This is a genomic window from Gardnerella sp. c11Ua_71 (assembly GCF_055818025.1).
In genome coordinates, this window is record NZ_JARFVR010000005.1 from 57,672 (window position 1) to 115,342 (window position 57,671).

A 57,671-nucleotide genomic window follows, 5' to 3' on the forward strand; every position below is an offset into this window, starting at 1 on the left:
GTATGTGGCTTAGACAGTCACTTAGAGAGTCATGGAGTTGTGGAAGTTCTCCAGTTCCTGTACTCATAGCGATTTTACAAAATTATGAGCAATCTATGCGAAACGTGGCAAAAAAAGAAAGCTCTAGGCTTTCTGTTCGTCTGCTTCTGCCTGTTGGGTTATGTTTTCTGCCAGCGTTTATTTTCGTAGGAATTTTGCCGACAGTATCTGCATTTATGTATTAATCGCAATCTAAAAATAAAAAATTTGTATCCCAATATTGGGTACATAAATAAAAGAAAAATAACAATAAAAATAACAAAAAGAAAGGTAACGGTGAGTGATTATGAGATCAATTACTGCTGCATTGTCAACATGGTATTGCATGTGTTCAATGCGAATGAATGAAGGATTAATTAAAGCTGAACAAGCATGTAATAACATGCAGAATCGTTTGAGCAAAGATTTAAAGCAGTGTGATGATGGGGCTGTTACGGCAGAATATGCTGTTGTTCTTATAGCTGCCACAGCTTTTGCTACAGTGCTTATTGCTATTGCCAAATCAGATGCTGTTCGTACAGCTATCAGTGAGCTTGTTACAAAAGCTCTACATGTTAGCTAGCTTTAAGTAAATAGTCATTTGTAAAACTGTGAAACATTGCGTGAAACTTAAAACATACTTTGAAAAACGTGATATGAAATATTTATAAAGTTTTTTTGACCGTGATGTTTATGTGATTTGTTGTGGGATTTTAACTAATGCGAAAAGAAACGAGACAAAATGGAGAATCATGTATTTTTGAACATTTTAGATAAGAGAACGACTAAGAATAATTGTCATAAGATAAATAATTCAAAAGATTCTGGGGCTGTTACCGCAGAATTTGCGATTATTCTTCCTGCAGTTGTGGTACTTGCTTTAACGTTATTTTTTGTTGGTAAATCAGTAGTAAATACAATGAATTGCCATGATGCAGCAGGTCAAGTAGCATACTATGTTGCTTCGCACCACAATTCTAAAGATGCGCAAAATATAGTATCTAAAGTATCTGGAGTTAATAGTTCTGTAAAAGTCAAATATGTTGGGAATATGGCAGATATTGTTGTAAGCTGCCCAGTTGTGCCAGACCCTTTAAAAGTATTGCCATTGTCTGTGGAAGCTCGCATTAGCCAGGTTTTAATATGAGTCAAAAAATATGTAAGCGATTAAGCATTTTGAATACGCAATATTACAGTTTTAAACATTTGCGTAGAGCAGATTGTGGTTCTGGAACTATGTTAGGCATAGGATTGGTAATAGCAATCTGCTCTATGCTTGTTGTTTGTGCGACTTTAGGGTCAATTTTGGTGCAAAAACACCGAGCTTACGCTCTTGCAAACGCATCGGCTATATCAGGTGCAGTTGCTATGAGAAATATGCAAGATGATGCATGTCAAGTTGCAGAGCGCACAGCAAAGGCAAATAATGGGAAAATAGAATCTTGTGTTGAAAAAGATGATGATGTATTAATCAGTCTAAGTGTGCCTTTACGACTTCCTATGGTTAATAAGATAAATGTAACGGCTAGAGCTGGTTTAATAGATTGTGGCTAATAAGTGTGTGGAAAATATCAAGTATTCATGCGATTGGTCATAATGTAGCATGTTAATAGGCGATTAGCATGTTAATGTCTAAATGTTTAGAATAGAACAGAAACTTTGCTCAAGTAGAGTTGAGCTAATATTCAGGTGACGGTAGGTTATAGTTATGGCACTTGCATTGTATCGAAGGTATCGTCCAGACACGTTTGAAGGAGTGATAGGACAGAATCAAGTTACCGTTCCTCTTATGAGAGCGCTAGATCAAGGCAAAATAACGCACGCCTACCTATTTTCGGGTCCACGCGGTTGTGGAAAAACAAGCTCTGCGCGTATTCTTGCTCGTTGTATTAACTGCAAAGAGGGTCCTACTTCTAAACCATGCGGAAAATGCCAAAGCTGTAAAGATCTTGCAACAGGCGGATCAGGTTCAATAGACGTTGTAGAAATAGATGCTGCAAGCCACAATGGTGTTGACGATGCTAGAGAATTACGCGAACGTGCAGGTTTCGCTCCAGCGCGCGATCGATATAAGATTTTTATTCTTGATGAAGCGCACATGGTAACTCCGCAAGGATTCAATGCTTTGCTGAAGATTGTGGAAGAGCCACCTGAGCATGTTATGTTTATTTTTGCCACTACTGAACCAGATAAGGTGATTGGAACTATACGTTCTAGAACCCACCATTATCCGTTTAGACTTGTTCCTCCAGAAGTAATGGGACCGTATTTGCAAGACATTTGCAAAAAGGAAGGTATTCAAGCGCAAAAGGGCGTTTTGCGGCTTGCTATGCGCGCTGGCGGCGGATCCATGCGAGACACATTATCTGTTTTAGATCAGCTTATGATTGGCTCAGATGATGGTGTTATCTCGTTAGATTCAGCAGTTGCTTTGCTTGGTTTTACGCCTTCTAATCTTATTGCAGATGTTATTGATGCCCTTATTGAAAAAGACGGTGCAAAATTATATGAAGTTGTACAAAAAGTGGTAGTCGGAGGATTTGACACTCGTAAGTTTGTGGAAGATCTTCTCGGACGATTGCGTGATTTGTTGCTTTTGGTTTCTGCTGGTCCAAATTGTGCTAAAAACTTGTTAGGCGATTTATCGCCAGAAGACATGCAAGATTTGCAACGACAATCAAGTCAGCTAACTTTGAGAAGCTTGTCTAAAATGGCAGAAATCGTCAATAATGCTTTTGCTGGAATGGCAAATGCTGTTTCGCCTAGAATGAATCTTGAGATTCTTATGGCTAGATTGCTTGCTGATATGCAATCTGGTACTACTGTGCAGGAATCATTTGCTCAATCTAATAATCAATCTCTTGCAAAGTCTTCCTCACATCCTGCATCTTCTGCAAGGCATTTTATTGGTTCAAATTCTGCTGTAAATCCAGTAAATCCAGTAAATCCAGTTAATCCAGTTAATCCAGTTAATCCAGTTAATCCAGTAAAAATTGCTGAAGCTCCTTCGGTAATTCTTGATGATAAATCTGAAATCAACAATAACACGCAAGCGAATTGGTCAACTGCAACCGTTGAAAAACAGACAACACAAGAGCTTGACGTGGATGAAACTTGGGATAATCTGGTTAAAAATCTGCCAGACGATGTTCGTGAATACGTAGAGAGAGATCGCGTTCCAAAAGTTAGATTAGACGATGGAAATGCAGCAAAAAGAAGGCTTGTATTAACTTTTGACCAGCCTATAAGCCAACATGCTTTTGCGCTCGCGATTTGCACAACAGAACCTTACGATGGTAAAAAAGTGCCAGTTGTGGTTATGAACAAAGTAAAAGACGCATTTGGAAAAAACGTTGCAATAGCTCCAGATTTAGTAGCTGCAAACGGCGAAAAAGTGGAGTCTGTTGCAAGAATGACTCCGCAACGACTTGCACAAGTTAAGCGAGACTTGCTTATGCGAAAAGCTGGAATCGTAAAAGGATTCGGAAAAATAATCGAGAAAAGTTCTGATTCAGATTCAAATAATGCGGATTCCAGTAGCGATGATGCTGGCTCTAGTGACGATTCAAGTGCTGGTGCGGAGGCTTGCGACTCATCTGGTTCTGCAATTTCAGAAAGTGCTTTAGATTTAGATATTGAGAAAGATGACGCATGGGCAGGTATGGGATCTGCTCCAATGGGAGATGCGATTGCTGCATTACAGAATGCAGATTTTAATGCTGAAGTAGTAAACGATTCAGAAAACGCAGATAACGTTGCATCATACGCGCAGCAATGGGGTCAAAAGTCGCAGATAAGTCAGCAAAATTTGCAGCGCGCAAATTCAGAATCGCAGGTAGACAATGAGTCAAAAGCGCGAATCTCTAATGGTGTAAACGGCGCTCAAGAAGACGAATGCTCCATGCAGGACGAATCGTTAGAGTCTGCAACCAATTTGAGCATAGATGATTTAGAGAAGATGTTTGAGGTGAAATCTGTAAAAGAATTCGCTGCAAGTGATCCAAAAAATCCTAAAAATGCAGGATTGCATAAGCGAAAGCAAGAGGAGTAAGTAAAAGTGCATAACGTGTCATCGTATGACGGTGCAATAGGCAGAGTTATTGATGCGTTCTCTAAGCTTCCAGGAATAGGACCAAAAGGCGCGCAGCGAATTGCATTCTATATACTTTCATCATCTGATGTACAAACGCAGGATTTAATTGACGCAATCAGTGACTTGCGCGAGAATGTGCGATTTTGTGAAATTTGCGGAAATGTTTGCGAGCAAAGTCCTTGTGTTATTTGCCAAGATCCGCGAAGAGATCACACAAAAATATGCGTTGTAGAAGAGCCCAAAGACATTATGAGCATTGAGAGAACTCACGAATACGCTGGCGTTTACCACGTTTTGGGCGGTGCCATTAATCCAATGGCAAACATTGGACCTGCAGACTTAAAAATAACGCAACTACTTGAGCGCTTAAAAGATGCGCAAGTAAAAGAAGTCATTTTAGCGCTTGACCCAAATATTGAAGGAGAAGCTACAGTAACTTATTTAGCACGTTTGCTTGAGCCGCTTGACATAAGTATTACGCGACTTGCAAGCGGATTGCCAGTTGGTGGAGACTTAGAGTATGCAGACGAGATAACTCTTGGTCGCGCATTTGCAGGAAGACAAGAAGTATAGAAGATTTGTGAATTCATAAGCAAACGCGTTTGATAAGTCGCAAGAAACCGCTTGTTGTATATACGCCACTCATAATATCTCTAAAACTAAAAATAAATAGAGCACAGTTGATAGTCTAATTTTAGATTAGTCTTATTTGGATTAATTCTTATTGCATTAGCGTACTTTAGATAATAGTGACGGCTGAACATAAGGGGTTACAGTGGCTCTTATAGTGCAGAAATACGGTGGATCGTCCGTAGAAGATACGGACGCAATTCAGCGTGTAGCCAAAAGGATTCTTGATACAAAAGCTGCTGGTAACGATGTTGCTGTTGTCGTTTCCGCTATGGGAGATACCACAGACGACTTGATTGACCAAGCAATGAGTGTAAATGCGCATCCTCCTGCCAGAGAGATGGATATGCTTATGACTGCAGGAGAGCGTATTTCCATGAGTCTTCTAGCAATGGCTATTCATGCTCAAGGCTCGCACGCATACTCTTTTACTGGTTCTCAAGCTGGATTTATGACAGACGCGCAATTTGGAGCAGCTCATATTCGCGCTGTTAAGCCAGATCGTGTTCAGCATGCGCTTAAAAAAGGCAGTGTTGCTATTGTTGCAGGATTCCAAGGAATCAGCGAGATTGGTGACGACACAACGCTTGGTAGAGGCGGATCAGACACTTCGGCAGTGGCGCTTGCTGTTGCTCTTGGAGCAGATGTTTGCGAGATTTACACAGATGTTGATGGCGTATTTACGGCAGATCCTCGAATTGTTCCAACCGCAAAGCGAATTCCTGTTATCGATTATGATTCAATGCTTGAGATGTCATCTTGCGGATCTCGAGTGTTAGCTTTGAGATGCGTTGAATACGCACAAAGATTCAGTATGCCTCTTCATGTTCGCAGCTCGTTTTCGCACAGAAACGGAACATTAATTGTGCCGAGTGGAGTAAATCCAAAGAGCTTGCCGAATTTAAACTAATTATTTATTAAAGAAGACACAAGCATAACAACAGACAGAACGCATAGGCAATAGACATAAGGCGGCAAAAATGGCAAATAAAATAACAAATGTAGACATTCGCTCAACAATGGGCGATTTATTCCCAGACTTAGGCCCAGAGACCCCTGTGATTTCTGGCGTTGCACACGATAGAAGCGAATCTATGATTACTCTTCGAGGCGTTCCCGATAAGCCTGGAAACGCTGCAAAAGTGTTTACAACTCTTGCTGCTGCAGACGTTAACATAGACATGATTGCTCAGGCAAGCGCATCCACCGAAACGGCTGACATATCGCTTACGGCTCCAAGCTCGTCCCTAGACGCCGTTTGCAAGGTATTGCAGGGCGCGCGCGGCGAATTGCAATTTACGTCTATGGATGTAGACCCTTCTGTTGGCAAAGTCGCAGTTGTTGGCGTTGGAATGAAAACCTATTCTGGTCTTGCAGCCACTTTCTTTACGGCTCTAAGCGATCACGGTATTAATATTCTTATGATTTCTACATCGGAAATTCGTATTGCTGCGATTGTTCCAGTAAAACAGCTTGACGAGGCGGTTCGTGCGCTTCACACAGCCTACGGATTAGACACAAGCAAAGTCGAAGCTGTTGTTTATGGAGGAAGCGGGCGCTGATCGCGTAAAAACACGCAAAATAAGGGAGGCAAAATGGCAATCATAAGCAATACAGGCGTAAACCTTGCGGTTTTAGGTGCGACGGGTCAGGTTGGAATGGTTATGCGTCGCGTATTAGATGAGCGCGATTTTCCAATTAAAAACTTGCGATTTTTGGCTTCCGCGCACTCTGCTGGAACTGTTTTGAACTATCGAGGTAAAGATGTTGTTGTAGAAGACGTAGAAAAAGCAGATTTAAGCGGAATTGACATTGCGATTTTCTCCGCAGGCGGCGGAACATCCAAAGTGTGGGCGCCTCGATTCGCGGATGCGGGTGCAATTGTAATAGATAATTCTTCTCAATGGCGTATGCATAACGATGTTCCGCTGGTAGTTGCAGAAGTAAACCCAGAAGATTTAAATGATATTCCGCGTGGAATAGTGGCGAATCCTAATTGCACAACAATGGCGTGTATGCCTGTTTTAAAACCGCTTTCTGACGCTTTTGGTCTAAGGCGACTTATTGTATCTTCTTATCAGGCAGTTTCTGGAGCTGGTAGAGCTGGAGCATTGCAGCTTATGAATGAAGCGCAAGCTGCCTTAGATCAAGGCGTGGATAAGCTTGTGTTTGATGGAGATGCTATTGATTTTCCGCAGCCAACCAAAGTTGCGTGCACAATTGCATTCAACGTTGTGCCATTCATTGGCGCGATTGTTGAGGATGGGTCGCAAGAAACCGACGAAGAGCAAAAGCTTCGCAACGAAAGTCGTAAGATTCTTCATCTGCCAAAGCTCGCAGCAAGCTGCACATGCGTGCGCGTGGGCGTTTTTACTGGTCACGGAATGAGCATTAATGCCGAATTTGAGCGCGATGTAACTCCAGATATGGCTCGCAAAGTATTAAGCAAGGCTCCGGGAGTCGAGCTTAGCGATATTCCTACTCCGCAACTTGCTGCAGGAAAGTCTGCGAGCTACGTTGGGCGTATTCGCCAAGATCAAGCGGTTGATGGAAAGCGCGGATTGGCAATGTTTATTACAAATGACAATCTTCGTAAGGGTGCTGCTCTTAACGCTGTGCAATTGGCGGAAATCGTAGCTAAAAAACGACACCTTGTAGATTGATTAGACCTGCGCGAATTAGCTATTATAAAAAATTTTACGTAAAATGTAATTATGTCTATAGCTTCGCAAGAAATACAAAAGCAGCTTGATCGCATTGTTGCTCTTGGCTACCCAGATGTTGCAGATATGAGTGCTGCATCGTTTCGTGCTTTAGCTTTGCCGCTTATTCGCGCTCTTGATCAAAGCGATTTGGGTACTAATATTCTTCTTGTGCCTACTCGTGAGCTAGTTTCGCCAGAATCCTTAATTTCTAGGACGAGTATTGATCGTATGGCTGGTTTTACAACAATGCCGCCTAGAGATATAGCTAGTTTTCTGCCACAAGATGGTTTTGAGCCTCCAGAAGGTCCATTTTACTTGGCATTAGACCCTCATACAGGTACATCGTATTTGAATCGTGAGCCAGATGTTGCCAGAAAACTTATAGATTCAGACGAGCGTCTTCCTTTGACTTTAGAAGAAGGATTGGCGGTTGTTACTCAGCATCCAGATTGGCTTGAAATAAAAAATGGTTTTAATCTTCTTGGGTCTAAAAGTTCCGATGGAAGAGTGCCGAGTATTTGGATGAGTCAAGGTGCTCCTCGTCTTGGAGCTGTATGGCCAAATTCAAGGCATACTTGGCTTGGCAACGCGTATTGTACTGCGCGTCGTGGCGTATCTCTATTCCAATGAAGAGTATTAAATATTAATCTAATAAATTAAGAAGTTGATAGCAAAAGCATCATCAGGTAGTCAGTAAGCAAGGTGTATTGTGGCATACATAACTTTTGATCATGTTGTAAAAGAGTATCCATCTGGATCAAGTGTTGTGCGCGCTCTAGATAATGCTAGTTTTACAGCCGAGCGCGGCAAACTCACCGTAATACTAGGGGCTTCGGGTGCAGGTAAAACTACAGCCTTGAATATTTTAGGCGGTATGGATACGGCAACAAGCGGTAGTGTAACTGTTGGTGATTTAAATATTACAAAGCTAAATGGTCGTGGGCTTGTAAAGTATCGAAGAGAAGATATTGGTTTTGTCTTCCAATTCTATAATCTCGTTCCAAACTTGACAGCGTTAGAAAACGTAGAGCTTGCTTCACAAATTTGCTCAGATCATTTTGATCCAGCACAAACGCTTATTGACGTAGGTTTGGAAAAAAGACTTAATAATTTCCCAGCACAACTTTCTGGAGGCGAGCAGCAGCGAGTTTCTATTGCGCGCGCACTTGCTAAAAAGCCTAAGTTGCTTTTATGCGATGAGCCTACGGGTGCACTAGATTATGAAACCGGAAAAGCTGTTTTGCAATTATTGCAAGATATTTGCCAAAAAGAAGGAATGACAGTTCTTATTATTACTCATAATGCTGCTATTGCTCCTATGGCTCATAAAGTTGTGAGATTCCATTCTGGAAAAGTCGTAAGCGAAACAGTACAAGAAAATCCGACGGCAATTGCAGATATTGAATGGTGATTTGTAGAGTGGTGATTTGTAGTGAGTAGCGGAACTGTAAAATCTAAGAAAATCAAGCGCAAAGATGCGATTCGCAATAAGCGCTCACGCTCTATTTTGCCAATGGTTTTTATTAGCGCCATTAGAATGTGGGTTCACGAATGGCGTCGTTTTTGCATACTAGCAGTTATAGCAATGCTTGGCGTTGCTGTTATGACTGGCATTTATGCAGGATGCAACGATATGCTTCTTGGAGCAAATGACACTTACTCTAAGCTCAAAGCTTACGACCTACAAATTGTTTCTACGCTTGGTTTGACTGACAAAGATGTTAAAGCAATCAAAAAATTGCCATTTGTTAGTGAAGCAGAGGCGGGAAAGTCGTTTAAAGCTACTGCTCATCCTTCGAATAATGCCAATTTGTCTTATGCAATGAACGTAGTTCAATATAATCACAATGTTAAAAAACTGAATCGTCTGCATTTAATGCGTGGCAATATGCCAACAAACAATCGTCAAGCTGTAGTAACCGAGCGATTTTTGCACAATAGCGGATTGCGTATTGGTAGCACACTGTTTTTGAGTATGCAACAAGTCACTAATCAATCTAATTCGTCTAATCAACCGATTCAAAATCAAAAATATAAGCTTCTAATTACAGGAAGTGTGTTAGACGTAAACGATTTGGACAATCCAAACGGGTATCAATCAAAAGCTTTCCGCAATTCCGTAATATCACGCTACCCTATTTTTACCTCTGCGATTACTGAAAGCACAAATAATCTTCCATACACAGCTATGTATGTGCGACTAAATGAGGCTCAACGCGTTAACGATTTTTCGCAAAAGTATCGCGCAATTGTGGCAAATGCTTCAAACCAGATTAAAGACAGCGTGCAAAGCGATTGCCAAGAGTCGCGCACAAATCAGGTTGTAGAAGATCAAACTAATCAAAAAGTAGATCAAACTATAGCCAATATGCCGATGCTTAAGAACGCTCCCGACTCGGTTTTGGCTAAGGCTCGCGCGCAAATTTACGCAAAAATTAAGCCAGAAGTGCAAAAGAATGTTCCTCAAGCAAGATGGCATATTTTTGCTCGCATATCAAACGGAAGCTATACTCGCCTGCGTTCTGATGTTGCCTCGATTCAATCTCTTGGATACGCTTTTCCAGTGCTTTTTCTTGTAGTGGCAATGATGATGAGCCTAACAGCTATGGCAAGAATGGTAGAAGAAGAACGAGGACTAATTGGAACATACTTAAGCTTAGGCTATGGACGTTGCGCAGCAATAACAAGGCACGCTTTCTTTGCGATTTTTGCCTGTCTAGTAGGCGGCGGAATTGGCGATATTCTAGGATTCTTAGCAATTCCATCTTTATTACTTAAGATTTTGCGCGGATTGTACACAGTTCCAGGAGTTGTTTTACGATACGACTGGCTTTATGGTTCGATTTGTGTACTCGCGTTTGTAATACCAGTTGCAATATGCACAATAATCGTAAGCTGGAGGGAGACAAGGCAAGTGCCAGCGGCATTATTGCGTCCAAAATCTCCAAAAGCTGGCGCTCGCGTGCTTCTTGAACATCTACCTTTTATCTGGAATCGTCTAAGTTTCCTCAACAAAGTATCTATAAGGAATCTGGCTCGTTTTAAAGGCAGACTATTTATGACAATTGGCGGTGTAGCTGGTTGCACGGCATTAATCGTGTGTGCTTTAGCATTAAACGATACTGTAGCAACTCTTGGAATCCGCCAATATGATGGCATTTACCGCTACGATATGATTTCTATTTCCGCTCCAGACGCATTCCAAAATATGAAGAAAAGTGTGCAGAAAGATAAATCCAACAACCTTGTTGATGTTATTTTGCCTGCCTACATTAGTTCTGGGGAAATCGCAAAAAGCGATGCGAATAATGGTAAATCTAATAGCAATTCCAATAACAATTCGCATAATAAAATCGTTGAAGATTCTGAAAGCGTGCAAATTGTAGTTGTTAAAGATGCTGCAGCTTTGTCTAATATGGTTCGTCTACAAGATGTTAACAATAATTTGCAAAATATTTCGCTTAATGATGATGGTCCGCTTCTTTCGCAGAGCGCAGCATCGTCGTTGGGAATTGCGAATGGAAACTATATTACAATAACAAACTCCAGTTTTAAGCGCGCAAAAGTGAAGTTGCGTGCAATCGTGCGTAATCTTATTGGTTCAAATATCTATATGACTTCTCGTTGCTATGAAAGAATATTCAGTTTTAAAAATGGGAAAAACGTTAAGAATAATGCGCTAATATTGCGCCTTCGTGGAGACGATGATGCAAAAATGCGTTACGCAGACCATGTGTCAGATAGGGATGGCGTGTTAGCTGTTATGAACATTACGCGCATGAAACATTCGTTTAGCTTTGATTTAATGAATGCTGTTGTAGCGCTTATAGTAACTCTTGCAGCAGGCTTGGCGTTAGCTGTGCTGTTTACATTGGCAAGCACTAATATTTCGGAACGCACGCGAGAGATGGCAACTTTAAAGGTTCTTGGCTTTTATCGTAGAGAAGTTCATGCTTATGTGCATAAGGAGATGCTTACTCTTACTGTAATTGGTATTCTTGTTGGTCTGCCTCTTGGAAGATTGGTTGCAGGCTTGTTAACAAATGCTTTGCGCATGCCTTCTCTGTATTTTGAGGTTGAAGTATCTCCATTAAGCTACGCTATTGCTGGCTTTGCAACGCTGGTCTTTGCTTTAATCGTTCAATGGTCAACTAATCCCGCGTTGGACCGCATTGACCCTGTTAGTTCGCTTAAAAGTGTTGAATAAAGTTGAATAATGAAATTCAAATATTTACGGGTTCTTATAAAATCGAAAGCTCACGGCTAAAAGAATGGAGTTATAGCAATGAGTGATATTGACCACACTAACAATGGTCACACTAACAAAATGGAGCGCAGCCTTACAAAAAGGCATGTGCAATTCATTGCTATAGGCGGAACAATCGGCACGGGACTATTCTTAGGCTCGGGCAAATCCATTAGTCTTACGGGTCCAAGCATTGTGTTTGTGTACATAATCGTTGGATTAATCATGTTTTTGCTTATGCGAGGCATTGGCGAACTTATGTACAAGGATCCAAACCAGCATACGTTTATTAGTTTTATTACTAAATACTTGGGCAAAGGCTGGGGCAATTTTGCAGGATGGTCGTATTGGATAGTGCTTGTGCTTATTGGCATGAGTGAGATTACGGCTGTAAGTACGTATTGTGTTACGTTTTTCCAGACTTTTGGCATAGACGTAAGTAGTTGGAAATGGCTTATAGAAGTAGTGTTTTTAGCTGCTTTAGTGTGTATAAATTTGGTTGCTGTAAAGCTGTTTGGTGAAACCGAGTTTTGGTTCTCAATGATTAAAATCACGTTGATTGTGGCTCTTATTGCTACAGCAATTGTGATGGTTGTAGTCGGATATCATTATCCAGCAACAGCGCTTCATGGTGGTGTTGTAAGTCCTGCTGGTCACGCAGGTTTTGACAATATATTCAATAATTTCTCGCTTATGCCAAATGGATGGTTGGCATTTTTGATGAGTTTCCAAATGGTGTTCTACGCATACCAGCTTATTGAGTTTGTAGGCGTTACGGTTTCGGAAACTAAGAATCCTCGCCAAGTTTTGCCAAAGGCAATCAACGAGATTATTATGCGAATCTTGATTTTCTACGTTGGAGCGCTGATTGCGATTATGCTAATTGTTCCTTGGCAGCAGTTTAAGGCAACTAATGCGCAGGGAGTTTATATGTCTCCGTTTATAATGGTTTTCCAATATGCGGGGCTTCATTGGGCTTCGGCGCTTGTGTTCTTTGTGGTAATAACAGCCGCATCTTCTGCGCTTAATTCGCTGCTTTATTCTGCAGGACGCCACATGTATCAGATTGCGTTGGAATCTAATTCTCCTGTTCTTTCGCATTTGCGCAAGGTTTCGCGCGCTAAAGTTCCTGCACGAGCAATCGTTTTTTCTGCTGCACTAATTCTGTTCTCGCCGATTATTAACTCGATTCCTGGAGTTCACGGAGCGTTTATAGTGTTTGCTTCTGCCTCTTCTGCAGTGATAATCATGATTTACATTTTGATTATGGTTACGCACAGAAAGTACCGTGCTTCTGCTGATTTTATGCCAGATGGTTTTGTTATGCCGCATTATAAGCTGCTTAATTCTCTTACTATTGCATTCTTTGTGTTTGTGTACATAACGCTGTTTATTAGCGAGGATACTCGTGGATCTGCTATTGGCGGTCTTATTTGGCTTGTTCTTTTTGGAGGCTATTGCGCTCTGCATCAGCATTGGCAGAATCGCGATTTAGCGGCGGCTTTGGGTAGGTAGCTCTGGATAGCTAGTTACGCGATTTATGTTACGCTTTTTGTGTGCGAATTATTGTTGCGGATTGTAGTGCAGAATATACGGGTAGGCTTAATGCAAGCCTTCCATCAGCTAAGCGCGTGTTGCTTATTAAGGCTGATGGTAGTGTACTGATTTTTTCAGAGTTAGGGTCATATAAACCTCTTAATTGGATGGTTGCTCCTTGCACTATGCGTGTTATTGATGGAAATGTTTCTAAAGAGAACGATTGTTCTGATGGGTGCGACGATTCGAGTTCTGTTTCTTCAGATGGTTCTGTCGGCGCTTGTAGCGCGGATGCTTTCGACTTTTCGCGTGTTTTTAGCGACGGAACTGTTTTAAAAATTGCTGCAAAAAAGGGTAATGATCTGCTTTGCATTGTTCTGCAACACGTTTATAGCGATTCTTCGTATGATTTAGGCACAGACCCAGGTCTTGTTAAAGATGGCGTAGAAGATCATTTGCAGCGCTACTTGGCTGAGCAAATTGAGCGTATTGGCGATGGTGCTACATTGGTTCGCCGAGAATATCCTACTGCTATTGGTCCAGTGGATATTATGGCGCAGGATTCAAACGGTGTTCACGTTGCTATTGAGATTAAGCGACACGGTGGTATTGATGGTGTTGAGCAGCTTACGCGTTACTGCGAGTTATTGAATCGAGACCCGTTGCTTAAACCAGTTCGAGGCATTTTTGCTGCGCAGACTATTAGCCCACAAGCGCGAGTTTTGGCTGAGGATCGTGGCTTTACTTGCTTAATCCTCGATTACGATGAAATGCGCGGTGCTGAGTCTAACGATCTTCGCCTGTTTTAGCTTAACGATTTTCTGTTTTATTTGTGATTTATTACGAAATTTACGTAAATTTACGTAAATTTACGTATAAAAATGCCGCGCAAGATTTATTCAAGCGCGGCATGATTCGATTGGTAATTAATCATTAAGAGAATTAATCATTAAGAGATTAATAGATCAGGAAGCATAGAGAATATCTACAACAAAGTAAAGCGTTGAATTTGCAGGAATTGTTACATTTCCTTGTGCATCCTTCTTATCTTCTTTGCCATAGCCATCTTCTGGAGGAATTACCAAAAGAACTTGAGATCCGACTTTCTTCCCAGCTAAGCCTTTAGTCCATCCTGGAATCACTTGACCTGCAAGAGAGAAGTCTGCAGGCGTGCCGCGCTTCCATGACGAATCAAATTGATGCAATTTGCCGTCTTTATCGATAGTCCAGCCAGTGTAATGAGCGGTTACAGTGCTTTCTTTGGTCACCTCTTTACCAGTTCCTTCAATCAAAGTTTGAGAAACCAACTTTCCATCTGGCACGTAGTTATTCTTATCTAACGATGGTTCTCCAGATTTACTCAGAGTTACTTTCGGCAGATTTTCAGGGATATCCTTAACTTTATTGCCTGTTGCGCGTTCAAGAGATTTCATTGAAGAAACAAGAGTTAACACCATTACGTACGCATCTTGCTTAGTTTGCGGATTTGCAGGCACACCAAATGCAATCGTGGAATTAATTTTTCTTCCCTTAAACAGTGCATAATAAGGTTTACTCGTAACGCCTTTTTTAACAACGATTGAGCAATCTGGTTTGCCTTGTTTCCATGTGTTCATAAGCTCTTTGCCGTTTTTAGCATTGTACACAATGCCATTAGCGCATACGCGACTATTTTCTTGGATTTTAGCACCGTTTCCGTTTTGCAAAATGGCGTAAGAATTTGGCTTTACGTCTATAGGAGTAGTTATATCGACCTTTGGTTGTTTGCCTAAAGTTCCACTAGCCTTAACGCCGCCTAAAACTTGCATTCCAGCAGCATTCGCGGCTGGGTCTGCCATTCCGTTATCATTCGTGCTATTCCCGCTGCAAGATGCCATTGTAAAACACAAGGCTGCAGCGCTAATTGTGCTAATTGCGCGTATTGCAAAAGATTTGATTGTGTATAATCTGGTTTTTCTCATAGGTTTAAGACTATCGCTTGAGTCTGATTTTAATTATTCAGTAGCAAATATATTAAATATTACGAAGAATTGTAAAAGATTAATAAATATAACAATCGATTAATTATAAAAGATTATGAAAGATTGTAGAATAGATAGGAGCAAATACGATATGACGATTATTAAGGCGAATATCAAAAAGAATTCATGCTCTGATTACAAGCATAATGCATGATTTATTGCTGATTAGGATGCAGAAAGAGGTTTGATGCAACGACCTACAAAACGAGCTAAGTTTATGCGAGGAATCGTGGCACCTATTTTTGGGTTGCTTGCTGTGCTTAGTATTGTTCTTGGTGTTCTTAATGCCACAGTTTGGAAGCCAAACTCTATTGTTTCGGCTCATACAAACGTGTATGGTTCAAGATACATTGTTACGGATCCAGGTGTTTTAAATCTTGTGGATTACCGCGTAAAAATTAGTGTTGCGGCTCTTAATACTCGTAAGCCGATTTGTGTAGCAGTTGGTTTGGCTAAAGATGTTCGTGGGTGGACTCGTGGCTACTCTGTACAGAGAATAACTGGTTTGCAAGATTGGGAGAATCTTTCTACTGTCCCTATGAAGGCGGATGATTCTGCAAAGTCAGATGTGAATAACAAAAATTCTGTAGATTCCGCGAATAACTCTGATTCTAAGGCTTCTAAAGATGTAGATTTTAAAGATTCAGATTTGTGGACTAATGCTACTTGCCAAATGGGTTTGGCTAAATTGTTTGTTAATGCGGAAGATTTTGAACAATCTGAGAACATTGTTCCTGGAGATTTGAGCAGTGGCAATGCTGTAAATCAAGAAAATCAAGCAAATCAAGAAAATAGCCAGTCGAATCATCAAAAAGTTTCATCCGCATTGCGTGCAAGGATTTCTCGACGCGTGCTGATTATTGACTTAGGTAAAAATTCTCCTGAAGCATTCGTAGAGTTTCGTTGGCGTAGACACAATCTTCCAGATTTTGCAACTCCTTTGTATTTTGTTGGAGCACTGTTTGCTCTGCTTTGTGTCCTTTCTGCTTCTGTGTTCGCTATGGCTCCACATCGCAGGCGTAATAAGCGTTTGGTGGCTAGTAGAAGTGGTCTTATTACTGTAGAAAGTGTATCCAGAGACGAAGAAGTTAAATTCTCAGATGCTTTTGCTGGCACAATGGCTAGTATTTTTGGCAGTTTTGCTAAAGATAAGAAGTCAAGGCATAAAGGTTCTTCAGCTTCTCATGCTCGTCATGGTTCTCATTCAAAAACTCGTGTTGCAAAGTCGCAAGCAACCGTGGATTTGTCTGTAAACGTAAAGTCTGGTTTAAATTCTTCTCCAACTCCATCTTTGGATGAAACTGCTGTGATTTCTAAAGAAGATTTGCAGTCTTATTTTGCTCGTTTTGCTAGTGAATCATTCTCGGATGTTTCCAAGAATAATAGCGATTCGTCTACTGTTTTAGAAGTTTCTGATGCTTCTTCTGATAAATCTTCCTATGATTCTTTTAAAGATGAAGATGCTATACGTGATTCCAAAGATTCTTTGAATGATGATTCTAATAAAAAGCAATCTTCAAAGGAATATTCAGGGAATAGTAGCAATAATAATTCTAGAAAGTCGAGTCATAGCAATCGCGGCAACCGCAATAGTAGATATGGTAGAAGAAATCGTGATTCGCATGACAATCAAGATGGTCGTTCTAGTAGTAGAGATGTAGAAAATCGCAAATATAGGGATAATCGTAGTAAATCAGCGGAGGCTTGCGACTCAAGCAATGAAAAGTTAAATAATCGCAGCAAGTCGCGAAATCAAGGGAATAATCGTGATTTGAGTAATCATCGCGACCAGCGTAAGAATAGTCAGAATAATCAGCATAGTCAGCGCGGGCAAAAATATGGCAAAAATCGTCGATCTAACGAATTAGATAATCGTAATAGAAATAGCGGCGAAAATAATGCAAATAACAGAAACGCTGGTGGCAACACGAATTCAAACTATAACCAGAATCGTAAGCGTAAAAATAATGCGCGTGGAAATGAGCAAAAGTGAGTGTGGAAAATAAGTATGACTATGTTTTATGCGCATAAAATCAAATATTATGTAAGATTTACATTCGCTACAATAATGTCGCTAATTATGTGTTTTGCTCTTAGCGCTTGCGATGGTCAAGTTCCTAAAGCCGCTGAGGGGCATGGCACAAAGGAGCTTCCAAACGTAACGTCTATTAGAGAAAAAGATATACGTTTAAGAGTTTTGAGGTCTCTAGAGCGCGCGAATGAAGAGAAGAATTCTAGTAATCTTGATGGCTATATGAGTGGTCCTGCAATGCTTGTGCGAACTAGTGAGCTTGCGATTGCGGCTAAAACAGGAAAATTGGATCCAAAAACAACAATTCCTCGTGAAGTTGCTCAGACTATTGTGCCTACGAATGCAAACTGGCCTCGTGATTTGATGACGATTACTACTACAACAAAAGACCAGCAGTCTAAGAGATTGTTGGTGATCCGTCAGGATAGGGCACGCTCAAACTATAAATTGTGGGCAGTTGCAAGACTGTTCCCTGGTGTGCGTCTGCCAAAATTCCCTGTTTCTTCAATCGGCGCTTCAATGGGTAAAGCAAATGATTCTGGCCTTGTTATGACTCCTCATGCGGCAGCAGCGGCTTATGCTGATGTTCTGCAGCAAGGAGAATCTAGTAAATTTGCAAAGAGTTTTGCTAGTGATTATTTGCGCGCAAAATTAGCAGAATTATCTAAGACTGTTCAAGCGGGAATGGAGCGAAACAAAGGTTCTCAGGAACAGGTTTTTGCTTCAGTTCCAAATCAGATTAGCGTTATGCGCGCAAGCGATGGTAGTGATTTAGTGGTTGCGCGTATTGACTCCGTGTGGACTAGAAGAGCTGGAGAAGGTCGAGAATCAAGACCAGCGTCTGACGAGGAGAAAGCTTTGTTTGGAAATGCTAAGGCTACTTCTACAATGCGTGTAACTTACGTAAATGTTGTAGCAATGGTTGTTCCACCAGCTGGCTCTAATGCGCAGATTGTGCCTGTGGGAGCGGAGCGTCAGCCTATAAAGGTAGAAGCCCTGTAAGCAGTTGTATAAGCAATATAAGCAAAGTTGTAAGCAATATAAGCAAAAGAGGAAATTATGGTTGATTCACAATCGATGGGTATGAACCCAGGCGGATTCTCTCTGGCTGGAGCAGTGGACTTGGAAGGTGTAAAGCGCAAAGCAGAAGCTCTTGCAAAACGAGAAGCGGCTGCAAAGTCAGGAAAACCTCAGTCTAAGATGCCTCCTGCTTGTGGGTATGTGATTGATGTTAATGAACAAACTTTTCAGGCAATGGTTCAGACTTCTGTAAGTTTTCCAATTATTTTGCTTGTATGGCAAAAAAGCGATGAAACTTCTTACGATTTAGCACAAAAACTTGCGGATTCTATTACTGCGTTAGATGGCAGAATGCAGCTTGCTCGTATTGATGCGGATGAAAGCCCATCAATTGCTCAAGCTTTACGCGCACAGCAGCTTCCAGCTGTATATGGATTGGTTGGAGGCAGACCAATGCCTATTTGCCAGGGATTGCCTAGTGCAGATGAGTTGCAGCAGATTTGTAATGATATTCTGCCTCAGTTGGTTAAAGTTGCGGAAAAATCTGGTGTAGCTGGGATGGTTCCTTATGTTGATTCAGGTGATTCTGCAGGTGATTCTGGTGTAGGCAATAATTCTGCGGATTCTGCGGATTCTGTAGATTCTTCTGATGTTCCACCAGAACACAAAATTGCGCATGAGGCGGCTATGAATGGCGATTATGCTTTAGCTGCAAGTGAGTATGAAAAAGTATTGCAGGCTAACCCGAATGATTCTTTGGCATCTCGCGAACGCGCTAAAGCATTGCTTCTTGGCAGAAATACAAACACAAATGTGGAGGCTGTGCGCAAGGCTGCTGGTGATAATCCTGGTGATGCTTCCGCTCAGCTTGCTGTAGCAGATGTGGATATGATTGATGGTCATATTGAAGATGCTTTTAGTAGACTTCTTGATTTTCTTGCTGGTCATCGCGATAGTGCAGATGTTATTAAAGAACGTATGCTTGAGTATTTTGCGATGCTTCCAGCTGGCGATGAGCGTTTGAATCGTGCGCGTCGTCGCTTAGCAATTCTCCTTTATTGATTATGGATGATTGCACCTGATGGATAAAAAGTAAAAGAAAAGCCAAGATTCGCATTCGTGAGAAATATGCGATTCTTGGCTTTCTAGTAGCGGGGCATGGATTTGAACCATGGACCTCTGGGTTATGAGCCCAGCGAGCTACCGAGCTGCTCCACCCCGCGTCGGCTACTTTTAGCAGCTCTATCTACGATAGGTGCAAATTGTGATTTGTCAAGTTCTCGGCGTGTTTCTATTTGCTTTTTGTGTTGTTAGTCGCCAGCAACCGAAGATTTGTGTAATTTTTGTGCAAAATAAATACAACAAATAAATCTAAAAATAGTTTAATTCTAAACAGAAGTGGAGTACAATAAACAATTGGCTATCGACTTGCTAATTCTGTTATAAGTGCAAAACTCGTTATTAATCAACGATATGACTTAAATGTACGAACCAAGAGTAGAATCAGCTTTTTAGAGATGTATTTTCGTTTCGTACGCACGCCAACGAATAGATTTTCAGGATTTGCTGTTTATACAACTTAGCTTTTGATGGATTGGTATTAACCAGACGTGAGTAGCGATATAAACGACGCCTTATAAGGAGGAGCTGATGAGTGGAGCTATCGGAGTCTTAGCTGGCACTGTGAATTCGGCAGTATTGCTAGCTTCAGAAAGTCCAGAGTTGCCTAAGATTGATGAGTTTTTACCTCCGGAGATTTTGTTCCAAGGCACACCATTTGCAATGAACCGCATTATTTTAGTGCGTGTGCTTATGGCAGTGATTGTTATGATCGTTTTTGGAATTGGTGCTGCTCGTGCAAAGGTTGTTCCAGGTAGATTCCAAAGCGTGCTAGAAATCCTAATGGACTTTGTACGATACAACATTGTGTACGAGATGATTGGCGAAGAACGCGGCAAGCGTTACGTGCCAATGATGTCTACATTGTTCATAACAATTTTCTTCTTTAATCTTTGTTCTGTGATTCCAGGATTGAATATGGCTGCAACCGCAACCATTACTGGTCCGCTTGTATTTGCTTTATGGGTTGTATGCCAATATCTTATTGCTGGCATACGCGAAAAAGGTTTTTTGCGATTCTTCCGTGAAGCATTATTCCCAGCGGGCGTGCCATGGCCGATTTACTTTATTCTTTCGCCATTGCAGCTCATAGAATTAATAATTGTGCGACCACTTTCGCTTACAATCCGTTTGTTTGCGAATATGATTGCTGGCCATTTGCTGGTGGCCACTTGCTTAGTATTCACCAACTTCTTTGTGGTGGATTCCAGCAATAAACTCCTTGCCTTCGGCGGTGCATTATGGCTGCTTGGTGGCATTCTGTTTACCCTATTCGAAATTATGGTAGCAGGATTGCAGGCATTTATCTTTACCGTGCTTGCATCCGTATACATTTCGGAAAGTTACCCAGAGGAAGAAGAAAAATCTGCTGTTGCTGTTGCATAGTGCATTAGCTTAACTCTCAGATTTTACACATCTTATGGGTTTATACTGGTTACTGTTTTAACGGAAAGGAAACCAATGAATAACATCATCGCTCTAGCAGGACTGATCGGTAACCTGAGCATTCTTGGCTTTGCTGTGGCAACAATCTCTCCTGCACTTGGCATGGCAATCGTCGTTGCTAAAGCTATGGAGTCCACTGCACGTCAGCCAGAAGTCGGAAACCGTATTCAGCTGTTCATGTTCGTTGGCTTGGCATTCATCGAGGTTCTGGGCTTGCTCGGATTCGTTGCCTACATTATGGGAAAATGAACCGAACGAAACAACTCGTTCCAGCACAAATATAAAAGTGTTGAAAGAATAGAAAGGACAAGCCATGGCACATTCATCTGAGAGTAATGGTTTGGCATTGTTCTTGCCTGAGCCTTACGACGTAGTGTGGTCGTTAGTTGTTTTGGTAATTCTTGCAGCGTTTTTCTACAAGTTCGTTATGCCTAAATTCCAGGCAATTCTCGATGAGCGTGCAGAAAAAATCGAAGGCGGAATGGCTAAAGCAGCAAACGCGCAGCGTGAAGCTGATGAGTTAAAGAGCCAGATGGAAGAAGAACTTGCACAAGCTCAAGCAGATGCCGCAAAAACTCGCGAACAGGCTCGTGCACAAGCTTCCAAGATTGTTGATGAAGCAAGACAGCGTGCCGAAAAGGACGCTGCGAAAATCATTAGCGAAGCTCAGCATTCCATTGAGGCTCAGCATAAGCACGCCATGACTAGCCTCCAAGGAGAGGTATCGGTACTCGCTGCAGCATTAGCTGGAAAGATTCTTGCGTCTAAGCTAGATGACGATACCGTAGGCTCCAAAATCATTGATCATGTTATTGATGAAGTGGGAGACGTTAAGAGTTCGGGTCAAAACAGGTAGTTAAAAGAGTAGCTAAAACGATTTTTTAGTATTACTTAATTGCTACTTAAGTTTTGCATGAATTAGGAGGTAAGAATGCCAGAAAAGGCATCGCGAGTAAGCGAAAACTTATCGCGTTCTTCGCTTGCGCAAGCCATTTCAGATGCTCATGACGAAGCTCAGCGCATATCTGATGAGCTTTCAACAATGATGGATACGCTAGAAAAGTACCCAGAGCTTTCTGACGCTATTACCGATCCAAATAGGTCTTCGGAAGATAAGTCACGACTGATTGACGAGCTTATTGGAGGTAAGGCGCATCCTGTTGTATTGCGCATTATGCACTATCTTGTAGGTACTTGGCATGGCGGTGCAGAAAGTGGCAAGACGGGCAGCTTTGGAGGCGCATGGTCTGGTTTTGAGCGCGAAGCAGGCGAAACTTTGGTTACGGTTACAACCGCTCAGCCTCTTACGGATAAGCAAATCAAGCGTTTGATTGAGATTTACAGCAACAAGTTGGGGCATCGTGCCTACATAAACCCAATTGTGGATCCAAACGTGCTTGGTGGTATGCGAATACGTATAGGCGATCAAGTAACAGACCGCACAATGTTGATGCAGCTTAAGCAGTTGCAGCGTTCTGCGCGAAATGGTGCTTGGACACAGGCAGTGAAATAAGTTAAATAAGGAGAATTATGGCGGAACTATCTATTGATCCCGCCCTTATACGCAAGGCACTTGACGGGTTCGTTGACTCGTATAAGCCGACAGACATGCCAACACAAGAAGTTGGTTATGTTGTTACGGCTGGTGACGGCATTGCGCACGTAGCTGGATTATCTGGCTGCATGGCAAACGAGCTGCTCACCTTCGAAAACGACACCCTTGGCTTAGCGTTTAACCTTGATGCTCACGAAATCGGCGTGGTTATTCTAGGCGATTTTACGGGCATTGAAGAAGGGCAGGAAGTTTACCGCACTGGCGAAGTGTTATCGGTGCCAGTGGGAGACGCCTATCTTGGTCGTACAGTAGACCCATTGGGTAATCCAATTGATGGTCTTGGCGCGATTGAATGCAAGGAGCGTCGTATTCTTGAAGCCCAGGCTCCAGACGTGATCCATCGTCACCCTGTGGACGAGCCTTTGTCTACTGGTTTAAAGGCAATTGACGCAATGACGCCAATTGGCCGCGGTCAGCGTCAGTTGATTATTGGCGATCGTCAAACTGGTAAAACAGCAATCGCAATCGATACGATTATTAACCAGCGCACAAACTGGGAAAGTGGAGATCCAAAGAAGCAAGTCCGTTGCATTTACGTAGCAATCGGACAAAAGGGTTCAACAATCGCTGCTGTACGTCAAAGCCTCGAAGAAGCAGGCGCTATGAAGTACACAACAATCGTTGCAAGCCCAGCTTCGGATTCTGCAGGTTTTAAGTACATTGCACCTTATACTGGTTCTGCAATCGGTCAGCATTGGATGTACAACGGCAAGCACGTTTTGATTGTTTTCGACGACTTGTCTAAGCAAGCGGAAGCATATCGTTCGATTTCTTTGCTTCTTCGTCGCCCACCTGGGCGTGAAGCGTATCCAGGCGATGTGTTCTATCTTCACTCTCGTCTGCTAGAAAGATGCGCAAAGCTTTCCGACGATATGGGCGGCGGCTCAATGACTGGCTTGCCAATTATTGAAACTAAAGCAAACGACGTTTCTGCATACATCCCAACCAACGTGATTTCTATCACTGATGGTCAGATCTTCTTGCAGTCCGATTTGTTCAACGCAGGTCAGCGTCCAGCAGTCGATGTTGGTATTTCCGTGTCTCGTGTTGGTGGTGCTGCTCAGGCTAAGGCTTTGAAGAAGGTCTCTGGCATGCTTAAGATTTCTTTGGCTCGATACAAGTCTTTGGAATCCTTTGCAATGTTCGCTTCCGATTTGGATGCAGCTTCCAAGGCTCAGCTCACTCGTGGCGCTCGTTTAACCGAGTTGCTTAAGCAGAAGCAGTTCTCGCCTCATTCTATGGAGCAAGAGGTTGTTTCTGTGTGGGCTGGTACACACGGAAAGTTAGATGACATTCCTGTAAAAGATGTTTTGCGTTTTGAAAGCGAATTATTGGATTATCTCGATAAGGGAACCGACATTTTGCAAGTGATTCGCGATACTGAAGATTTCACCAAAGAAACAGAATCGAAGCTTGATGCTGCAATTGACGACTTCCGTAGGATGTTTAAGACTTCTGCAGGTAAGCCTTTGATTGTTAAGGATTCTCTGCCTCCAGCTGAAAACCCTGCTCCAGTTGAAAAAGAGCAGCTTGTTGCAAAGCCGAAGTCGGATAATCGTGAATCTGAGGGGAAGTAGCGTATGTCCTCCCAACTTGCATTGAAATCGAGAATTATTTCCACACAGTCTTTAGGTAAAATCTTTAAGGCTCAGGAAATGATTGCGTCTTCTCATATAGCAAAAGCGCGTGATATCGCTCTAAATGCTAAGCCTTATAGCGACGCAATTTTCGATGCCGTGCAGGCGTTGGTAGCTCATCATGAAGCGAATATTAAGCATCCTATTTTTGGTAAAGAACGTTCGGGTAATCGCGTAGCCGTGTTGGCGTTAACTTCAGACCGTGGCATGGCTGGCGCGTTTACGTCTTCGATTATTCGAGAAACCGAGGCGTTGCTCGCAAAGTTGGATGCGGAAGGAAAGCACGCTGAGCTGTACGTGTATGGTCGCCGTGGCGCAACCTATTACAAGTATCGTAATCGCGATGTTGCAGGCACTTGGGAAGGGTCTACTGATCATCCTGATGTGACTATTGCGGAGCGAATTTCCGATACTTTAATGGATGCGTATATGACTCCAGAAGAAGATGGAGGAGTTTCGGAGCTTTACATTGTATTCACCGAGTTTATAAACATGGTGAGGCAGAAGGTTCGTACTCTGCGCATGCTTCCAGTTGAGCTGGTTCCTTTAAAGGACGGCGAAGAGTTTGCTATGCATCGTCCAGATTACGAGGCAGCTTCTGGCCCTTCGGCTTCGCTTTCGTCTACGGGTGCGGTTTCGGCTCGAGAAGAAGCTGTTAGCCGCAGTAATCCGGACGCTGTGGAATATTGCTTTGAGCCAAGTCCAGACGAAGTGTTGGATTCGGTTTTGCCAAAGTATATTCAATCGCGTATACACGAATGTTTGCTTACTTCTGCTGCTTCCGAAACAGCTAGTAGACAGAATGCTATGCATACGGCTACAGATAACGCCCGCAATTTGGTGGAGGATTTGACAAGAAAGCTTAATGCTTCTCGCCAGGCTTCCATCACACAAGAACTTACCGAGATTATCGGCAGCGCTGACGCGCTGAATAATGAGGAGGAATAGGAGCATATGGCTGAAGATCAGACCACAGCACCTCCAGAAGATGCAAAGGAAGCCGATCCAACGGCTGGTCGTGTAACCCGTGTTCAGGGTTCCGTGATTGACGTTGAATTCCCAGTCGGCTATCTTCCAGATATTTACAATGCTCTCAAAGTGGATATCAACACCGTTGGAAATACGGAGGGAGATACTGTTCACGAGATTACATTGGAAGTTGAGCAGCATCTTGGTGATTCCACTGTGCGTGCAGTTGCTTTAAAGCCTACGGATGGCTTGGTCCGTGGCGCTTTAGTTAGAGACACTGGTGGACCAATTTCTGTGCCTGTTGGCGATATTACTAAGGGTCATGTTTTTGACGTAACTGGTAACATTTTGAACGCTAAGCCAGGCGAGAACATTGAGGTTACTGAAAGGTGGCCAATCCACCGCAACCCACCTGCTTTCGATCAGCTTGAGTCTAAGACTCAAATGTTTGAAACAGGCATTAAGGTTATCGATTTGCTTACGCCTTACGTTCAGGGCGGAAAGATTGGTCTGTTCGGCGGCGCAGGCGTTGGTAAAACTGTGTTGATTCAGGAGATGATTCAGCGCGTTGCACAGAATCACGGTGGTGTGTCTGTGTTTGCCGGTGTTGGCGAACGTACTCGTGAGGGTAACGATTTGATTGGCGAAATGGCTGAGGCTGGCGTTTTGGAGAAAACAGCGCTTGTCTTTGGTCAGATGGATGAGCCTCCTGGGACTCGTCTTCGTGTGCCTCTTACTGCTTTGACTATGGCTGAGTATTTCCGTGATGTTCAGAATCAGGATGTGTTGCTGTTTATCGACAACATCTTCCGCTTTACTCAGGCAGGTTCTGAGGTTTCCACGTTGCTTGGTCGTATGCCTTCTGCAGTTGGTTATCAGCCAAACTTGGCGGATGAAATGGGTGCGTTGCAGGAGCGCATTACTTCTACGCGCGGTCATTCTATTACGTCGCTTCAGGCTATTTACGTGCCTGCAGATGATTACACCGATCCTGCACCTGCAACAACCTTTACGCACTTGGACGCTACTACTGAGCTTTCGCGTGATATTGCGGCTAAGGGTATTTATCCAGCTGTGGATCCTTTGACTTCTACTTCGCGAATTCTTGATCCGCGTTATGTTGGTCAGGCTCATTACGATTGCGCTAATCGTGTGAAGGCTATTTTGCAGCGTAATAAGGAGCTTCAGGACATCATCGCTTTGATTGGTATTGATGAGCTTGGTGAGGAGGATAAGACCACTGTGAGCCGTGCTCGTAAGATTGAGCAGTTCCTTGGTCAGAACTTCTATGTGGCTGAAAAGTTCACTGGTCGTCCAGGTTCTTATGTTCCAGCTGATGAGACCATTGAGGCGTTTACGCGAATTTGCAATGGTACTTACGATGAGATTCCTGAGCAGGCGTTCTCTGGCATTGGTGGTATCGACGATCTTGAGCGTCGTTGGCACGATATGAAGCAAGAGTTTGGTGCGTGATTATGGCAGAAAAGCAAGTGAAAACGCTGCACGTTAGTGTGGTTGCAGCCAGACATCCTGTTTGGGAAGGCGATGCCAAGTTTGTGGTTATTCCTTCTGTGAATGGCGCAATGGGTGTTCTTCCTGGGCATGAGGCTGTGCTTGCGTTGATTGATCACGGATTTGTAAAGGTTGACGATTTGAATGGCGTTCGTCATGTTTTTAAGGTGACTGACGGATTCTTTTCTGTTGACTCAGACAATATTACTATTGCTGTTGAGCACAGTTGTAACGTTGATAAAGACGGCAATGTGTTGCCTAACGCTAAAGTGATTTAATGTGATTTAAGTTAATCTAAGGCTGACTTTTGTAATAAGGTACGCTCGATAAGCAGGAGTTTGCGATTATTTATCGCGGCTCCTGCTTTTTGTTTCTTTTTGCCCGCGTTTGTTTCTATTTTGCTAAAAAGGGAACAAATGCGGGAATCTAGTTGGGTGCGATTGTCTTGTAGCGCGGCATTTGATGTGGCACTGGTGTGGTGTTGGTTTGACGTTGTGTTGGTGTCGGCGTGTTGCGTGTGTGTGTTGTGTGGAATGTTGATTTTTCAATGGTTTTATAGTGTTAGTGTTCTTGCTTGAGTAGTTTCCTGAGAAAAGTCTGGGAAAATTCTTTAAAAACCTTGAAACAATGTGTTTTTACGGTTTTATTAGTGTTAATCCACAAATATTATGGTGAAAATAGTTTTTATTGTGGATTAGTTTGTGTGTAACATTATTTTTTTCTGTTTGTTTTGTGTGGTTGCCTCTTGACTTTTTTAAACGGGGGGGGGGTATGTTAATAAGCAAACGCCAGCTGCTCCTAGTTTTGGCTGGTGTTTAAACCATTATTCACGTGTTGTGGATTGTGGAGCAAATTTTTCTCTGCGCCCCTAACGCAGAGGAGAAGAAGAAAGGAAATTAAAATGATGAATAAGAAGGCTATCGCCGCTTTCGCTGCTGGCGCTACTTTGCTTGCCGGCTTCGCAATGGCAACCCCAGCAATGGCTGAGTCTCTAATACCAATGTATAACCAGAATAATGGTTTTGCTGAGGTTTCTGATGGTACTGATGCTTCTGTTCTTAAGGCTACTATCGAGCAGGATAAGCAGGAAATCAAAGCTGCTGAGGACTGGAATGATAAGGTAAGCTCTGCTTACGCTAATGCTAACACTAATACAGCAACAGTTACTGTTGATGGTGTTGTTCCTGCAGATTCAAGCCAAGCAACTCATGTTCTTGTTCTTGGCAAAGATGGTAAGTTGAACCAATTAGTTAAGGCAGGCGCAGTTACCGAGGCTCAAGTTGCTGCTCTTGTGGCTGCTGCTAATAAGGCTGAAGCTGCTGTTGATGCTGCTAAGAAGAAGCTTGCTGATGATGAAGCTGCTTTAGCTAAGCTTGAGAGCAAGAAAGTAACTCCTAAGAAGGATGATAAGGATACTCCATCCAAGCCTGAAACAAAGCCTGTTGTTCCTGGTGTTCATGTGAAGACTGCTGATAAGGCTGCTGCTAAGGGTGAGCTTGCTGCTAAGGGTGCTAAGGGTCATGGTAAGTCTGGCGAGAAGCTTGGTAATGCTGGTGTTGGTGTTGCTTTGACTGCTTTGGCTGCTTCTATGCTTGCTGGTATGGGTGCTGCTGTTCGCAAGATGCGTCACTAAGTTAAAAGGCTTGCGTTGAGCGTGTGATACGCGTGTTGTTTTGCTTCACGCGTATCACAAGCTTTCAAATAGTGGCTTGGGTTTTCGTGTGGTTTGCCGAAAATTTCCTTTTCTTACCATGTGGAGTTTGGGTTGCTGTTTGATTGTGCTTGATGCTTGTTGCTGGTTGGTTGTTTCCTGCTAGGGACGGGATTCTTCCTTCTGGTTTTAAGGGTTTGTTAGATTACTTCTAACAAACCCTTTTTGTGTTTTACTCACTTTGCGACAATTAGCCATTGTGCTATGTCTATTACGCGGATTCCTTCAACGTCGTAAGAATCGTGGCGAGTGTTTGCAAGCAGAATTTTAGGATAAGCGTCTTTTATTGCTTTTAGTGGCGAAAGTTCGCGCTCCAACGTTGCGTCGTCACTAATATTGTCTGAAACCTGAATATAAAGCTTTTTGCTCGCCTTTACTGCCACAAAATCTACTTCTTTTTGGTAAAGTTTGCCAACATAAATTGTGTATCCTCTTCGCATAAGCTCAAGTGCTACAATATTTTCGTACGCTCCTCCGTAATCCATGTTGCGAGTTCCCAAAATTGCGTATCGAAGTGCAGTATCTGCTAAATAGTATTTTTCGTTTGTTTCTAAGTATTTTTTACCGCGAATATCGTAGCGTTTTACTTTATAAAACATGAATGCATTGCATAAATATTTTAGATAATTGCCAACAGTTATGTGAGTTGTTTCAATCTGATTCTGCTTAAGTATTGAGCTTACATTGTTTGCGGTTGTGAGATTTGCAATATTATCCATTAAAAATTCGCATATTGAGTCAAGAAGTGACACTTCCGATATTGCGTATTTGTCTACTAAATCGCGTTTAACAAGAGTTGTATACACGTTTTTTATGTACGCTTTTGCATCGTCTTGGTTGGCGTAAACATATGAGCCTGCGAGTCCGCCCTGTTGTAAATACTTTTGCAGAGCATCGTTAAAGTTGCTTGTTATTTCAAAGTATTCGCAATATTCTGCAAAACTAAACGGAAATACTGGTATTTCAACAAATCTCCCACTAAACAGTGTTGCAAGATCCGAGCTAAGTAAGAATGCGTTGGATCCCGTTAAGTAAATATCGTATTTATTGCTATTGTGAAGGCTATTAATTGCAAGCTCAAATTTTGGGCACAATTGCACTTCGTCAATCATAAGAACGTTGTAAGCGCCTGGTATATAACGGCTTTCAACGTATTCAAAAAGGCTTTTGTAATTTTTCAGATTTTCATAATTTAGGTTATTAAAGTCAATGTTGATTATGTTAAGTTCGTGGTTGTTTGAGTTATCTTGTTGCTGTAGTGCGTTTGGGAGTTGCGCATGCTTTGCTGACGCGTAAAGTTTGCTACTTTGATTGCTGTAGGTGTTTTCTAAATATGTGCGGTAAGCACGCAGCAACTCAGATTTTCCGCTGCGTCGAATGCCAGTGATGATTTTTATATCTGGTGTGCCTTTAAGTCGCTTTAGGCGATTTAGATAATCTGTTCTCTCGATTAGTTTCATTTCAATCGCCTTTCGCCTTCAGAATCGTAGTATTTTTCACTTTTGAAAGTAGATTCGTGTTTTTACTTTCAAAACTTTAATTTTATTTCACTTTTGAAAGTATTATATCATTTTCACTTTCAAAACTGTAATATTTTTTCACTTTTGAAAGTGGTGTTTGGTATAGCGCACAACTTGAACTTCTAAAAATACAAAGTTTGAGTTATCAATAACCTAAACTTACGAAAAATAAAAGTTTAGGTTATGAATAACTTAAACTTGTAAAAGGTGGATTTTGTTGCGACTTCTGCTTGCGAAAAGCTTTATATTCAAGTAACTGAAAGCATGATGGATGAGTCTGTGCGCGAGCGAGAGTTAAAGCCGCTTCGTAAGATTCAGAATAATTACGAGAAACTGGTTATTACTTTTAGTAAGGCTTTAGATGATGACTACGATGGCATTCGCGTTGAAAACATTGTTGATTGGTTGCTTAAGTAGGAGATAGTGCTTAAGGTTTCGTAGTTTTAAGGGCTTTCGCTCGCATTCGCTTGTTTGCGTTCGCGCGTGAAGGCCCTTCTCTTTTGCACTTTTCGATTGCGTTCTTAAGCTTTTATGAATATAATCTCACTTCGCAAAATTAAAAAATTTTCAAATTTGCGAAATGAGATTTGCTCAGCATTAAAGCGTGTAAATCATGTTACGCCGAAACGAGTGGCGTGATGTTGCCGATGCTGGATTCATCAAATCGCAAAATGTCGTAGTCTCGTTGAAGGTTGAGCCAAAAGTCTGGGGTTGTTCTAAAAGCTTTAGATAGCTTGTATGCCATTGTTACACTGATTGAGCGTTTGCCGTTTAAAATTTCTCCAATAGCTGTTTGCGATGTGCCGATAGTGTGAGCAAGCTTGTATGAGCTTATTTTAAGAGGTTCCATAAATTCTTCGCGCAAGATTTCGCCTGGAGTGCTCAAATAGTTATCTGTGGTAGTCGTCGAAGTAGACATCGTAAGCTTCTTTCGTATTATCGTTCCATTTGAAAATTAGTCTGTATTGTTTATTTACTCTGATGCTCCAGTATCCAAGTAGATTGCCTTTGAGTGGTTCAAGCTGATTTCCTGGCGGTGCTTTAAGATCTTGCAAATCGTATGCAGCTTTTAGTATTTGCAACTTTCTTTTTAGGATTTTTTCTAATCCAGTGGGATAACCTTTTGGGTACGAGCCGCCGTATAGGTAATCATTAAGTTCCTTTTCTCTGGTTTCCATAAAACTATGGTAATGTATTGCGTTACTAACGTCAAGCGTTACTGTTGCTTGACTAGTGGACGGTGATGTTGCCTATGCTGTCAATATTTCTATAGCGCTGTTTTCCCAAAATGTAGGTATAGATGAGTATTTTTTGCATGCTATGCCTTCATTTTGGCAAAATGTCGGTATAGAATATATTTTTACATTAGCTATGCAATCATTTTGTGATAAATGCGTTATTTGCGTATAGGTAAAGATATCGCAAGCAAGATATCGCAAGCAAAATATTGCAAGACATTACTGCAAAATCCTCAATAATGTAAACGCAATAACGTAAATGGAGTCGCATTATGGATTACAAAACAATACGCACAATAGTTGCAATGTCTAAAAGTAATGCAAAACCTTGTGATATTGCGGAAGAAGAATATCGATTGCGCATTGATAATCCTGCAACCTATCGTTCTGGAATCATATTTGATGCGCATGAGATTTTTGCAATGTGTGTAACGGATCTTGTAACGTGCATGAATTATATTGCGAATACTGAAAAAGCGGTTGAAAAAGCGTGGAACGAGTTGTCGCGGTTTGCTCAGCGCGAGTATTTAATGCAACTTATTGCAAAAGAAGTGCAAAATACCAACATTATTGAAGGTGTTCACAGCACTAGAAAAGAGCTTTCCAAAGCACTTGATGCCGCAAACGAGCAGAATAAGCATACTCGTTTTAGTGAATTTACTAAGCTTTTTCTCGAGCTTGCGGATTCAAGTGAATGTGACACTTCGATTCCACAAACCTTGCAAGATATACGAAAAATCTACGACAGTATTATGCAGGGCGAATTAGAAGCAAATAATATTCCAGATGGTGAGATTTTTAGGAGTGGAAAAGTAAGTATTCGTGATGGTGCAAATAATGTAGTGCACGATGGCGATGCAACGGAAGCGGAAATTCAAAAGCATATAACTGAGTTATTGCATTTGATGAATAGTGCCGAAGTTCCAACGCTTATCAAGGCGTGCATGTGCCACTATGCTTTTGAGAGCGTGCATCCATTTTATGATGGAAACGGCAGAACTGGGCGGTTTTTGCTTGCTTTGCAATTGCATGAGCAGCTTTCAATGCCAACGGTTTTGAGCTTAAGCTCCATAATTTACGCAGAAAAATCTGGATACTATGCTGCTTTTTCTAAATCACAAGAACTGTTTAATTGCAATGATTTAACTATGTTTTGTTGCACAATATTGGAATATATTAAAAAAGCACAGAGCGAAGTGTTTGAAAATATTAGTGTGCAATTAAAGCACATTATTTACTGTATGGGTAAGCTGCGTGAGCTTTTCCCAGAGGAAGAAATTTCTAAAGTGCAGCGTGAAGCTCTGTCTATTTTGTTGCAAAATAAGCTTTTTTCGTATAATCCAACTCCAATGACTCGCAAGCAACTAAGCGAATACGTTGGTAATGCAATTGATGAGAAGATTGGTGAGAGAAAGATTGTGAGCGCGCTTAACGGTTTGATTGAGCTTGAAATGGTTGATTCTATTGGCGAACGCCCTCTTCGGTATGAGCTTTCTAAAAAAGCGAATGAAATGTTTGCGTGAGGCAAGCGATGTTTGTTTCATTTCGCAAAATTAAAAAATTTTCAAATTTGCGAAATTAGATTTGCTCTGTTTTGCGAAATTAGATTTGCTTGGCATTAAAGCGCGTAAATCATGTTACGCTGAAACGATTGGCGTGATGTTACCCATGCTGGATTCGTCAAATCGCAGAATATCGTAGTCGCGTTGAAGGTTGAGCCAAAAGTCTGGGATTGTTCTAAAAGCTTTATATAGCTTGTATGCCATTGCTACACTGATTGCGCGTTTGCGTGAGCACGCATTAATAAACTGATATTATTTTTGACTACATTTTTGTTGTTTACATTCTTTTTTGTTTGATTATTAGATGTATGAGAAGGCAAATTAATCAATTAACCCTAATTTTGGTCTGGGAAGATACAATAGCAATTTTCCATTGTATAACACAAAAAGTTGGGTTGATAGCTATAGAGTATAATCAACCCAACTTTTATTCTATACGCTTAATTAGTGTATATTGAGTTTATAATAAACTATTCCAATCCAACTTCTTCTGCCGTAGCATAAGATAACTGTGTACCTCGTTTGGTTACAGCATCTCCAGCATATATGTTGGCTGCTTTTATAGATGCTTCTATGTCATGGGTCTTTACCCATGTATGGCTGAAACATCCAATGAACGCATCGCCAGCGCCAGTTGTGTCAACTGCATTTTGCGCGGATTGTGCATCAGCTTTAAACATCTTTTCGCCTTCGCTATTTACCAATAGGGCTCCTTTGCTTCCTAATGTAACAATTACATTAGGAATGCCAGATTGTAATAGCATTCTAGCTGCATTAGTGATATCTTCACTAGTGTCAACAGGCATTCCAGTAAGGAGAGAAAGCTCGCTTTCGTTAGGCACAATAAATTCGCAATTGCGAATATTCTCTAGTGATAAAGCTGGATCTGCTGGAGCTGGATTCAGCAGGACTGGTACACCCAATTCCGCACCCATTTTTATTGTTGCATATACAGTTTCTAGAGGAATCTCTAACTGTAGAACTATCAGTTTGCATTTTGAGATTTCACTGCGAGCTTTTTCCACATCATTTGGCTTAAGTTTTGCGTTTGCTCCTTTGACAATAATTATTGAGTTTCGCGATTGTGGATCTACAAAGATTGGGGCTACTCCAGATGTAGCGTCTGTTCTCATTACGAATTTAGAGTCAATACCATTTTTCTCAAAATTGTTAATTGTGTTTTCCGCGAAAACATCGTTACCAACCCTTGTTACCATCAATACTTTTGAGCCCATTCTAGATGCTGCTACAGCTTGATTAGCACCTTTTCCTCCACAACCCATGTGAAAGTCTGGGGCTTCTACTGTTTCTCCATCTGTTGGCATACGGTTTATGTAAGAAATCAAATCAACCATATTTGATCCAACTACTGCAATTTCCATTGTTACTTCTCCTTAATTCCAGTATGAACAGTGAATTTCTTTGTTTCGCCAGGATTTAATTGAATCAATGTGCCAGCTTTCCTAGCAGCTTCGCGCCCTTCTGGCCTAGATGTTCCAGGCAGAGCAAAAGCTGCAACTTTTTGATCTGCATTGTAAAGAATCCATCTGGTCACAACAGGGAATTCTTGCGTGGAGAATTGTGTTTCGAATGTAGTACCGTCTGGAGCAACCATATCAATAATTGCATTGTCCGTAATTTTGTTTACTCCATCCGCAAAGTAGACAATTTCTGGATCAAATTCTTCTGCTCCTACTAATGAATTAGCATCTTTTTTACCACTTAGTATGTCTTCATTAAGTTGTGTCCATCTTGGAGTTGGCTTTACGTGAGCAGGAATAGATGTTCGTAACTTGAATGTGTCATTGCCAAAGTTTTGTGTTATTTTAGCGTCCTTTACAAATGCATAGTTCATGTGGCACATGTACTGTAGTGGCATTGACGCATATAGCGACTTATTGGTTACTTCTAAATGAATATCAAACATTGAAGAACCTTCGTGTAAAGTTACTGAAGGTTTTGCAACATAGTGATCACCAAAGCCCTGTAAGTATTCGTAGGAAGATTCAATTGTTATAGATGTCTCGGTAACAATTAATTTTGCATTATCCATATGCGAGCATGGGAATTCACCGTGTAAAGGATGCGTATCTTCCGGAGAAGGGCACCCTGCAGCTAAAAGTCCAGAATGGAATGCAAAGCACCCGTATGTGTTAACAATTTGGTTTGCTGGTTTAGGTTTTGAGAACATGTTATCCATTCTCAAACTTTTACCATCAAAATTTGCATCCCAAATAATCTGTCCCATGAATGGAAGCACTTCAACATATCCTCTAGAATTATGTATTGTCAAGGATGCAATACCTTGAGGATATTGTTTTGTGGTAACAGACCATTCATTATTGTGTAATATTTCTTTTACTGATTCAGTGAATTGTGATTCGAAAAGATTAATATTAAATTCTGACATGACATTCAGCTTTCTTTTTTAGATTTTTTGTAGGTTAAGTAGAAATAGATGAATACCGCTGCAAAGCAGACTAAATCAACTATGAATGAGATTTGCATAGAGCCAGTGTGATCAGATACAAGTCCTTGTATTGCGGGAACAATTGCTCCACCGATTATTGACATAACAATTACCGCGCCGCCAGTCTCTGTGAAACGTTTGTCTTCTATGGAATCCAGAGTACGCGAGTAAATAGTTGCCCAACATGGTCCAAATAGTGCTGATACTAACACTGCTGCATATACGGCAGTCATATTTGGAACAAGTATTACATACACTAATGCAATAAATCCGCATGCTGAGTATCCAATAAGCACAAGATCTTGATTTATCTTCGTCATAAGTAAGTTTGCAATAAACTTTCCTGCGAAGAATCCAATGAATGAAAAGATCATGAAGTTTGCTGCGGTGCGTTCATTTAAACCATGATTTATATTGAGAGCAAGTCTAATAGTGAACGACCAAACAGCCGTCTGCATTCCTACATACAAGAATTGTGTTAGAATGCCGATTCTAAACCTAGAATTTTTTATTAGATAGCGTAGTGTTTCCACTATTGATGCATTATCTTTTGCATCCTCATCAGTGTGTGTAGGTTTGCAAGATGGGAATTGTGTTATAGCAATAATAATTAGCATTACTAACAGGATTAAAATGATAACCCTATATGGATGTAGAGTCCTTTGTAACATTTCCCTGGCAAACTTTTGGCTCTCTGCCACACTCATTTTTGCCATTTGATTATGTAAAGATTCACCTTCTGTGAAGATTAAATACTTTCCTAGCAGAATACCAGCGATAGACCCTAGAGGGTAGAAAGTTTGAGAAATGTTTAATCTCAAAGTGGAAAGTCGTTTTTCTCCAATCATCGATGAATATGTGTTGCATGATGTCTCTAAGAATGACAAACCTACTGCTATTGCAAATAAAGACACTAAGAACACAGAATATGTTGCCATAGTGGATGCCGGGAAGAACAATGAGCATCCAATTATGTATACGGTAAGACCTATCAGTATGCCAACCTTGTAGCTAGAATGCCGAATTACTCTAGACGCAGGTATAGCGATTAAGAAATACCCCCCGTAGAATGCTGATTGTACAAATGCTGATGCAAAATCGGACAGTGAAAACACCGACTTAAATTGAGTGATTAATACATCATTAAGACTTGCTGCGATTCCCCACATTGGGAAGCATATCGATAATAGCATGTATTGAAAAATAGGAGTTTTATTTAGATATCCATCTTTTAGTTGTATGGTTTTATCTTTTATAATTCCCCAAGTTTTATTAGTAGCAAATGTTTCTTCATTTGCTAAATCTGACTGCTGTGTAATCATGATTCTTCTCCTGAGAGAAGTTTCACTCCAGCAGAGGCTCCGATCCTGTTGGCGCCAGCTTCAATCATTTCGTTCATCTCTTCTGATGTATGAATTCCCCCAGCAGCTTTAACGCCCATATCTGGTCCAACAGTTTTTCGCATAAGTTTAACAGCGTGTACTGTCGCTCCTCCAGTAGAGAAGCCTGTTGAAGTTTTAACAAAATCAGCGCCAGCTTCTTGTGCGCATTTGCTGGCCTTTACTATTTCTTCATCTGTTAATAGACACACTTCAAGGATGACTTTAACAATAGCTTGGCGATTTGCACCTTCTACAACTGCCTCAATGTCCTTGGTTACATATCCCCAGTCGCCTTCTTTCGCGGCTCCTATATTAATAACCATGTCGATTTCATTTGCACCTTCTTTGATTGCAAGTTCTGTTTCAAACTTTTTGACTTCTGTACAATGCGTTCCAGAAGGGAATCCAATTACAGTGCAAACTTTCACGTCACTATCTTTAAGGAGCTCTGAAGCTAGTTTAACTCTGCATGGGCTTATGCATACTGAGCAGAATCCATACTTTTTAGCTTCGTTGCAGATTTTTATGACCTGTTCTGTTGTTGCATCGGGAGCTAACAATGTGTGATCTATGTATTTAGCTTTTTCTTCCATTTTGTCTCCTTTGACTTTAGAGAAACTACCTCAGTTTCTCTAGGCATAGAGTGTAGTAGTTCAGGAGACGTATTTGAACAAAATTTCAGAACATATGTGCAATTTTTAAGAATTGTTACTCTTTTTACATATCGACGCTAGTTTGTGCGCAGTTGGTACATCTATAACCAATCGATTTGCATATTTATAAGTCAATGCAACATAAATGGAGTCTAATTTTTCATTTCCGCCTGCTATTAAAATGCGTTGTTCTTTGTGCCGTAATTCTGGCAAAGAAATCGTAAGAGTCCGAGCATTTAAATCTGGTAAGCAAACCCTACCATTTCTATCTACGAAATGTGAACAAATATCGCCGACAGAATTTTCAGTTAATTCTTTTTTCTCATTGTTTGTTATGAGTGGAGAAGACATAAGAGGCGATGTAGATTCATTTGAACCAACACTATAGACGACAATTCTTGCTTTTTCTGCATGAGAAATCACATTCCTTATGCCAGTTTGACGTTCTACAGCCTGTTTAGCTTCAACAGATTCAAAAATAATTGGATAAGCAATTGTATGTATAGTGGCATTTAAAGCGATATGGAATGCTTTTAATGCGTTCATCATAGAAAAATCCATAGAAGGCAAAGACATGTCTCCGCGCAATTGAACAACATGTATGTTATTAAAATGCATCTCTGGCATTTGTGAAGCAACATAATCGATTGTCCTTGACCAAGATATTCCAATTGTATCTCCATCTCTCAGAAGGCTAGCTATGAGTTGTGAACCAGCTTTTCCTAATGATTTATGTAGATTTGTATCGCGTCCTCTTATAGGAGAGACAAGTCTAACTTCATCAAGTTGAAAATATTTTTTTAATGTTTCTATAAGATGTATGTCTTTCTCTCTTGGATCTTCTACTGTAATTTTTACGAATCCACGTTTTTTAGCATGAGATAATAATTTTGACACGTTCGGCCTTGAAACATGTAAAACTTCGCTCACTTCAGCTTGAGATAATCCATTGTAATAAAGCTTTGCAACGTCTAAAGCTTGATGATCTTTGTGGGTCATGCCTAATTGATCTGTTTTCATCATTTTCCCATTCACGCATGATAATCATCTTTAGCTGCATAAGTTAGTAGACTAATTTTCGATTTTCATATACGACTGAATAATATGGGATAATTATATGTACAATTTAATAATAAATTAAGTGCTAAATACAAAAAGTAAGTTTATTTTTATATTATGAATACCGTTGTAATGTATTTTTAGCTAATAAAGTCATTGTCGGCATATTAATCTTTTTGCAATAATACAAAAGCTTTACCGGCATGTTGCAAGCATGTTGGTTGTTGTAGTAAGTCTTGTTTATGCGATGATAATATATTTGATTTTTTCCCTGAAGAGTCTTAATGATTTGCAATTACTATATCGAATGTCAATATTGTTTTTAATTTTTCTTATTCGACAGAATTCAATAAGTTGATTAATTTTTAGACAAATTCTACCAAGGTAAAGTACATAAATATTATATTTATATATTTTGTAAATATTTTTCGTTGGCAATATGCTGATGTGAAAATATTAAAGATAATTGCGATCTGGCATGCATATAAGTGAGGATTTGTGATTTATGCTGACTTTACCATCAATCTTAATATAGTTGTTGATACAGTATTTTTCCCAAGATGTCGGTATAGATGAGTATTTTTTGTACGCTATGCCTTTATTTTGCCAAAATGTAGGTATAGAACATGGCTTTCTGTAAACTATGACGACATTTTGCTATTTTGTGGCTTTTGGGGGATATTGTTGTGGTTTTTGATGATTGATAGAGTGTTTGATATTGGGAGTGAGGCAAGCGATGTTTAGGAACGTAATGGCGATTGAGCGCGCGCTTGGAACGGGGATTATTATCTCTAGCAGCAAGCCGATTCCACAGCGCGTGCAGAAGCGGATTCGCGCTTTTGTTGACGAGTACGAATCGGTGCTTTCGCGCTTTCGCGCGGATTCGCTTGTTTCGCGCATGGCTTGTGCGGATGATGGCGGCGATTTTGAGTTTCCAACGTGGGCGCAGCCGCTTTTTACGCTTTATAGTGAGTTTTACGCTGCTACGCACGGTGCTTTCGACGCGTGTATTGGTGCAGATTTGCTTGCGCTTGGCTACGATAATTCCGTGCAATTCGTTCCGCAATCAGCAGTTAGTGCAGGTAAGAATGAGAATAGTAGCAGTGACAGTTGGTCTAACTACCGCCGCGCTTTGCCAGTTACGTGGGGGAATATTTCGCGAGATTGCGGCAGCGCAACGCTTCGCACCAATCAGCCAGTGCAGCTTGATTTTGGTGCAGCTGGAAAGGGCTATTTTGTAGATCTTGTAACACAGATTATTAAAGAGGAGCTTAGTGGCGATTCGCCTTCGAATAGCGATTCTCGTACCGATTTTGATTTTTTGGTTAACGCTGGCGGAGATATGCGCGCTTGTTTTAGCGAAGAGAATAATCAAATAAAAGTTGCTCTGGAAAATCCTTTTGACACAACTCAAGCAGTTGCAGTAGCATCAATCGCAAGCGGAGCGTTGTGTGCGTCGTCTAATGCGAGAAAGTGTTGGAAAGTAAAAGATGCAAGTTACTTAGGCAAAGATGCAAGTGGCTTTGAGTCTAATTTAATTGCAACTCACTTGATTAATGCGCTTGATGGCATCCCTGCTTGCGATTTATGCGCAAGCTGGGTTTATATTCCTGCTAAAACTTGCGATTTCCCAACTGCTTACGCTGATGCGCTCGCAACTGCGTTGTTTGTATCGCAAGAAAACGATTTGCAAAAAATCGTGCAAACCACCAGTGCTGAGTTTGCTGTAATGCTGCCTAATAAAACGCTTCGCAAAACGCGTGCATTCCCAGCGCGCTTTTTTCGGAGTGATGCTGAGTAATGCTGAATAATTCCAACTAATGCCCAATAATGACTATGCGAGCTAGCTTGCTTGCAAGAATCGAAGCTAGACGCAAACAATACGGTAGCGTTGCAATCAGCTTCCACTTTCAAATGTGCATAGTAAAATTGTAAAATAAATTTTACTGTAAAGTAAAAAATTGCAGATAAGGAGATTGTGTGTAATGTCTTATAAAACAGTTGATTCTTTAATGCGACATCTTAGAGATAGCGGCTTAATTATTTCTGGTAGTGTACAAAAAAGACAACTAATAAGTACTGGATATTTGGGTTATAGGCCAAAAGACCTATAACCCAAATTTTTTACTTGGCACTGTTAACTCAACCTTAAGCCCACCATGTTTGCTTCTGCTTATATCAACCGTTCCGTTATGAGAGCTAATAATCTGTTGAACAATTAGCAGACCCAAACCATGCCGTTGCTCTACAGTACTTGTATCGCAAATCATATAGTGCGGTGCATGATTAAGCTTTTCGATTTTTTCATCTGAAGCACCTATGCCATTATCCTCAACGCAAATAATACAATTGTTATTATTTGCAGCAACGGATACATAAATCGTACACCCATTTTCATTATGAGATATGCTGTTCTGAATAAGATTAGATATTGCTCGTTTTAATAAATCTTTGTCTACATTAATATTGCAAACAGTCAATTTAGCATCTGTTTCCCACTTAATCGAAAACTCATCTTGCACACCCATATTCATAAAATCCACAACAACTTGCCTAACAACAGCAACAATATTTTCTTCTTTTTTCATAATGGGTTGCATATTATATTCAAGTTTTGAAGCCAAATTAAGGTCATTAATCAAATTCTTCATTCTTGCACTTTGCTTAATAATCATCGTCGCTTTTTTACGATCTTCTTGCGAAATATGGAGAGAATTTTCTAACTGTCCCGCATATCCCATAACCATAGATAACGGAGTACGAATATCATGCGAAACTCCAGCTATCCAATTCGCTCTTGCAGTCTCCTTTTTTCTCAATTGTTCTTTTTGTATTTGCAAAATATCGGAAGCAGAATTTATGTTAGATGAAATTTCTGAAAGCGCTCCTGTTTCTGGAATATGCACGCTTTCTCCACTAGATAAACGTTGTATCCCTTTTGTAATCGGATTAATTGATTTTAGTAGTTTTATATTAGCTATTAAATAAATTCCAAGAATAAGCAAAATGTTGATGAAGAATACGCTTAAAACAATCTGTGGAAAATTTGAGATTAAACTGTAGTTCCAACTTGGTTGCGTATGTTTCCAAAAGCTTTTGTGCGGAAATCCGACTACGACAACTCCATTCTTATTATCACCAGTGTAAGTTGGATAACCATCAATGTAGCCAACGCTCAAATTAGCTACATCAGACAAAGTATAATCGTTTGGAATAGTTGCAGGAACGTCTTTTGTTTTCCATACGACTCTTAACGTATTATTATCAATCAAAATTGCCCATGCGCCAGAATTTGTCAATTTGGAAGACATATTTTTTGATAATACATAATCCCCACTTGCGGATAATTGTAATGCTTCTCCCGTCTCTTTTGCTATGTTATAGGGAGACATCTCTTTATCGGGTGCGTAACTCCCTATAAGTACAACAAACGCAATAATATTCATTAATACTATGAGCACAGTGCTTAGTAGAAAAATACTTATAAAGCGTTGTATTAGTTTTGGTATGCTTTTCATTCTGCTTTACTCCACAATCAGCTTGTATCCTAAACCTTTTACTGTTACCAATGAAACAGGCTGCGATGGATTGAGTTCTATTTTTTCTCTTATACGACGTATATGTGCCATTAAAGAATTTTCATATCCAAAAGGATTATCACCCCATGCAGCTTCACATAACGCGTCAATTGTTACGATACGTCCCGCATTTCTATATAAAGCAGAAAGCAAATCGTGTTCTTTGGCTGTAAGTGGAATATGTTCGTTATTTTTTATTACTTCTGCAGAAGAAAAATCAATCTGACTATTTTTCAGTTTAACAATGGGATTTTCGCTCTTGTAGCTTCGTCTTAAAATTGCCATAATGCGAAACGTTAGCTCTTTTGGAAGAAACGGCTTTACAATATAATCGTCTGCTCCTAAGTCAAATCCCTTAAACTTATCTTCATCTTCACCGCAAGCAGTAAGGAATAAAATAGGACAATCACTATATTGTTTTATCTGCTTCATTAGTTCAAACCCATTACCGTCGGGGAGCATAACATCAAGGATTGCTAATTCTGGACGTAATTTTTGTGTTGCTTCTACGGCATCTTTTATACTTTTTGCAGTCGTTATATTATAAAAACCGTATTCGTTTAATATGGACACAACCATATCTAGAAGTTCCTGCTCATCGTCAACAAGCAGCAGATGCTTGTTCAATAAATAATCATTCAGATTCATGGAGAACCCCCTAACATATATTATGCCATGTGAATATTCATTTTTTGATCTCGCATAAAAATGTAAGGTAGATGTAAGGTGAAGAGAATGTTGTAGAAAGGTTGACGCAATATCATAAATCCTGAAAGGAGATATTGCCATGAACAATATTGTTACAACAGAACATTTAACAAAAAAATATAAGTCATTTATTGCTGTTAATGATGTTTCACTTCATATTCGCAAAGGTAGCATTTACGGCTTTCTTGGGCCAAATGGAGCTGGAAAATCTACAACAATGAAAATGCTCTTAGGGCTTACGGCTCCAACAAAAGGTGTGTTTACAATCGACGGAAAGCAGTTTCCTGCCGACCGCATACCTATTTTGAAAGAAATAGGCTCGTTTATTGAATCGCCATCTTTCTATGCAAATCTAACAGGTAGAGAAAATCTTGACATTATACGTCGCATTTTAGCATTGCCTAAGAGTGCAGTTGATGACGCATTAGAATTAGTGGGTCTTTCTGAGTTTGGAGACCGTCTTGCAAAAAAATATTCGCTTGGCATGAAGCAAAGGCTTGGTCTTGCTGGAGCATTGCTTGGTAGACCACCTATTTTGATTTTAGATGAGCCAACAAATGGACTAGATCCATCTGGCATACATGAAATCCGAAATCTGATTAAGTCGTTGCCAGATCTTTACGATTGCACGATTCTTATTTCTTCTCATATGCTATCCGAAATTGAGCTTATTGCAGATGATATTGGAATACTTAATCACGGACACTTGTTATTTGAAGGTAGTTTAGATGAACTACGACAGCATGCTTTACAATCTGGTTTTGCTTCCGACAATTTGGAAGATATGTTCCTATCCATGATTGATGAAGACAATAAGATCAGGAAGCAGAGTGCAAGACTATGAAAACGCTTGTAATCGAACTAAAAAAATGCAAGAGAACTGGTTTTATAGCTCTTATGATTGCTATTGGCATTATGGGAGCAGCGTACGCTTTTGTGAATTTCATTGTACGAAAAAGTACATTATTAAACCTGCCTTTAGCTCCTATGGATATTCTTCTTACACAGCTTTACGGCATGATTATGGTGTTAAACATGTTCGGCATAATAGTCGCCGCATGCATTATCTACAACATGGAATTTAAGGGAAATGCAGTAAAAAAGATGCATATGCTTCCTATGAGTGTTCCTGCTATGTACCTATGCAAATTTATTCTGCTGACTGTTCTATTACTAATCGCTATTTGCATACAAAATTTAGCACTTGCAAAAATCGGTGTAACAGATTTGCCACAAGGCACGTTTAATGTAAGTACTCTTATATCTTTTGCTGCATATTCATTTATTACATCAATGCCCGTATTGTCCTTTATGATTTTTGTATCATCACGATTTGAAAACATGTGGGTGACGCTTGGAATTGGTGTAGCAGGATTTTTAAGCGGCATGGCATTGGCTTCGTCAGACATCGTGCTTTTTATGGCATCACCTTTTATCGTTATGCTAAAACCAGCAGTTGCCATGAGCGCGCAACCTAATACTACGGTCGTAATCGTATCAATAGTTGAAACACTTCTGTTTTTATGTTCTGGATTGTGGGCAGCTAAGAAGCTGCACTACGAATAAGGAGATTATGAAAATGAGATTTTTTGAACTTCTTAAAATTGAATTTACGAAAGTAAAGCGGAGTAAAATTGTTCCTTTGATTTTTATTGCACCGCTAATTGTGGTTGGATCTGGTGTAGCAAGTCTGCATAGATACTTCACTCCAGAATATACACACGCATGGGCTGCTATGTTTATTCAAAGCGCATTAGTCTATTCATACTATTTGCTTCCTCTTAGTATGATTGTTATTTGCGTGATGATTGCCGGACGAGAAACGAGCAATAACGGAATACTAAAAATGCTGGCACTGCCTGTTAGTCGATACGCGATTTCTGCTGCAAAATTTTGCGTACTGTTATTTTATTTGCTTATGGAAATGGTCGTATTTTTTGCTGTATTCGTTATAGCAGGATTGTTTGCAACCAGTAGCACAGGAGTTACAGAAACGCTCCCAATTATGTATCTACTAAAATGGTGTTTAGATCTGTTTTTGACTATGATTCCAAGCGTAATAGTCATGTGGGCGATTACTGTTCTTTTTGAAAAGTCAATGTTATCCGTTGGATTAAATATACTTCTTGTGATTCCTGGCGTATTAATAGCAAATACTCCACTTTGGGTAGTTTATCCTTATTGTTACAGCGGATATATGGTTTCCCGCTCTCTACATGCAGTTACATCAACAGGATTAGGAAACGGATTTAATCTTATACCATTTTTGCCATGTGCAATTGCAATATCTGTGTTTGTATTTTTGATTGCAATAACACAATTTGGCAAAAAAGAGATGAGATAATAAGGGGTACTAAATAACAATGCAGTGAAATAACAAATGCAGATGTGACTTGCAAAATCGCGTATAAGTTTTTAGCTATACACAAAACGCGTAAAACGTTCAAAACGTTCAAAACGCAGTATGGAAACAAATAGAACAAAAACAAAAAGCTTTCGGTTTTGAATGCCCCTAGTAGCAAACAAAACCGAAAGCAACACACTCAACACTCACCCCCCCCACGCACAACAAACGCCAACACAAAGACGATTCCGGGGTTATAGTCCAAAAGGGGTTATTTCCCGAGATAAAATCTCGTTGCAAGCAATACGGTAGCGTTGCTGCTGATTGTGCGCGTTTACAGTAGAATATTAAAGAACGCTTATTTAATTAGCTTATATATTGCGCATGCGCTTGCACGAATTGCACGAATAGGGAGCAGCAGAATGGACACTCGCAAAGAAGAAGAACGCGCGGAATTGCATCGCACGATTTGGAAGATTGCAGATGATTTGCGAGGTTCTGTTGATGGCTGGGACTTCAAAGCATACGTGTTGTGCACAATGTTTTATCGCTATATTTCCGAGAATTTATGCGATTATATCAATAAAAACGAGCATGAATCTGAAGGCGGCGATCCAGATTTTGATTATGCAAAAATAAGCGATGAAGATGCCGAGCCTATTCGCAGCGAAATGATCTCGGCTAAAGGTTTCTTTATACTTCCTAGCGAACTGTTTTGCAATGTGTTGAAGCGTGCTCCTCAAGATAGTGATTTAAACGAAACGTTGAGCCGCGTGTTCCGCAATATTGAAGCGTCGTCTCAAGGAACTGATTCGTCTGGTGATTTTAAGGGATTATTCTCCGATTACGATGTGAATAATATTAAGCTTGCAGATACTGTTGAAGGCAGAAATAAGCGTTTTGTTAAGTTATTACAAGTGATTAGTGAGATGAAGCTTGGTAGCGTAAACAACAACGTGATTGAGGCTTTTGGTGATGCTTACGAATATTTGATGGGCTTGTATGCGTCTAACGCTGGCAAGTCTGGCGGCGAATACTTTACGCCTGCAGAAGTCTCAATGCTGCTCACACGTCTTGGAACAGTTGGAAAATCAAGCATTTCCAGCGTGTACGATCCCGCGTGCGGTTCTGGCTCGCTTCTTTTAAAGGCCAAAAAAGTGCTAGGCATTGAAAATATTAATGGCGGTTTTTACGGTCAAGAAAAGAATGTTACTAGCTACAACTTGTGCCGCATGAACATGTTTTTGCATGATGTGAATTTTAACAAGTTTGAGATTACTTGCGGCGATACTCTTATAAATCCGCAAATTGATGCTAATAAAAAGTTTGAGCTGGTTGTTTCTAATCCTCCTTATTCCACGAGTTGGGAGGGGGATTCTAATCCGTTGATGATTAACGATCCTCGTTTTGCTCCAGCTGGAGTTCTTGCTCCAAAAAGTAAGGCAGATATGGCATTTGTGTTGCACTGTTTGGCGCATTTGGCGGAAGATGGTGCTGCTGCTATTGTTTGTTTCCCTGGGATTATGTATAGAGGCGGAGCCGAGCAAAAGATTCGCCAATATTTAGTTGAGCATAATGCTGTTGATTGCGTGATTCAACTTCCAAGCAACTTGTTCTTTGGTACTTCGATTGCTACGTGCATTATGGTTTTGCGTAAAAACAAGCGGAATGATACTTCTATATTGTTTGTTGACGCAAGTAAAGAGTTTGTAAAGTCAACGAATAGCAACAAGCTTTCGGATGAGAACATTGAGCAGATTGTTAAGTGGTACACTTCTAGGCAAGATGTGGAGCACATTGCGCACGTTGCGTCTTTGGAAGAAGTGGAATCCAATAAATACAATCTTTCCGTTTCCACATACGTTGAAGCAGAAGATACTCGCGAAAAGATTGATATTACAGAGCTTAACGCACAGTTAAAAACGATTTGCGCTCGTGAGCAGGAGTTGCGCGAGCAAATTGAGAAGATTGTAAGCGAGATTGAAGCTGGCGGTGTTAACTCGGATAATATCGAGGTGGCTCAATGACTAGCAAACTTGAGGAATTAATCGCCAAGCTTTGCCCGAATGGTGTGGAGTATAAGAAAATTGGCGATATTGCAGATTATGAGCAGCCTACGAAATATATTGTAAAAAGTACAAAATATGATGATTCTTTTACTACTCCAGTATTGACTGCTGGACAGAGCTTCATACTTGGATATACAGATGAATTAGATGATATTTATTTAGCGTCAAAAGATAATCCTGTAATTATTTTTGATGATTTTACTGGCGCAATTCAATGGGTTGATTTTCCATTTAAAGTTAAATCATCTGCTATGAAAATGATTACAACGAAGTCTAATGTGTTAATACGATATTTATACCATTGGATGTCACTTCTTGGATTTTCTTCTTCGGAACACAAACGTCTTTGGATTAGTACATATTCTAATTTTGAAATTCCAGTGCCGCCGCTTGACGTACAGGCGGAGATTGTGCGGATTTTAGATACGTTTACAGAGCTTACAGCAGAGCTTACAGCAGAGCTTACAGCTCGTAAAAAGCAATACGAATACTATCGAGATACCTTACTCACGTTTGACGATAATAATCCCCTACACTCGCTTATATCACGCTACTGCCCAAACGGTGTGGAGTATAAGAAGATTAAGGATGTATATCTTCGTATTAAAGGTACACCGATTACTGCAAGTAAGATGAAAAAAATAGCTTCTGAAGATGGTGAAGTTAGGATATTTGCTGGCGGTAAAACTGTTATTAATGCTCATGAATCAGACATACCTAAAGCGAATATTACGAGAGTTCCAGCAGTTTTAGTGCAGTCTCGTGGTGTTATTGATGTTGTTTATTATGATAAGCCGTTTACTTTTAAAAATGAGATGTGGGCTTATACTTCAGATAGTTCTATTGGCGTAAAATTCTTGTATTACTTATTAAAAAACAATATTCAATATTTTCGTGATGCAGCTTCAGGAATGGGATCGTTGCCGCAAATTTCTTTACATGTAACAGAAGATTTTGAAATCCCCGTTCCGCCTCTCGAAGTACAGAATCAAATCGTACAAATTCTGGATCGCTTTGACGCGTTGTGCAATGATTTAACTCAAGGCTTGCCTGCAGAAATCGAAGCTAGACGCAAGCAATACGAGTACTACCGCGATCAACTCCTAACCTTCAAGCGTGCGTAATGTAGTTATGCACAATTTATGTAAAGTAAACTATAAAAGCGTATTTAGTATTACAATTTACATAAATTACATTTCTAGTGAGACTCGCCGAAGAGATTGAGGAGGTAAAAAATGTCTGATAGACTTGCTGATAACAGCAGCCCCCTAAGCCTACTAACAGTGCTCAAACCTGGGGGTTCTTCTTGTTTTTCAGCTGATTCAAAGCCTCCAAAATCTATTGACGATATGATTCAACTCATGAAAACTCGAGAATTAGTAGTTACAGATGAAAATAATTTAAAAAGTATGCTATATAACTGCAACTACTATAGATTATCTGGGTATTTTCGAGTGTTTCAAGTCGATCCTTCTTCTGGCAATAATCAGTTTAAGCCAGGCAGCAAAGATGTTGATTTTCTTGTGCCGTACAAAATGGATGAAGAATTGCGAACAATTATCCTTAAAGGTACAGCACAAGTAGAGTTAACATTAAGATCTAGATTTGCATATCACGTTGCAAGCTCTGGAGGAGCATATACATACCTCAATTCAGATTCATATATTAAAAAGTCTAATATAAGCATAAAGAATCTTTTATCTAATATGAACAAATGGCTGAAAAAATCTAATGAAGTTTGTATAAAACATTATAAGAGTAAGAAACAACCTATACCAATATGGGCTGCCGTTGAAGCTTTTCCATTTGATACTATTTCACGAATGATTTCTTTGTATAAAGATACTGATGTGTTGCGAAAACTTTTTGATTCAATGGGGTTAAAAACAGAAATTCGTAAATCTTCTGAATCAATCCATTCAATAGTGTACTTGCGTAATTTGTGTTCTCATCATTGTAGGTTATGGTATAAGGAAACTGTAATATCAACTCCTTCAATTCGTGATGTTAAAAATTCTTCTTTATTAAACGGCTATACAGATAAATCTATTGCTGCAGCATTAGTAAATTTAATGTATTTAGTATCAAAAATAGAAAACAATCATAATTATGAGAACGAAATAAAAGAATTTCTGAATAAAAATGAAGAATATAAAAATGGAATATTTAACCATTTGCATTGGAGATAATTTAAATTTGTAGAATATACAATTCGTTATGCTAGTAAGAAGGAAGCAGAATGAAAATCGTGTTAGAGAATCAAGATAGCACTGTAATGTCTATGTTTACGCCGAGTGCGCGCAACGACGGCAGCTATCAAAGCGAAGCACAACTCGAAGAAGAGTTTATTAACATTTTGCAATCCCAAGGTTACGAGTATGCTCATATTCACAACGATAAAGATCTTATAGCAAATCTTCGCGTGCAAATCGAAAAGCTCAACGACTATCATTTTTCAGATGGCGAGTGGGAAAGATTTTTCAAAGAAAATATTGCAAACAGCACTGACGATATAGTTAAGAAAACAGATACTATTCAGCGAGATAACGTTAAAATACTCAAAAAAGATGACGGCATAGATAAGAACATTACTATTATTGACAAAGAAAATATTCACAAGAATATTGTGCAAGTAATCAATCAGTATGCTGTTGATGCAAACGATAATGATGCAAATGGCCCTGCGCGTAGCAATCGTTACGATGTGACTGTTCTGGTAAACGGCTTGCCAATGGTTCATATTGAGCTAAAGCGCAGAGGTGTGCCTATTCGAGAAGCGTTCAATCAAATTAACCGTTATGCTCGTGACTCATTTTGGGCTGGGAATGGGCTATTTGGATACGTGCAAATTTTCGTAATCTCAAACGGCACTGAAACGAAGTATTACTCTAACTCAACGCGCAATAATGCTTACAATGAGCAGAAAAGTAAAGGATCTAGTAAAACAACAACAAGTAACAGTTTTGAATTTACAAACTATTGGTCCGATGCTCAAAACACTATAATCTCCGACTTATGCGATTTTGCTAAAACCTTCTTTGCAAAGCACGTAATTCTTAACATTCTTACAAAATATTGCGTTTTTAATGCAGAAGACTGCTTGATGGTAATGCGACCATACCAGATTACTGCAGCAGAAAACATAGTGAATCGCGTAAAATACATGTTTGCTAATGCAAGCAAAATGCCGGCAGCAGAGCGTCAAAAGGGCGGATATATTTGGCATACTACTGGATCTGGTAAAACGCTAACTAGCTTCAAAACATCGCAGTTAGTAAAAGCTTTGAAAGACGCAGAAGGCAATAATCTTGTTGACAAAGTTTTGTTTGTTGTAGATCGTAAAGATCTTGACTATCAAACAATGAGAGAATATGACAGGTTTGAAAAAGGAGCCGCAAATAGTAACACTTCAACAGCTGTGCTTACAAAACAGCTAGAAGACAATACGGAAGAATGCAGGCTTATTATAACCACTATTCAAAAGCTTAGTAGGTTTATAAACAACAACCCAAGTCATGAAATTTACAAAAAGCGCATAGTGTTTATTTTTGACGAATGCCACAGAAGCCAGTTTGGAGGCATGCATGCAGATATTGTAAAACACTTTAAAAATGCTCTGCTTTTTGGGTTTACTGGCACGCCAATTTTTGAAGCGAACGCTGCTGGATCCGACGCTGCGCATATTTCTACAACCGAGCAAACCTTTGGACCGTGCTTGCACACGTACACAATCATTAACGCGATTAACGATAAAAATGTGTTGCCATTCCGCGTGGAATACGTTGCTACTGTAAAAACGTCTAGCGAGCTGGAAAAAGCAACCGACGAATTGGTTAAAGATATTAATCGCCCTGAGGTAATTAAGCACAAAGATCGCGTGCATAATGTTGTTCAATATATTATTGAACATTTTACTCAAAAAACGTATCGCAACGAGAAAACTTACAAGTACAAGCGCATTATTAACGTTAAAGAACTTGCTGCAGATAAGCATAATACTTTAGAGACTAAAAAATCTTCTGAATCAGTTGACGTAAACGGCTTTAATTCAATCTTTGCTGTTGCAGACATTCCTCTTGCAAAAGCGTATTACAACGAGTTCAAAAAGCAGCAGCAAAATCTGCCTCCAAGCGAACGCTTAAAAGTAGCAACTATTTTCAGCTATGCAGTAAACGAGGGCGAGTCAGATTCTTCGGCGTACGCCAACGGCATGGGTTCTCTTGGAGAAGAAAATTCCGAAAGTACTGCAAAGCTAGACGCAAATTCGCAAGAATTCTTGGAAAGCGCAATAAAAGACTATAACGAAATGTTTAATACTGCGTATGATGCGTCAAATAACAAATTCCAAAACTATTACAAAGACGTTTCAATTCGCATGAAAAATAAGGAAATTGACGTTTTGATTGTAGTCAACATGTTTCTAACTGGTTTTGATGCAACAACTTTGAACACGCTTTGGGTAGATAAAAATCTTCGCATGCATGGGCTTATCCAAGCGTTTTCGCGCACAAATCGAATCTTAAATTCCGTTAAAACATTCGGAAACATTGTGTGCTTTAGGGATTTGAGTTATAGAGTTGACGAAGCGGTAAGTCTTTTTGGAGATAAAGATGCGCAAGGTATTGTGCTTTGCCCTACGTTCGAGCAGATTTACAACGGTTACGTTGACGCTAAAGGAATTGAGCGTTGCGGATACAGCGATTTAGTAAATGAACTTATGGAAAAGTATCCGCTGCAAGGCTTCAACATTGTTGGAGAAGAGAATCAGAAAAAGTTTATATCGCTTTTTGGTAATATTCTGCGCTTGCGTAACATGCTGAAAGCTTTCGATCAATTTGAAGGCAACGAGATAATCAAAGAGCGCGATATGCAAGATTACTTGGGGCATTACCAGGATTTGCATGAAGAGTGGAAGCGCAAAGAGCAAAAAGGCGATATTGCAAACATTACGGACGATGTTGTGTTTGAGATGGAGCTTGTGCGCCAAGTAGAAGTAAATATTGACTACATTTTGATGTTAGTAGAACATTACCATAGCAAGCATTGTAAGGATAAAAATGTTCTTGCTTCTATTAGGGTGGCAGTTGACTCTAGCCCGCAGTTGCGTAGTAAAAAGAAGCTTATTGAAGGGTTTATTGCGCAGCTTAACGAGAAGGAGCTTGGGAAGCTTGTAGATTCTGAAGGTAACATTACTATTTACGATTCTAACGGCAACAAGTTGAGTATTGTTGATTGCTGGAGCGAGTATGTTGAGAAAAAGTATAATCATGATTTGGCGCAACTTGTGCAAAGTGAAGGATTAAACGATGCTTTGACTCGCAAGTTTATGGAGAAATCTTTTAGCGCTGGCGAAGTAAGTGAGCTTGGTACAGACATTAATGATTTAATGCCTAGAATGAGCAGATTTGGCGCTGCGGCGATTGCGCGCGCTGAAAAGAAAAGTCGCATTGTAGAAAGTATGAGAAACATGTTTAATGAGTTTGTTGGGCTTATTGGCTTTTCTCAATACGATTCGCAAAAAGATTGATAATTATCATTATCAATATCATTTTTGTAATATTTGCGTGTTTTTTGCGTCTAACTATATCAATCTACTTGATATATTGATATTATGTTCATGGGGTTACTTGCGAAGCGACTTTAAACAGAATAAAAACGGAAATACAAATCGTGCAAAAGCCGCCAAAAAATTTGAACGATTAAAACTAAACGAAAATAGAAAAATTGTGTGCGCTCAATGGGGGGATAGAGCCAAAGGAGATATGGAGACATTATGCACGCGTGTGCAAAAGCGCGCCAAAAAGTTGCGAGCGCATCGGCATTTTTGTTGTCAATATGCATTTTAATAAGTTGTGCAATGGGAGTAGTCGGATTAGTAGGATTAGTTGGAGAGCCAACAATAGCCTACGCAACTGACGCTGACAAAACCTATAACAGTTGGTCAGAAGTTTCTTCAGCAGTTACAAGCCAAATAGAACAAGGTAAAAACGAATACAATAGTGCAAACATGGCAGGAGCTGCAACCAGATTCCAAGCTGCATACAATTCGGTATACGTAGCATCAAACTTCATAACCGTTGTTAGAGACACAATTGGGCAAGATAAGGTGCAGTCGCAAAGTGACCAGTTCCAGCAACTGCAAACTTTGGTATATCAACAAAATCAAAGCGCACAGATTAGTGAAGTGGCATCTACTCTGGAAAGAGATATTGCGCAAACCGCTTCTCAACTCGATGCAAACACGCAGCTAGATAAGCCGAATGTTTACGCAGCCAAGTTGCGCGCGCAAATCGCAAAAGAGCGTAAAAAGCTCGATGCAGCAAAAAAGAAAAATCTTGGGCGAAATGGCAGAACTTGGAGCCAAGTAGCGCGAGAAATGAACGTTATACTAGATAAATCTGCATCAACGTACAAAGCGGCAAAAGGAAATAAGCAAGAAGTTGCCAAAGCTGTTGATTTAGTAAACGAAGCCTACTACCAATATTACGAAAAGCTCGGTTTTGAGAAGAACGTGATGAACGCAATAAGCGGCAGCCGAGTAAGCACTGTTGAATACCAGTTCAAAGAGTGCAGGCAGGCTATGAACGATGGCAAATCGTTTGCGCAAACAAAAAAGTTCGTGACAGATCTTAAGTCAATGCTTATTGAAGATGCAGCAAAACTAGACGGCGGAGCGGCATCTAACGCCAACCCGTTTATGCAATTTATAACAAGCTCCTTTGGGCAGGCTTTTATAATCTTGTTGCGCGAAGGGTTGGAAGCGCTGCTGGTTGTGGCTGCAATAATCGCGTATCTTATTAAATCTGGGCACAAGAGCATGGTTAAGTACATTTACATGGGGCTTGTTGCAGGAATCATAGCTTCGCTTATTGTTGCTGCGCTTTTTGGATTGTTATTTAACGGTTCTGGTCCGCAGCAAGAGATTACGGAAGGCGTTGTAGCCCTGTTTGCAATGCTTATGCTGCTGTACACAAGCAATTGGATGATTTCAAGATCTTCTGTGCAAGCTTGGAACGAGTATATTCGCAACCAAACGACAGCAGCAGTTTCTAAAGGAAGCCTGATTTCTCTAGCGCTGCTAAGCTTCTTAGCAGTGTTTCGCGAAGGTGCAGAAACTGTAATCTTCTATCAAGCGATTTTTGCTGTATCAAGTGGAGCAGACTCCATGATCTGGGGCGGGTTTGTATCCGCAGCCGCTGTTTTGGTTGTAATCTTCCTGCTGATTCGCTTTGCATCCGTTCGCATACCAATTCGTCCATTCTTTACAGGAACCAGCGCGCTTATGTGCATTTTAGTGGTGATTTTTGCTGGTGGAGGCGTGCATGCGCTCATAGAGGGTGATGCGCTCGCTGGAGTTTATATTCAAGGCTTGCCAACTAACGATTGGCTTGGATTCTATCCGTACGTTGAAACGATTTCGGCGCAAGTCGTAGCTGCAATCGTGGTTATTGCACTGTTATGCGTGTCTATTTTGCGCACACACAAGTCGCAAGCAACCGTTCGCGGATAAGTCAAAACTAAAAATCAAAACTAAAAATCAAGCAATAATAAACAGATAATTAACTAACAGAAAAGGTTAGATATGAAGAACAAAAAGATGATGGCAATTGCAGCCTTAGTGCTGGCAGGAATGCTAACACTCACTGGTTGCGGTGCAAACGGAAACGCGGCAAAATCTGCTGCAAAGCCACAAGCATCTGAGCAGAAGGCCGACGATAAGGGCGGAGACAAAGGCTTTGAAGAGGTTCCAGTTGGACCTAACCAAGACCAGAACATTGGCCCACTTACGATTGGCGCCGTGTACTTCCAGCCAGTTGACATGGTCCCAGCAGGCATGGGCTTAAAGGCAAGCGAGGCAAGCTTCCATCTTGAGGCAGATATTCACGCAAACAAGGAAGGTACAAAGCTTGGCTACGGCAAGGGCGAGTTTATTCCAGATTTGACTGTGAATTATCAAATTATTGATAAGGCGAGCGGTGAAGCTGTTGTAAAGGGAACGTTTATGCAAATGAACGCTTCCGACGGTCCTCACTACGGCGCAAATGTTAAGCTCGATAAGGCTGGAAACTACAAGTTAGTGCTTTCTGTTGAATCGCCAGAAAAGAAGGGTTGGATGCTTCACGTAGATCCTGCTACGGGTGTGACTGGCCGATTCTGGACTGAGCCAATTACCGCTACATTCGACGATTGGAAGTACACTCCACGTCAGTGGTAGTTTTGCAGTGGTGTTTTTTCCAGTGGTAGTTTTTACAAATAAAAACAACAAATAAATAATGCATAATGCATAAATAAATAACAAATAATCACATAAACAGAAAAGGAGGGAGACATGCTCAGGCTGTTCGTTACAGTACTTCCAGGGCTGCTCCCTCTTGCGCTGCTTACAATGGGATTAAGCGCCACGCTAAGCGTTGGCGAGGAGCGAGATAAGCCAATCAGCTCTCGCTGGCGACTTTTTGGCTTGATTTTTGGAACAGTTGCGGCGCTTGTTTTTGCATTTTTGCGCGCAAGCGTGGTGATTAATCAGCGCAATTTTGTGAATCTTCCAGCGCTCTGCATTGCTGTTCCGCTAGACGTTGCCACAATCGCTTGTGTTGGCGCATCTGGCAAAACGGTTGCAAAATGGCGCAAAAATCCGCTGCCCTTGCACATAAGTAATGCAATTGGCGCGCTTTGCCTAGCGTTTACAGTGTTTTACGCGCTCCCAGACGTGATTTTGCAGCTTACGATTTTCGTTGACTCCAGCACACCTCCGTTTACTTCCGATATGCTTCTTCGCGCGCTAGGATTTATTCTTGGCGCGGCTGCTGCGATTTGCATAAGTCTTATGGTGCGATCTTTGCGCGCAACCGCGAGTATTGGCGCCTTTAGAATCGCAATTATTCTAAGCATAATAATCTTACTAATTCAGCATTTAACATCCCTGCTGCAAATTATGCAAGGAAGTATTTTGCTGTATATAGACGATTTTTCGTTTAGCATTCTTGTTTGGCTTATAAACAACGCTCCGCTTATGATTATGGCGCAAATTTGCGTGTTTTTGATTCCTGCATTCGCCTCTCTTGTAATTGGTTTTAAGACGCCTGTAGTTGGAGAAAATTCTGCACAAATCCGCGCAAAGCGAGCGTTTAAGCGCAAGTCTAGAAGGTCTGCGCTTGCGGCGCTAATGGCTGCAATCGTAGTAATACTTACGCTTACTGCTGGTGTGTCTCTTATGAATATTAAGCCAACGCTTACGCCGCCAGAACCGTACGAGTTGCATGATGGCGTAGCAACAATCAACTTTGTGCAAATTAGCGATGGTCACTTGCATAGATTCCAATACAAAGCTAAAGATGGCACTGTTATGCGCTTTATAATCATCAAGAAAAATGGTGGAGCGTATGGAGTGGGCTTGGATGCTTGCGAAAATTGCGGAGACGCAGGCTACTACGAAAAAGACGGCAAGATAATATGCCGAAAATGCGATGTTGCAATAAATTTGGCGACTATTGGTTTTAAGGGCGGATGCAACCCGATTCCATTCCCATACAAGGCTGGTGGCGGAAAAATTACCATTCACACAGCCGATTTAGACGTGCTTAGCTCGCACTTTAAGTAGGAGCGCTTGCAAATGTTTATGATTCGAATGGTTGCGCGATCTCTTGCAAGGCAGATTAAAAAGCGAGTTCTTATAGCGATTGTTGTGTGCTTGAGTGCGTGTGTAAGCGTTGCAATGCTTAGTGTTGTTTACGATGTTGGAGACAAAATTAACGCGGAGCTTAGCTCTTACGGATCCAATATTATTGTTCAGCCTAAGTCGAATGCTGTTGTGAACGACTTGTATGCGTCTCGCACAAAGTCGAACTATAGTAATTCGCAAACTTCTCGAACTTCTCAAACTTTGGCGGATGCTGAAAGTCAAGAATCTACCGCTTTTTTGAAGGAATCGGATGCTGCAAAAATCAAAATGATTTTTTGGGCGTTTAACATAACGAATTTTGCGCCAAAACTAACGATTTATGCAAATCTTAAAGCAAATTCTTCTGCCGAATCTGCTAATTCTGCTAATTCAGTAGTCCCAATTGTTGGCACGTGGTTTAATCGCAAGCTTGCGCTCGCTTCTGGAGAAACAACAGTTGTTGGTGTACAAGGAATGCAGTCTTGGTGGAAGATGCTTGAAGGCAGATTCCCGCGCGATTTTAAGCACGAGGCTGCTGTTGGCACAAATCTTGCTAAAAGTCATAATCTAAAAGTTGGTCAGCGAATAAAACTAGATCGTTCTAGCAGGCAAATCTCACTTAAAATTGTTGGTATCTACGATTCTGGAGATAGCGACAATAACGCGATTTACGCGGATTCCAGCCAGGCACAACGCCTTTCAAATAAGCCAAATATGGTTGAGGCGATTGAAGTTAAAGCATTGACTACGCCAGAAAACGATTTAGCGCGTAAAGCGGCGAAGAATCCAGCGGCTCTTAGCCAAGAAGAGTGGGAGACGTGGTATTGCACAGCCTACCCAAGCTCGATTACTTACCAAATTGAAGAAGTGATTCCAGGAGCTGTTGCAAAGCAAGTGCGGCAAGTTTCTGCTATGCAAGGCAGCGTGCTTAACAAGACGCGCGCTGTGATGGTGCTTATGACGGCGCTTAGCTTGGTTGCGGCGGCTGTTGCGGTTGCGAATCTTATGGCAGCTGCGATTTCTGAGCGCTCTGGGGAGCTTGCGCTGCTCAAGGCGCTGGGTGCGCGCGATGGCGCTGTTGCGCGGCTAATGCTTATGGAAACAGCGGTTATTGCGT

52 protein-coding genes and 1 tRNA gene (2 of these 53 cut by a window edge) are annotated in these 57,671 nt (G+C 40.7%); 40 read left to right on the forward strand and 13 right to left on the reverse strand.

Annotated elements, in window-relative coordinates:
- The 14 genes from P0106_RS05040 to nucS form a co-directional block, all read left to right on the forward strand.
- Window positions 1–224, forward strand: the 3' portion of a protein-coding gene (locus tag P0106_RS05040) for a type II secretion system F family protein (RefSeq protein ID WP_048730761.1). The gene continues 394 nt to the left of window position 1, outside the view; 224 of the gene's 618 nt are visible here — the last part of the coding sequence; its start codon lies beyond the left edge, outside the window; its stop codon occupies window positions 222–224.
- A 101-nt stretch (window positions 225–325) separates the two neighbouring features.
- Entirely contained in the window at window positions 326–601 is a 276-nt protein-coding gene (locus tag P0106_RS05045; protein WP_004114162.1) for a DUF4244 domain-containing protein, read from the forward strand.
- Between the two features lie 159 nt (window positions 602–760).
- Window positions 761–1,165, forward strand: a complete 405-nt coding sequence (locus tag P0106_RS05050; RefSeq protein WP_004573653.1) for a TadE/TadG family type IV pilus assembly protein — start codon at window positions 761–763, stop codon at window positions 1,163–1,165.
- Window positions 1,162–1,572, forward strand: coding sequence for an Rv3654c family TadE-like protein (locus P0106_RS05055; protein WP_004114168.1), 411 nt, complete (start codon window positions 1,162–1,164; stop codon window positions 1,570–1,572). The genes P0106_RS05050 and P0106_RS05055 overlap by 4 nt, the downstream gene beginning before the upstream one ends.
- A 154-nt stretch (window positions 1,573–1,726) precedes the next feature.
- Window positions 1,727–4,069, forward strand: coding sequence for a DNA polymerase III subunit gamma/tau (gene dnaX / locus P0106_RS05060; protein ID WP_473730524.1), 2,343 nt, complete (start codon window positions 1,727–1,729; stop codon window positions 4,067–4,069).
- A gap of 6 nt (window positions 4,070–4,075) precedes the next feature.
- Window positions 4,076–4,684 (forward strand): recombination mediator RecR, encoded by a 609-nt coding sequence (recR, locus tag P0106_RS05065; RefSeq protein ID WP_004114171.1) that lies wholly within the window; start codon window positions 4,076–4,078, stop codon window positions 4,682–4,684.
- Window positions 4,685–4,886: 202 nt separating this feature from the next.
- Window positions 4,887–5,651, forward strand: a complete 765-nt coding sequence (locus P0106_RS05070; RefSeq protein WP_004114173.1) for an aspartate kinase — start codon at window positions 4,887–4,889, stop codon at window positions 5,649–5,651.
- Between the two features lie 70 nt (window positions 5,652–5,721).
- Window positions 5,722–6,303, forward strand: a complete 582-nt coding sequence (locus tag P0106_RS05075; protein WP_102720853.1) for an ACT domain-containing protein — start codon at window positions 5,722–5,724, stop codon at window positions 6,301–6,303.
- Window positions 6,304–6,336: 33 nt separating this feature from the next.
- Window positions 6,337–7,404 carry an aspartate-semialdehyde dehydrogenase gene (locus P0106_RS05080; protein ID WP_473730525.1) on the forward strand — a complete coding sequence of 356 codons (1,068 nt, stop codon included), beginning with the start codon at window positions 6,337–6,339 and terminating at the stop codon, window positions 7,402–7,404.
- A gap of 51 nt (window positions 7,405–7,455) precedes the next feature.
- Window positions 7,456–8,076 (forward strand): DUF5701 family protein, encoded by a 621-nt coding sequence (locus tag P0106_RS05085; protein WP_004114180.1) that lies wholly within the window; start codon window positions 7,456–7,458, stop codon window positions 8,074–8,076.
- 79 nt (window positions 8,077–8,155) lie between these two features.
- A complete protein-coding gene (locus tag P0106_RS05090; RefSeq protein WP_065189554.1) occupies window positions 8,156–8,857 on the forward strand; it encodes an ABC transporter ATP-binding protein in 702 nt (233 codons plus the stop codon).
- Window positions 8,858–8,878: 21 nt separating this feature from the next.
- Window positions 8,879–11,653, forward strand: coding sequence for an ABC transporter permease (locus tag P0106_RS05095; RefSeq protein WP_410310046.1), 2,775 nt, complete (start codon window positions 8,879–8,881; stop codon window positions 11,651–11,653).
- Window positions 11,654–11,731: 78 nt separating this feature from the next.
- Entirely contained in the window at window positions 11,732–13,207 is a 1,476-nt protein-coding gene (locus P0106_RS05100; protein ID WP_473730526.1) for an amino acid permease, read from the forward strand.
- Between the two features lie 41 nt (window positions 13,208–13,248).
- The gene (nucS, locus tag P0106_RS05105; protein WP_119675958.1) at window positions 13,249–14,037 is read left to right on the forward strand and encodes an endonuclease NucS; all 789 of its coding nucleotides are present in this window, start codon (window positions 13,249–13,251) and stop codon (window positions 14,035–14,037) included.
- 156 nt (window positions 14,038–14,193) lie between these two features.
- On the opposite strand, the gene P0106_RS05110 is transcribed toward nucS, so the two are convergent.
- Window positions 14,194–15,189 (reverse strand): FKBP-type peptidyl-prolyl cis-trans isomerase, encoded by a 996-nt coding sequence (locus P0106_RS05110; protein ID WP_004114189.1) that lies wholly within the window; start codon window positions 15,187–15,189, stop codon window positions 14,194–14,196.
- A 247-nt stretch (window positions 15,190–15,436) separates the two neighbouring features.
- On the opposite strand from P0106_RS05110, the gene P0106_RS05115 reads away from it, so the two are divergent.
- From P0106_RS05115 to P0106_RS05125, 3 genes are read left to right on the forward strand one after another with little or no spacing between them, the layout of a single operon-like run.
- Entirely contained in the window at window positions 15,437–17,242 is a 1,806-nt protein-coding gene (locus tag P0106_RS05115; RefSeq protein ID WP_254596649.1) for a hypothetical protein, read from the forward strand.
- A gap of 15 nt (window positions 17,243–17,257) precedes the next feature.
- Window positions 17,258–18,283: a DUF8094 domain-containing protein gene (locus P0106_RS05120; protein WP_415707008.1), complete on the forward strand. Its 1,026-nt coding sequence runs from the start codon at window positions 17,258–17,260 to the stop codon at window positions 18,281–18,283.
- A 57-nt stretch (window positions 18,284–18,340) separates the two neighbouring features.
- Complete coding sequence (locus tag P0106_RS05125) at window positions 18,341–19,363, forward strand: co-chaperone YbbN (RefSeq protein WP_473730527.1); 1,023 nt, start codon at window positions 18,341–18,343, stop codon at window positions 19,361–19,363.
- 87 nt (window positions 19,364–19,450) lie between these two features.
- Here the strand turns inward: P0106_RS05125 and P0106_RS05130 are convergent.
- Window positions 19,451–19,524, reverse strand: a tRNA-Met gene (locus P0106_RS05130).
- 427 nt (window positions 19,525–19,951) lie between these two features.
- On the opposite strand from P0106_RS05130, the gene atpB reads away from it, so the two are divergent.
- The 9 genes from atpB to P0106_RS05175 all read left to right on the forward strand — a co-directional run bounded on the left by atpB (window position 19,952) and on the right by P0106_RS05175 (window position 28,232).
- Window positions 19,952–20,806: a F0F1 ATP synthase subunit A gene (atpB, locus tag P0106_RS05135; protein WP_004574496.1), complete on the forward strand. Its 855-nt coding sequence runs from the start codon at window positions 19,952–19,954 to the stop codon at window positions 20,804–20,806.
- Window positions 20,807–20,881: 75 nt separating this feature from the next.
- Window positions 20,882–21,115, forward strand: a complete 234-nt coding sequence (atpE, locus tag P0106_RS05140; protein ID WP_004114197.1) for an ATP synthase F0 subunit C — start codon at window positions 20,882–20,884, stop codon at window positions 21,113–21,115.
- A 64-nt stretch (window positions 21,116–21,179) separates the two neighbouring features.
- The gene (locus P0106_RS05145) at window positions 21,180–21,722 is read left to right on the forward strand and encodes a F0F1 ATP synthase subunit B (RefSeq protein ID WP_101887745.1); all 543 of its coding nucleotides are present in this window, start codon (window positions 21,180–21,182) and stop codon (window positions 21,720–21,722) included.
- Window positions 21,723–21,797: 75 nt separating this feature from the next.
- On the forward strand, window positions 21,798–22,379 hold the full coding sequence (locus P0106_RS05150) for a F0F1 ATP synthase subunit delta (protein ID WP_004114200.1): 582 nt from the start codon (window positions 21,798–21,800) through the stop codon (window positions 22,377–22,379).
- Window positions 22,380–22,396: 17 nt separating this feature from the next.
- The gene (gene atpA / locus P0106_RS05155) at window positions 22,397–24,058 is read left to right on the forward strand and encodes a F0F1 ATP synthase subunit alpha (RefSeq protein ID WP_473730528.1); all 1,662 of its coding nucleotides are present in this window, start codon (window positions 22,397–22,399) and stop codon (window positions 24,056–24,058) included.
- Window positions 24,059–24,061: 3 nt separating this feature from the next.
- Window positions 24,062–25,066, forward strand: a complete 1,005-nt coding sequence (locus P0106_RS05160) for a F0F1 ATP synthase subunit gamma (protein WP_004114205.1) — start codon at window positions 24,062–24,064, stop codon at window positions 25,064–25,066.
- Between the two features lie 6 nt (window positions 25,067–25,072).
- Window positions 25,073–26,560, forward strand: coding sequence for a F0F1 ATP synthase subunit beta (gene atpD / locus P0106_RS05165; protein ID WP_004120484.1), 1,488 nt, complete (start codon window positions 25,073–25,075; stop codon window positions 26,558–26,560).
- A 2-nt stretch (window positions 26,561–26,562) separates the two neighbouring features.
- On the forward strand, window positions 26,563–26,877 hold the full coding sequence (locus P0106_RS05170) for a F0F1 ATP synthase subunit epsilon (RefSeq protein ID WP_004114210.1): 315 nt from the start codon (window positions 26,563–26,565) through the stop codon (window positions 26,875–26,877).
- A 623-nt stretch (window positions 26,878–27,500) separates the two neighbouring features.
- Window positions 27,501–28,232, forward strand: a complete 732-nt coding sequence (locus tag P0106_RS05175) for a hypothetical protein (RefSeq protein ID WP_473730529.1) — start codon at window positions 27,501–27,503, stop codon at window positions 28,230–28,232.
- Window positions 28,233–28,486: 254 nt separating this feature from the next.
- On the opposite strand, the gene P0106_RS05180 is transcribed toward P0106_RS05175, so the two are convergent.
- The gene (locus P0106_RS05180; protein ID WP_473730530.1) at window positions 28,487–29,770 is read right to left on the reverse strand and encodes an ATP-binding protein; all 1,284 of its coding nucleotides are present in this window, start codon (window positions 29,768–29,770) and stop codon (window positions 28,487–28,489) included.
- Window positions 29,771–30,037: 267 nt separating this feature from the next.
- Here P0106_RS05180 and P0106_RS05185 point away from each other — a divergent pair, with 267 nt between their 5' ends.
- Complete coding sequence (locus P0106_RS05185) at window positions 30,038–30,247, forward strand: hypothetical protein (RefSeq protein WP_257994362.1); 210 nt, start codon at window positions 30,038–30,040, stop codon at window positions 30,245–30,247.
- Between the two features lie 199 nt (window positions 30,248–30,446).
- Here P0106_RS05185 and P0106_RS05190 read toward each other — a convergent pair whose 3' ends face one another.
- On the reverse strand, window positions 30,447–30,749 hold the full coding sequence (locus P0106_RS05190; RefSeq protein ID WP_004116234.1) for a HigA family addiction module antitoxin: 303 nt from the start codon (window positions 30,747–30,749) through the stop codon (window positions 30,447–30,449).
- Window positions 30,721–31,008, reverse strand: a complete 288-nt coding sequence (locus P0106_RS05195) for a type II toxin-antitoxin system RelE/ParE family toxin (RefSeq protein WP_004116232.1) — start codon at window positions 31,006–31,008, stop codon at window positions 30,721–30,723. The genes P0106_RS05190 and P0106_RS05195 overlap by 29 nt, the downstream gene beginning before the upstream one ends.
- A 332-nt stretch (window positions 31,009–31,340) precedes the next feature.
- On the opposite strand from P0106_RS05195, the gene P0106_RS05200 reads away from it, so the two are divergent.
- On the forward strand, window positions 31,341–32,591 hold the full coding sequence (locus P0106_RS05200) for a Fic family protein (RefSeq protein ID WP_102720843.1): 1,251 nt from the start codon (window positions 31,341–31,343) through the stop codon (window positions 32,589–32,591).
- 114 nt (window positions 32,592–32,705) lie between these two features.
- Here P0106_RS05200 and P0106_RS05205 read toward each other — a convergent pair whose 3' ends face one another.
- From P0106_RS05205 to P0106_RS05230, 6 genes are all read right to left on the reverse strand, one after another.
- A complete protein-coding gene (locus P0106_RS05205; protein ID WP_004138655.1) occupies window positions 32,706–32,834 on the reverse strand; it encodes a helix-turn-helix domain-containing protein in 129 nt (42 codons plus the stop codon).
- Window positions 32,835–33,100: 266 nt separating this feature from the next.
- Window positions 33,101–34,012: a ribokinase gene (gene rbsK / locus P0106_RS05210; protein ID WP_004573673.1), complete on the reverse strand. Its 912-nt coding sequence runs from the start codon at window positions 34,010–34,012 to the stop codon at window positions 33,101–33,103.
- Window positions 34,013–34,014: 2 nt separating this feature from the next.
- On the reverse strand, window positions 34,015–35,040 hold the full coding sequence (locus P0106_RS05215; protein WP_004116228.1) for an aldose 1-epimerase family protein: 1,026 nt from the start codon (window positions 35,038–35,040) through the stop codon (window positions 34,015–34,017).
- A gap of 5 nt (window positions 35,041–35,045) precedes the next feature.
- On the reverse strand, window positions 35,046–36,422 hold the full coding sequence (gene fucP, locus P0106_RS05220) for an L-fucose:H+ symporter permease (RefSeq protein ID WP_004573674.1): 1,377 nt from the start codon (window positions 36,420–36,422) through the stop codon (window positions 35,046–35,048).
- Window positions 36,419–37,075: a deoxyribose-phosphate aldolase gene (gene deoC / locus P0106_RS05225; protein WP_004138569.1), complete on the reverse strand. Its 657-nt coding sequence runs from the start codon at window positions 37,073–37,075 to the stop codon at window positions 36,419–36,421. Before deoC ends, fucP begins: the two co-directional genes overlap by 4 nt.
- Before the next feature lie 105 nt (window positions 37,076–37,180).
- A complete protein-coding gene (locus P0106_RS05230; protein WP_225622744.1) occupies window positions 37,181–38,158 on the reverse strand; it encodes a sugar-binding transcriptional regulator in 978 nt (325 codons plus the stop codon).
- Window positions 38,159–38,945: 787 nt separating this feature from the next.
- Here P0106_RS05230 and P0106_RS05235 point away from each other — a divergent pair.
- Entirely contained in the window at window positions 38,946–39,995 is a 1,050-nt protein-coding gene (locus tag P0106_RS05235; RefSeq protein ID WP_162861395.1) for an FAD:protein FMN transferase, read from the forward strand.
- 307 nt (window positions 39,996–40,302) lie between these two features.
- Here P0106_RS05235 and P0106_RS05240 read toward each other — a convergent pair whose 3' ends face one another.
- Both P0106_RS05240 and P0106_RS05245 read right to left on the reverse strand, forming a co-directional pair.
- Window positions 40,303–41,712, reverse strand: coding sequence for a sensor histidine kinase (locus P0106_RS05240; protein WP_032840656.1), 1,410 nt, complete (start codon window positions 41,710–41,712; stop codon window positions 40,303–40,305).
- Window positions 41,713–41,718: 6 nt separating this feature from the next.
- The gene (locus tag P0106_RS05245) at window positions 41,719–42,420 is read right to left on the reverse strand and encodes a response regulator transcription factor (protein WP_004114219.1); all 702 of its coding nucleotides are present in this window, start codon (window positions 42,418–42,420) and stop codon (window positions 41,719–41,721) included.
- 139 nt (window positions 42,421–42,559) lie between these two features.
- Between P0106_RS05245 and P0106_RS05250 the strand changes: the two genes are divergently transcribed.
- The 11 genes from P0106_RS05250 to P0106_RS05300 form a co-directional block, all read left to right on the forward strand.
- Window positions 42,560–43,324, forward strand: a complete 765-nt coding sequence (locus P0106_RS05250; RefSeq protein ID WP_004138603.1) for an ABC transporter ATP-binding protein — start codon at window positions 42,560–42,562, stop codon at window positions 43,322–43,324.
- Window positions 43,321–44,046: an ABC transporter permease gene (locus tag P0106_RS05255; RefSeq protein ID WP_102720841.1), complete on the forward strand. Its 726-nt coding sequence runs from the start codon at window positions 43,321–43,323 to the stop codon at window positions 44,044–44,046. The genes P0106_RS05250 and P0106_RS05255 overlap by 4 nt, the downstream gene beginning before the upstream one ends.
- 13 nt (window positions 44,047–44,059) lie before the next feature.
- Window positions 44,060–44,824 carry an ABC transporter permease gene (locus P0106_RS05260; protein WP_180979808.1) on the forward strand — a complete coding sequence of 255 codons (765 nt, stop codon included), beginning with the start codon at window positions 44,060–44,062 and terminating at the stop codon, window positions 44,822–44,824.
- Window positions 44,825–45,246: 422 nt separating this feature from the next.
- Window positions 45,247–46,851 (forward strand): type I restriction-modification system subunit M, encoded by a 1,605-nt coding sequence (locus P0106_RS05265; RefSeq protein WP_473730531.1) that lies wholly within the window; start codon window positions 45,247–45,249, stop codon window positions 46,849–46,851.
- Window positions 46,848–48,017 carry a restriction endonuclease subunit S gene (locus tag P0106_RS05270; RefSeq protein ID WP_288230998.1) on the forward strand — a complete coding sequence of 390 codons (1,170 nt, stop codon included), beginning with the start codon at window positions 46,848–46,850 and terminating at the stop codon, window positions 48,015–48,017. Before P0106_RS05265 ends, P0106_RS05270 begins: the two co-directional genes overlap by 4 nt.
- A gap of 111 nt (window positions 48,018–48,128) precedes the next feature.
- Window positions 48,129–49,082, forward strand: a complete 954-nt coding sequence (locus P0106_RS05275) for an Abi family protein (RefSeq protein WP_288231000.1) — start codon at window positions 48,129–48,131, stop codon at window positions 49,080–49,082.
- Window positions 49,083–49,132: 50 nt separating this feature from the next.
- Complete coding sequence (locus P0106_RS05280; RefSeq protein ID WP_473730532.1) at window positions 49,133–52,420, forward strand: type I restriction endonuclease subunit R; 3,288 nt, start codon at window positions 49,133–49,135, stop codon at window positions 52,418–52,420.
- A gap of 246 nt (window positions 52,421–52,666) precedes the next feature.
- Complete coding sequence (locus P0106_RS05285) at window positions 52,667–54,403, forward strand: FTR1 family iron permease (RefSeq protein WP_116772989.1); 1,737 nt, start codon at window positions 52,667–52,669, stop codon at window positions 54,401–54,403.
- A 72-nt stretch (window positions 54,404–54,475) separates the two neighbouring features.
- Window positions 54,476–55,108 (forward strand): iron transporter, encoded by a 633-nt coding sequence (locus P0106_RS05290; RefSeq protein ID WP_048730737.1) that lies wholly within the window; start codon window positions 54,476–54,478, stop codon window positions 55,106–55,108.
- Window positions 55,109–55,222: 114 nt separating this feature from the next.
- Window positions 55,223–56,494, forward strand: a complete 1,272-nt coding sequence (locus P0106_RS05295; protein ID WP_473730533.1) for a Fe-S-containing protein — start codon at window positions 55,223–55,225, stop codon at window positions 56,492–56,494.
- Window positions 56,495–56,506: 12 nt separating this feature from the next.
- Window positions 56,507–57,671, forward strand: partial view of an ABC transporter permease gene (locus P0106_RS05300; RefSeq protein ID WP_473730534.1) — the 5' portion only. It continues 206 nt past the right edge of the window; only the first 1,165 of its 1,371 coding nucleotides appear in the window; its start codon is at window positions 56,507–56,509; the stop codon falls past the right edge of the window.

What these genes read in the sequence shown, in the direction of transcription:
- P0106_RS05175 (WP_473730529.1), top strand. Translation starts at nt 27,501, where the DNA reads ATGATGAATAAGAAGGCTATCGCCGCTTTCGCTGCTGGCGCTACTTTG.
- P0106_RS05230 (WP_225622744.1), bottom strand. Translation starts at nt 38,158, where the DNA reads ATGATGAAAACAGATCAATTAGGCATGACCCACAAAGATCATCAAGCT.
- P0106_RS05250 (WP_004138603.1), top strand. Translation starts at nt 42,560, where the DNA reads ATGAACAATATTGTTACAACAGAACATTTAACAAAAAAATATAAGTCA.
- P0106_RS05145 (WP_101887745.1), top strand. Translation starts at nt 21,180, where the DNA reads ATGGCACATTCATCTGAGAGTAATGGTTTGGCATTGTTCTTGCCTGAG.
- P0106_RS05295 (WP_473730533.1), top strand. Translation starts at nt 55,223, where the DNA reads ATGCTCAGGCTGTTCGTTACAGTACTTCCAGGGCTGCTCCCTCTTGCG.
- P0106_RS05205 (WP_004138655.1), bottom strand. Translation starts at nt 32,834, where the DNA reads ATGGCATACAAGCTATATAAAGCTTTTAGAACAATCCCAGACTTTTGG.
- P0106_RS05115 (WP_254596649.1), top strand. Translation starts at nt 15,437, where the DNA reads ATGCAACGACCTACAAAACGAGCTAAGTTTATGCGAGGAATCGTGGCA.
- P0106_RS05150 (WP_004114200.1), top strand. Translation starts at nt 21,798, where the DNA reads ATGCCAGAAAAGGCATCGCGAGTAAGCGAAAACTTATCGCGTTCTTCG.
- atpE (WP_004114197.1), top strand. Translation starts at nt 20,882, where the DNA reads ATGAATAACATCATCGCTCTAGCAGGACTGATCGGTAACCTGAGCATT.
- P0106_RS05280 (WP_473730532.1), top strand. Translation starts at nt 49,133, where the DNA reads ATGAAAATCGTGTTAGAGAATCAAGATAGCACTGTAATGTCTATGTTT.
- fucP (WP_004573674.1), bottom strand. Translation starts at nt 36,422, where the DNA reads ATGATTACACAGCAGTCAGATTTAGCAAATGAAGAAACATTTGCTACT.
- P0106_RS05215 (WP_004116228.1), bottom strand. Translation starts at nt 35,040, where the DNA reads ATGTCAGAATTTAATATTAATCTTTTCGAATCACAATTCACTGAATCA.
- P0106_RS05235 (WP_162861395.1), top strand. Translation starts at nt 38,946, where the DNA reads ATGGCGATTGAGCGCGCGCTTGGAACGGGGATTATTATCTCTAGCAGC.
- P0106_RS05160 (WP_004114205.1), top strand. Translation starts at nt 24,062, where the DNA reads ATGTCCTCCCAACTTGCATTGAAATCGAGAATTATTTCCACACAGTCT.
- P0106_RS05110 (WP_004114189.1), bottom strand. Translation starts at nt 15,189, where the DNA reads ATGAGAAAAACCAGATTATACACAATCAAATCTTTTGCAATACGCGCA.
- dnaX (WP_473730524.1), top strand. Translation starts at nt 1,727, where the DNA reads ATGGCACTTGCATTGTATCGAAGGTATCGTCCAGACACGTTTGAAGGA.
- P0106_RS05055 (WP_004114168.1), top strand. Translation starts at nt 1,162, where the DNA reads ATGAGTCAAAAAATATGTAAGCGATTAAGCATTTTGAATACGCAATAT.
- P0106_RS05045 (WP_004114162.1), top strand. Translation starts at nt 326, where the DNA reads ATGAGATCAATTACTGCTGCATTGTCAACATGGTATTGCATGTGTTCA.
- P0106_RS05285 (WP_116772989.1), top strand. Translation starts at nt 52,667, where the DNA reads ATGCACGCGTGTGCAAAAGCGCGCCAAAAAGTTGCGAGCGCATCGGCA.
- P0106_RS05080 (WP_473730525.1), top strand. Translation starts at nt 6,337, where the DNA reads ATGGCAATCATAAGCAATACAGGCGTAAACCTTGCGGTTTTAGGTGCG.
- P0106_RS05180 (WP_473730530.1), bottom strand. Translation starts at nt 29,770, where the DNA reads ATGAAACTAATCGAGAGAACAGATTATCTAAATCGCCTAAAGCGACTT.
- atpA (WP_473730528.1), top strand. Translation starts at nt 22,397, where the DNA reads ATGGCGGAACTATCTATTGATCCCGCCCTTATACGCAAGGCACTTGAC.
- deoC (WP_004138569.1), bottom strand. Translation starts at nt 37,075, where the DNA reads ATGGAAGAAAAAGCTAAATACATAGATCACACATTGTTAGCTCCCGAT.
- P0106_RS05075 (WP_102720853.1), top strand. Translation starts at nt 5,722, where the DNA reads ATGGCAAATAAAATAACAAATGTAGACATTCGCTCAACAATGGGCGAT.
- atpB (WP_004574496.1), top strand. Translation starts at nt 19,952, where the DNA reads ATGAGTGGAGCTATCGGAGTCTTAGCTGGCACTGTGAATTCGGCAGTA.
- P0106_RS05265 (WP_473730531.1), top strand. Translation starts at nt 45,247, where the DNA reads ATGGACACTCGCAAAGAAGAAGAACGCGCGGAATTGCATCGCACGATT.
- P0106_RS05195 (WP_004116232.1), bottom strand. Translation starts at nt 31,008, where the DNA reads ATGGAAACCAGAGAAAAGGAACTTAATGATTACCTATACGGCGGCTCG.
- atpD (WP_004120484.1), top strand. Translation starts at nt 25,073, where the DNA reads ATGGCTGAAGATCAGACCACAGCACCTCCAGAAGATGCAAAGGAAGCC.
- P0106_RS05255 (WP_102720841.1), top strand. Translation starts at nt 43,321, where the DNA reads ATGAAAACGCTTGTAATCGAACTAAAAAAATGCAAGAGAACTGGTTTT.
- P0106_RS05290 (WP_048730737.1), top strand. Translation starts at nt 54,476, where the DNA reads ATGAAGAACAAAAAGATGATGGCAATTGCAGCCTTAGTGCTGGCAGGA.
- P0106_RS05200 (WP_102720843.1), top strand. Translation starts at nt 31,341, where the DNA reads ATGGATTACAAAACAATACGCACAATAGTTGCAATGTCTAAAAGTAAT.
- P0106_RS05125 (WP_473730527.1), top strand. Translation starts at nt 18,341, where the DNA reads ATGGTTGATTCACAATCGATGGGTATGAACCCAGGCGGATTCTCTCTG.
- P0106_RS05245 (WP_004114219.1), bottom strand. Translation starts at nt 42,420, where the DNA reads ATGAATCTGAATGATTATTTATTGAACAAGCATCTGCTGCTTGTTGAC.
- P0106_RS05170 (WP_004114210.1), top strand. Translation starts at nt 26,563, where the DNA reads ATGGCAGAAAAGCAAGTGAAAACGCTGCACGTTAGTGTGGTTGCAGCC.
- rbsK (WP_004573673.1), bottom strand. Translation starts at nt 34,012, where the DNA reads ATGGAAATTGCAGTAGTTGGATCAAATATGGTTGATTTGATTTCTTAC.
- P0106_RS05100 (WP_473730526.1), top strand. Translation starts at nt 11,732, where the DNA reads ATGAGTGATATTGACCACACTAACAATGGTCACACTAACAAAATGGAG.
- P0106_RS05085 (WP_004114180.1), top strand. Translation starts at nt 7,456, where the DNA reads ATGTCTATAGCTTCGCAAGAAATACAAAAGCAGCTTGATCGCATTGTT.
- P0106_RS05260 (WP_180979808.1), top strand. Translation starts at nt 44,060, where the DNA reads ATGAGATTTTTTGAACTTCTTAAAATTGAATTTACGAAAGTAAAGCGG.
- P0106_RS05190 (WP_004116234.1), bottom strand. Translation starts at nt 30,749, where the DNA reads ATGTCTACTTCGACGACTACCACAGATAACTATTTGAGCACTCCAGGC.
- P0106_RS05240 (WP_032840656.1), bottom strand. Translation starts at nt 41,712, where the DNA reads ATGAAAAGCATACCAAAACTAATACAACGCTTTATAAGTATTTTTCTA.
- P0106_RS05275 (WP_288231000.1), top strand. Translation starts at nt 48,129, where the DNA reads ATGTCTGATAGACTTGCTGATAACAGCAGCCCCCTAAGCCTACTAACA.
- P0106_RS05270 (WP_288230998.1), top strand. Translation starts at nt 46,848, where the DNA reads ATGACTAGCAAACTTGAGGAATTAATCGCCAAGCTTTGCCCGAATGGT.
- P0106_RS05050 (WP_004573653.1), top strand. Translation starts at nt 761, where the DNA reads ATGGAGAATCATGTATTTTTGAACATTTTAGATAAGAGAACGACTAAG.
- P0106_RS05120 (WP_415707008.1), top strand. Translation starts at nt 17,258, where the DNA reads ATGACTATGTTTTATGCGCATAAAATCAAATATTATGTAAGATTTACA.